Here is a 41,342-nt window from a genome sequence, read left to right as displayed (position 1 = left end):
GCTGACTTTCCGTTAGATGGTCCCGGCCCGGCAACGGGATAAACCCGAGCAGCCACAGTCGGGCACTTTTTTGGAGTAATCATTGCCCAGATAGTCCGTTCCAGCCAGCGTTACAGGTGCGACGCTATAGTGCGGACGGCGGATCGGCCAGGCCGGGCGATCCCACCAAACTAGATTTCATGCCATAGATTCAAAACGCGGCCAGCCTCATCGAGTGCGCACACTGTTGATCGTATTGTCAGACCAAAGGCTCTGCGACGAAGTCCGTTCACGGCTCCCATCTGGTAAGAACCCGGGACATCTTCTCGTTAAAGCGATGGCGTTCAAGACAGGCAGCTTGGTCATGATTCGACATAAAGGCTGTGCCGCACAACGTCGTATTCTGCCTAAAGGTCTAGGTTCGCCGCGTCCTTCCCGGCGTAGAACTGGGCGCCGCGCTTACGGGCGGCGATGCTGAACAAACCGGCGATGAGGACGAGCGCGGATCCTCCAAAATAGGTCAGTGAGACATAGGTTGTCGCGCCCGCGTAGGAACCCGTCACGTCTCTAACAACCGCGAAGGAGAACCCGCCAATGAAGGCGCCGACACCGGCCATGACAAGAAAGACACCATTGATGAATGAGAAATTCCTGGCGCCGAACTCGCGCAGTGCGAAGAAGGCCAAATAATCTCCTTCGGCGCCCATCGAGAGCCCAAGGACCGCGGCGATGACAAGCATGAAAAGAACCGGAGTTGCGGCGGGTAGGAACGCGAGACCCAAGGCCCCGAGGCCGGAAAGCGCGAAGATCACTATTGGCCCAAAGTATGGCCAGCCGCGGTCTAGAATCGCACCGCCAAACACTCGGCCGAGTAGGGTGCCGATGAGTAGAGCCATGCTGAGACCTGTCGCAAAGGTGGGCGAAAATCCACGTTCGATACCCACGGCGGCCATGTTGGTGATGAAACCACCGATCCCAATCGAGATCACGAACCAGGAGATAGAGAGTAGCCAGAACCTCGCATCCCTAAATATGTCATGCAGCAGCAGGCCGGTGATAACGTGGTTTTCAGTATTTGATGCCGCCAAGGCCAAGTCGTCGGCGAAAAGCTCCTTTTCTGGTTTTCGGAAGAACACCAGCACCAAGGGCAGGGAAATGAGCCCGACGTAGGCTGCTAAGCACCAGTAGCCGCCCCTCCAGCCCGCAGGGCCATAGATTACAGATGTCATGATGGGCAGCAGGACTAATGGGATGAGGGATGCCCCGCCCCCCACGAGTCCGATCACGAGGCCAAGATTCTTCCGATACCAGAACGACATCATCCGTGAGAGCGTCGCCCAGTATCCAAGAGATCCGATGATGCTTACCGCAAACCCAACTGTCCAAAAGGACGCCCAACTGGCGGGTAGGACCGCAAGAAGTGCTAAGGCGATCACATTCGCCACAACGGCGATAATTGCCAAAGGACGAGGCGAATAATGACTCAGCAGTCGACCGACCATCGGTGAAAGCAGACCCATGAACAAAAGGATCCACGGACTCAAAGTTACCGCCGTTGCTGGCAGGCCTGTGGCGCTCATAACAGGCGCGATCATGATGCTTTGCGTTTGCGAAATTATGATTGGTCCACCGGTGTAAGCGACGAGGCCACCGATGATGACCCCGCTGTTACGCCTGAATTCGCTTGTCGGTTTGCCCGAGCCCGCTGCGGCGCCTCTCGCAACAGAAGCCATGTTTGTCATATAGATTCCATTCTTCGTTGAAGGATCTCGTTGCTGAATGTGGAGCGCTCGAACCGTAGCGCCGGCGAGCAGGCCAACTCCATCCAAAGCCCGCGGCCCTGGACCGCAGGTGCTTGGTGCCGTCCCCACGCCTAGCCGGAAATGCTGCCGGGTGTGGCTGGACTTACAAAATAATAAAAACAGGCCGCGAGAATGCTGTCCAATGCATTTTTACGAGAGCACATTGCATTGCACGCAACTGCCTTGGGTTCAGGTATTCGTGGCGTGAAGGGCAGCTTGAAGGACGGTGAAGGCGAGGTCTGCAGCGAGTCTGGCGTTTGGTGTCATTAACTCCCGGATTGGCGACATCAGCACATACTTAGTGCGCGGAGCGGTGTTCGACGGGATGGAGGGGAGGACCGTGAGCCCAAGCTCGGGACGGAGTTCTGGGAGGAGTTTGCTTGCGACGAGGATGTGGTCTGATCGTTGGGTCATCAACACCAACAAGGAGTAGTCGTCTGAGATGAGGGTTGGCCGTAGCACCACGCCCTGAACGGCTGATTCCGCCCAGGTCTCCGTGGCGAACGTTCCCGCTGCCACCGGATACCCGGAAATTTCAGTGGTGCTTGCGGCGGCTTCCAGCAAGGGATGGCCCAGTCTGACTAGCAGATCGGTTGATCCCCCTTCGAAATTCCTTGCTTCGAAGCGATTCGCTGTTGCAAAATTCCCGGAGTCCGCTGGGAGTCCCCCGATGTAGAAGTCCAGTTCGTTGTGCGTCAGCATCCAGTTGAGCCGTGAGTTCGTTTCCACCCTTACCTGGACACTGGGGCAGTGGGCAAGGATCTTGGGCAGGAGGGTGGGCATGATGGCAGCAGCCGTGACGGGCCCTATACCCATCCGTACCGGCTCCAACCGGATTCCTTCTCGTAGGGCCTTGATCTCATGCGTGACATGTTCCGACCTGGCGAGGAGGTCTTCGGCGAGCTGAACCAACTCGGCGCCTCCGCTGGTCAGGACCACCCCGGAGCGGCCGCGCTCGAAGATGGCAAACCCTACTTCTTTTTCCAGGCTTTGAATGCTTCTCGTCAGAGCTGACTGAGATAGCGGCAAAGCAGAGGCTGCGGCTACGAAACTTCCCTCGCGCGCGACGGCGACAGCGTGTCTGAGCTTATTTAGGTCCGTTTCCATGACATCCATTGTATGCGCCTCGTGCAACCTGAAGTCCTAAATATGCATTGGACATCAAACTTGGCGTCCCTTCCAATGGAATACAGACCCGCTTCACTCATTGAAAGGAACTCACATGTCTTCTCGTCCGAGTCAGATGACGTTGGCTGCTTTTGCCTCGGCATCAACTACATACGGCGGAACTGGTTCATGGATGCATCCGAGAGCGGACCCGCGCATTCTGGATCCGGACTACTACATCAATCTCTCACGAACGCTTGAGCAGGGAGGTTTTGATCTTCTTTTCTTCGATGACCGCTTGGCGGTTCCGGGCGTGTACGGGAACTCGATTCAGGCTGCAGTTAAGCATGGAAGCCGTGTCGTGAAGCTGGATTTGATGACGATTCTTGGATTGGTCGCTTCGCACACCCATCGCATTGGTCTGGGTGCGACCTACTCGACGACCTATCACGCCCCGTTCCATGTCGCTCGCGCCTTTGCCACCTTGGACCATCTATCGCGTGGTCGGGCCGTCTGGAACATTGTGACTTCGAGGAACGCCAATGAGGCGGAGAACTTCGGTTCGGAGTACTTGGATCCGATGACCCGGTACGACCGCGCGGACGAATTCATGGAAGTCACGACCGGCCTTTGGGAAACGTGGGAGCGTGACGCCCTGCAGATGAATCGGGAAACCGGCATCTTCGCGGACCCCTCGAAGGTCCACGAACTGAACTTCAAGGGCAAGTGGTTCTCATCCAGAGGCCCTCTTACGGTTCCACAGCCGCCTCAAGGGTGGCCCGTCTTGCTTCAGGCGGGCCAGTCCGGGCGCGGGCTTGATTTCGCTGCTCGTTGGGCGGACATGACATTTACCAATGCATGGACCATCCCGGGGGCCCGGGACCACTATCAGAGCCAGAATGAGCGTGTACGTGCGGCGGGCCGCTCCGAGGGAGAGCTGAGGATATTGCCGGCCGTCCAAGTCATCGTGGCAGAGGACGCGGACATTGCCCAGTCCCGCAGCCGCTTCCTGGACTCAATGTCCAATGAGGAAGAGGTACTCATTGCGTTCTCGGAAAGAGCGAATTTCGATTTCGCGAGGCTTCCGATGGACGAACCTCTTTCCGACGACTTCATGAAAGAGACGCAGGGCTCTGCACACCTTGTGCAAAGGTATGCAGACCTCGCGCGTGACAGGTTTGGCGAACCGCCGACTCTCCGCCACATAGCGAAAATCCTGGCAGGAAGCTCCACCCTGAGATTCGTCGGGGACGCCAGCCAAGTTGCAGACCAAATGAGCGAGTGGTTCCTGCAAGGAGCATGCGATGGCTTCGCCATTGTTCCAAACGACACCCCGGGCTCGTTCGAGGACTTCGTCAGACTCGTCGTCCCGATACTCCGGCGCCGCGGACTCATGGCTGATCCTGACGCGAACGGCACACTTCGAGACCGGCTGTCCCTGAACAGAAGGGCTTCGCGATGACTGAGAACGCCCTTGCAGTCAGTACCGGTTTTGACGGTCAGGTATTCCGACGTTCCCTGGGAAACTATGCCTCCGGCGTGACTGTCATCACGGCATCGATCGGGGAGGATCTGATCGGCTTTACCTGCCAGTCGTTTTTTAGTCTCTCCGTCGACCCTCCCCTCGTAGCCTTCAGCGTCATGGCATCGTCCACGTCGTACCCGAAGCTGAGGAACGCCCGTTCGTTCGCCATCAATATACTGGCGTCGGACCAGGTGAACCTCTCAAACCAGTTCGCCAAGAGCGGTACGGACAAGTGGTTTGGCGTTTCATGGAGTTCGAGTGAGCATGGCAACCCTGTGCTTGATGGAAGCGTGCTCACCCTCGATTGCACGCCCTACAGGGAGTACGAAGGCGGAGACCATACCCTGGTCGTCGCCCACGTGGAGGACATCACGGTGAACGACTCCGCCAGCCCACTGCTGTTTTTCCGGGGAAAGTACGCGCCCATCGGGCAACCACAGAACTGACAAGACGCACACCAAGACCCAGTGGCCGAAAGGTTGAGCCTCTGCGCTGCCGGCAGCCATGCAGCTTCTGCGCATAGGACATGCCGCAGGGAACTTCGCGGCCCACCGCGCCCCCGGTGGGAGAACGTGCGGCTGCCAGAGCCGTGCTTCCTGCAGCTCCGGCCCGCATGTGCTGCCTGTCAAAGGCCAGGAAAGCGCCTGCCCGCTGAAAATATGTTGTAGGGACAGAAAGATGAGCACGATCGATGCATACCCAGGCATCAGCCGCCCTGGATGACATATGCGACGTCCCTCCTGGCCGCACCGTCATCGCCGTCTTCGTGCAGTGGCGGGGCGAGGATCGCCCTGCCCAAAGTGAGCCTGCACGCCAACCTGCGCCCGAAACGCCGGTTTCACGGAACCGGGGAATTCGTAACACAGGTCCGCGACGACGTGACTTGGGGGCGCACTGCGGCCGCCGGCGTCGGCCGGGAAATCATCAACGCGAGAGAACATGCCTCGGCCACACACATAGTTCAGAGATCCAGGCCAAACTTATTCATTGACATTTATTCGCATGGATAGGACCCGCAGCAGTCGATCGAGCCCATCAGGCTTTGCTCCGTACCGACGCGCGGCGGCGTCATGATGCCGCCACGCACCCCCGCGTACTGAGGCTCCCGCTATCAGCTGTGGCCCAAGTGGTGGGATGCGACTGCCGGAAGTCGGACGCGACCGCGGCTAAGAAGTTACTAGACCAGGATGACGGCCTCTTATGCACTTAAGTCCGCCCCAATCCACGGGACTATGATTGTAATCATTGGTATAGTAAGTTGATGTCATTCAGGCAGCGCAAATAGGCGTGAGCTGTCTCGCGTCCCTATTGCGGACAACTTAGAGGAAGGAGCACGTCATGAGACGAAGGGTCCTGAATGCCGAGCATGAGGCATTCCGTGAGGCCATTGGTAGTGTCCTCGAAAAAACGGCCGTAGATTTCCAGGATGAGTGGGACCGGGCCGGTCGCATGCCAGACAGCTTTTTCGAGGCGTTGGGCGATAGCGGCCTCTTCGGTCTTGACATTGACCCGGAGTACGGCGGCCAGGGGCCAGCTGACTACGGATTCAAGATGGTCGCCTGGGAGGAAGCTGCACGGCTGGGTGTGGGAATAGCAACTGTTCGAACACATACAGACGTCGTCACTCCGTACTTCGTGCGGTTCGGCAATGAAGAGCAGAAAAAGCAGTGGCTGCCTGGTATTGCCAGCGGCAAAACGATGGCATCAATTGCGATGTCGGAACCAGATACCGGATCCGACCTTGGCGGAATTTCGACCCGCGCGGTACGTGATGGTGACGAGTATGTTATCAACGGATCCAAGGCATACATTACCGGCGGACTCGTCGCAGGTCTCGTTGTCGTGGTTGTCAGAACTTCCGAGGATCGACGGGGCGGGCTCACACTCGTGGTTGTCGAAACGGACCGACCGGGATTCTCTCGCGGTAACCCTCTAAAAAAACTTGGCCAGTCGAGTTCAGATACCGTTGACCTCTTTTTCGAGAACGTCCGGATCCCGGTGGGCAATCGTCTCGGGGACGAGGGCAAGGCTTTCGAGTACTTAACGAGCAACCTGAGCCAGGAGCGACTAGCCATTGCAGTCGGAGCGGTGGCAACAAGTCGAGCGGCAATCACCGAGACGCTCGACTACACGCAGTCCCGGCGCATGTTCGGCACTACCCTGGCTGCTATGCAAAATACGAAGTTTGTTCTCGCGGGGCTGTCAGCGAAAGTAGAAGCAGCCCAAACGATGGTCGACGCGGCCGCTGAGGATCTCATCGCGGGAGTTTTGGATCCCGCGGATGCGGCGCGAGCGAAACTATTCTGCACGGAAGTCCAAGGCGAAGTCGTAGACGCCTGCCTCCAGTTGCATGGCGGGGCCGGCTACCTGCGCGAGACGGCGATAAATCGCATGTACGCGGACTCGCGCGTGACACGCATTTATGGCGGGTCCAGTGAAGTCATGAAAGTAATTATTGCTAGATCGATGGGGTTGTGATGTCTGGTAAGGGTTGGAACGGAGCCGATTCGCTGTTGGTGACGGATCGAGGCTCTGTTCGGTACATCGAGTTCAACCGTCCCGAGGTGCACAACGCGCAGAATGTGGCGATGCTCGAAGCTCTGGATGATGTGCTGCGGGTTACTGCTCAGGCGAAGGACGTCCGAGCGGTCGTCTTGGGAGGTGTTGGCAAGTCGTTTTGTTCCGGCCACGACCTAAATCAGATGGCTACCAACGCCGAGTATCGAGAGAATTTCTCAACCGTTGAGACGCGTTCCGAACAGGAAATGCGGTTGTTCGTCGGGCCGGTGGAGCGTTTCCGCAATCTTCAGATCCCCACGATCTGCCGTGTGCAGGGGCACTGTTTAGCGGCCGGCGTTATGTTTGCTGGCAGCGCCGACTTCGTGGTCGCGGCCGACAACGCATCGTTTGGCTCGCCGATACTCCGGCATCTTGCAGTCAACGATGCAGAGGTGTTCACCTTCGCTCTGCGCTTGGGGGAGCGCCGGGCGAAGCAGATGATTTGGCTGGATGATCGCCTCGACGCTGAAGACGCGAAGCAGGCGGGCGTGGTTAACTGGGTGGTGCCGCTGGATCAGCTGGATGCGAAGGTTGCGGAGGTGGCGGACAAACTTGCGGCTGCCCCGCCGGAGGCACTGGCTTTGTCGAAGGCAACCTTCCGTTTTGCCGCAGACCGCCAGGGCGAGTCTGACATCAATAGATTCCATTACATGGCGCATCAGCTGAGCCATGCCACAAATGAAGCGGCAGCGACTCTCACCGCTCGAGTGGAGCGCGTTCAGCGGAATGAATCACCAATACCAGAGGCGCAACGTAACAACTAACAGCAGCGGATCTGCGGCTGGCGGATCTTAGAACCTGGCAAAGGACGTTCTGAATTCATACGGACAAACGCCCGGCATAGGACTGTGGGGGCATCCGTCAGTGCCCCTGCCCAGCCTGGGGCTCGACAGTGATGCTGGCCGGGGGTAACGAATTGGTAAAGGAGATCGTCTTGTTCCCCTCGAAGATCGTGCCAGTCGTAACAGCAGTCGACTGGGCGCTGAGCTGGGAGATCGTTGCTCGGTCACCTCTATGGGCACGTGGCGGGTTCTCGGGCGCAGCGGCCTTGGTCAGGGTGTCCGACGACGTCGGGCTGGTCGAAACCCGGTGTGAAGCAGAGTCGGACCTTCATCGTGAGGCTTCCGCGGAGAGGAACGGCTAGGGGCCGTCCCCTGGGTATGCACCATCTGCTCGTTGGCCTGGTGGACACCTCGTGGAGGCAGCAGTCTGCTACCACGGTCGTCAGGCCGCGTTGGCCCGACGGCTGCCTTCCCGCAGCCGGTTCGGAAGTAGGCGCCCTGCCGCCGCTTAGGGATCTCGCTGTCGGTGGTAGCGGTCCCGGTGTCGAAGTTCGGTGGCGGCAGCCCTTGCGCCGCTTGCTGCTCTCCTCGGTAATGCTGCCGTAGTAAGCGCCGCAGAACGCGTCGGCGGTCGCTGCAAGGTCGGGCAACTCAATCGCGCCTCGGCCAGGCGGTTGGTGGTTCTCCAAGGACCACATGGCGGCGCCGACGCGCCGCGCGACGTGTACTTGCAGCCCGCACAGCTACAACCGACCCAATCGAGAGGCCGCCGCCTGTCGGATCTGCGCCACCTGAGGCGACAACACTTGAATATTTTCATTGACTTGCGAAATTTAGTGTATTTATACTAATGATCGCTAGCGAGTCGGGTTCCGACGTTAGGGTCGTGGACACCGACGTCCATGACCTCCGGAGCGCACGCTCGATCCAATGGAGGAATTTATGCGGACAATGAAGTCGCGAATGATGTTGGTAGCTGGTTCAGTTGCGGTAATGGTGGCTGCAGGCGGTTGCGCGGGTACCAGTGAAGGAAATGCTGGCGGTGGGGGCGGCCCGGCTGACAGCGTGGCGATCGACGTCGGAAATGACATGACGGTCAATCTGCCGACCGGTCGTGCCCTGAAGGTCGCCTATTTCCTCCCGTCACTCGTCAATGACTACGGGAAGCAGCAGGTGCGCGGTGCGGAGGAGACCGCGAAGGAGCTGGGCGTGGAGCTCACCATTTTCGATGGTGCGTTCGACCCGAGCCGGCAGCTCAACCAGATGCAAACCGCTCTGCAATCCGGGGGCTTCGACGCGGCACTGGTGTCAGCAGTCGACGGCTCCACCGTCTGCAAGGCGGCTACCGAGGATTTCCCTAAGGCGAATATCCTGGTGGTGATCGTGGGTTCACCGCTGTGTGGCAGGGCCACAGAGCAGCAGGGTGAGTCGCTTGACGAACTCTGGGCGCCGGGCACCATGAGCTACGTGGGCGGTCAGAGCTCTCGCGCCTACATGGACGGCTGGTTCGCCGCCGGCGCCAAGGCCAACCCGGGAAAGCAGAAGGTTGGGGTTGTTGCGGGCCTGGCGGTCCAGGAGCACACGCGCGTTGTAGAGGCTGCTATGGCCGAGTTCAAGAAGAACAACCCCGACTACACGGTTGACCTGATCAACACCAATTTCTCGACTGCCGACGCTTTCAACAAGGTGCAGACGTATCTGCACGGCAACCCGGACACAACCCTGTTCTATTCTGTGCTCTCGCCCGACGTGACGCAGGGTGTCATTCAGGCTGTGGAAGATGCCGGTCTTCAAGGTCAGATCCACATCGTGGACCAGGGGTTCGGGGATTACTTGGTTGAACAGCTCAAGGCCGGGCGAGTCCAGCTTTCGACGCTGGCCTTTCCTTACAACCTGAGTAAGAAATCCCTCGAGTCTGTCGTCAAAGCACAGTCCGGCGAGGACGTCCCTCGCTCTGTCGATGATTCGGTCATAGGCAGTGTAAAGGAGCCCTTCACCGCAACGAAGGACACCCTCTCGAAGCTACCCGCAGATCTCTGGTAACACCAGGGGTTAGGCACACAGGCTGAAGGTTGGGGTGGTGGCCTCCGGGCCATCACCTCATCTTGATTATCGAAAGCAGAATGGCAATGAAGCCCTCGCAATCCAATCGGCATGTCGCTGTCGCGCTGAAGTCGGTGTCTAAGACGTACGGCGTAACGAGCGCCCTGATCGATGTTGACGTGGAGATACACGAAGGAACGGTTCACGCTCTGATCGGTGAGAACGGAGCAGGCAAGTCCACGGCGTTGGGCTCAATTGCGGGCCGGGTCGATTTCGACGCGGGTGTTGTCGAAGTGTTCGGCGAACCACTCGAACCGGGCAATCTGCGGGCAGCGCGCAGGGCCGGGATCTCGGCGATCTACCAAGAACTCACGATCGTCCCCCATCTCGATGCTGCGGCGAATGTCTTCCTGGGGTCTGCGATTTCACGGTCCGGTGTTCTCTCCACCCGTGAGATGCGACGCAGGTACGTAGATCTGTGCGATGAACTCGACGTAACGTCGTTTCCTGCGGGCAAGCCCGCCAGCGCCCTGTCGGTCGCTGAGCAGCAGATGCTCGAGATCATGCGGTCTCTAGTGATCGAACCACGCGTTATCCTCTTCGATGAACCGAGCGCATCCCTTGCCGTCGAAGAGCGGGAGGCGCTCTATGGAGCGATTGAAGGGCTCCGCAGACGCGGGGTGACGGTTGTGATCGTGAGTCACAACTTCGATGAAATCGAACGACTCGCCGACCGGATAACTGTCTTCCGTAACGGCCGCACCATTCTCACCAGTGAACGGGGGGAGAAGTCTCGGGCCGAACTTGTCCTCGCGATGCTGGGTGAGCAACGTGCCGACCAAACGCTTGGCCGGGTGTTGATGGACAAACCGGTGTACCTGGACACGTCGTCTGTCGATGAGTCATCCACGCCGATACTCGAAGTAAACGGCCTCACTGTGCCCGGGGTGATCGAAAACATCGATCTGCAGGTGCGCCCGGGCGAGATCCTCGGCATCGCGGGCCTGGTAGGGTCGGGCCGATCCACGTTGCTGCGGGCAATCGCTGGCGCGGAACCCACCGCACGAGGAAACATCCGCCTGGGGGGGGTTTCTGCAGTCTGGCCGCGGTCCGTGCGCGCCGCGCGCAAGCTCGGCATCGCTCTAATCCCGGAAGACCGCAAGGGACAGGGCCTGGTCATGCCGCGCAACGCTGCCGACAACATCGCGCTTTCCAATCTCCACTCACCCTCGACCGCAGGGGTGATCAACGGGAAGCGACTCTCCGAGAAGGTCGCCGCGGCCGCAGCTGGGCTCAATTTCCCGGTGTCCCGCCTTGGTGAACGCAGCGACCGGTTCTCCGGCGGCAACCAGCAGAAGCTGCTGATGGCACGATGGCTGTACGACCGTCCTCGAGTCTTGCTAGCGGACGAGCCGACACGCGGCATCGACATCGGAGCGAAGGGGGAGCTCCTCGAGGCGCTGAGGAAGATGGCCGCCCAGGGCATCGGTGTGATCGTGGTCTCGTCGGAGCTTGAAGAAGTGTTGGCGGTGTCGGACCGGGTGCTGGTTGTCGCCAAAGGACAAAGCATGGGGCTGGTCGAGCCAGGTGGCGATCACAAGATCGCCATGGAAGACGTATTGCACGCCGCATTCGGAATGAAGGAGAACGCATGAACGACAGCACCGGCACCTACACAGTGCCCGCGGATCCAAAAGCGTCGACCGGTACCAAGACGCCGAATCGGATTCGGACTATTCTGCCGGTCCTGCAGGAACGGGCCGCGAACCTCGGGATGGTATGGGTGCTCGTCGTTCTGATGATCATAGCGACCATACTCAATCCCCGATTCCTCACAACCGGCAATCTGATCAACGTTCTGAGCCAGAACGCGCCGGTCGGCATCATCGCCGTCGGAATGACGTTCGTCCTGATTGCCGGGGGGTTCGATCTTTCGGTAGCGGCGGTGCTGGCTTTGGGCGGCGTGACCTACGCCACCCTGTCGCACATGATGCCCGCCGCACCAGCAATACTCATCACCCTCGCGATGGGAGCTGCCCTCGGTCTGGTCAATGCGTTCCTCATCACGAAAGCGAAAGTGAACGCGTTCATCGCCACTCTCGCAACGGCATCACTGTTCAGCGGTGTGACGCTTCTCCTCACTAACGCCATACCGGTCAACATGGCCCGGAAGGGTTACGACTTCCTCGCGGCAGACGATTTCCTTGGCGTCCCCCTCTCGGTCTGGCTGCTGGCAAGCCTCATCGCTGCAGGGTGGTTCCTGCTTTCCAAGACCGTATACGGCCGCGGGATTTACGCAATCGGCGGTAACAACGAAGCGGCTCGGCTAGCGGGCCTGCCCGTGATCGCCCTCCGGGCAAGCACTTATGTCCTGACAGCAATGCTCGCCGCGCTGGCAGGGATCGTCCTGGCGTCGGTCATCGGAGTTGGACAGCCAGGAGTCGCCCCCAACGTCACGCTTAACGCGATCGCGATCGTGATCATCGGGGGAACTTCAATGCTCGGCGGTGAGGGCGCCGTGTGGCGAACCCTCGTCGGCCTGCTCATCTTTGGAACCATCAACAACGTCTTCGACATCCTCGCCTTCCCCCAGGCGATGCAAGACGTCGCACTTGGGGTGATCCTCCTTGGCGCAGTGTCCCTGGACGCATACACCCGATCACGGCGGCGATCGGGCGAAGCCTGACCAGCATCGCGTGCGCGGATCGAAGGCCGACCGAAGGGCCCACGAACCGATGTGGTCTCTGGGATCAGGCCTTTCCGATAAGTCTGGCGGATGGTTGTCAGCGGGCGGGGACACTAGCCGCGATTTAGGATGCTCCGGGGAGTCGGTGCGCGGGTGCTGTTGCTCGTGCACGAGGCCCTCGAACGCTGTTGCGCGTGTTTGAGTTCGCTAAAAAAACCGAATAATTCGATCCTTGACAACGAATATGTCCCATGGCACATTCATTGAGACGGTCGATATTCATGACTATGACCTCGCCCCAAGTCGGGGCGTCTTAACCGGAAAAGGCCGTCGCGGCGGCGGAAACGGAGCATCTCAGTGGAAACCAGAATTCTGTGGCAGTCAGATTCTTTATGGGAGCACAACTGCTCAAAGGCTACCCACGAGCAACGGGAGCAGATATTTGCTGGCATGCTCCAGGAAGCGCAACGCGTCGCTCGGCCGGACACCCAATTCGTGCTGAACTTCCCCACCGCGAGCGTGGGTCGGGACTTCGTCCCGGCGCACAGGTTTAACCGAGCCTACATGGCAGTTGAGATCATGGAGCGGATCAAGCAGGCAGAAGAGGATGGATTTGACGCCGCGTTTGCGGGGACCTGCTACGGCGAGTTCTTTTTGAACGACGCCCGCCAGGCGGTGTCTATTCCCGTCGTCGGACCGGCCGAATCATCAATGGTTTTCGCCCAAGCGCTGGGCGGCAAGTTCGCAGTAGTGACGGTGACCAACCGACTGGTTCAGCAAATGGAACATACCATCCGCTTACACGGATGGGAGGACCGGGCGATCAGGAACCAGCCGGTGCGTGCTTGGGACGCTGATATGAGTCCGTTGGTGGTGGGGGCGCTCGAAGGCCGTCCGGAGCGGTTGATCGAGGAGTTCGAGAAAGTGGCGCTCGAGTCCGTTCGCGACGGTGCGGACGTCGTTATCTGCGGGTGTCTCCCTTATGGAGCAGCGTTGTCGCAGGTGGGCTACAACGAGGTGGGAAACACGGGCGTTCCGGTAATCACAGCGCTGCCGGCCATGATCAAATTCGCGGAGTCGTTGGTTGATTTGCGGAGGAGCCTTGGCATCACAAAGTCCGAGGCGTTGCGGAGTCCGTACCGCAGTACGCCCGAGGAGACACTGCGCGACATGGAGGCACGGGGGATCCGTTCAATGTTGCCGCGTGTGGCAGACCGGGCCTTTCTCGAGGCCTATGGTGCCTCACAGAACGACACACTGTCTCCCAGCTGAGGCAGTAAGCGTAGGGACGCTCACGCTTCAGGAAGTAGGAAAATCAATGGCCGGTAGCGAACGATAAAGAATTGAGGCCGAATAGATGGGAAACATTGGTAACACGACGCGCAGATTGCGGGCGCGGGAGACCTTTACGGCGATGATCGAGGGCGGACAGCACCCTATGGGGACCTTCGTCATGTCGGTAGATCCAGCCGTAACCGCTGTGCTAGCGTCCGCGGGTTTCACATTTGTGATCATCGACTGCGAGCACGGGCCTAACGACATCCAGTCCACCCTGGGACACATCCGTGCAGCGGAGGCAAACGGAGTTATCCCGCTGGTGCGCGTGGGCGAAAACAGCCCGAGGCTCATCCAGGCAGCCTTGGACATTGGCGCTCACGGTGTGATTGTCCCGAAGATCAGCACCGCCGCCCAAGCGGAGGCTGCGGTCAGGGCGGCGCGATATGGACCGGGCGGTCGTGGCATGTGTGCCGCCGTTGAGGGAGCTCGCTGGGCGCCAGACTCGTGGGATGAGCACGCGGAAGTTTCTAACCGGAGTATCGTGGTCATTCCACTGATCGAGACGAAACAGGGTGTCGAGAACGCCGGTGAAATCGCGAGCGTTGAAGGCATAGACTTCGTTCTCTTTGGCGCCGGAGACCTGGCGCAGGACCTTGGTCTAAACATGTTCGATGATCACGAGAAAATTGTCGGGCTTTACACTGCGGCCCTCGAAGCCGTGCACGAAAATGGCGCCAAATTCGGGGTAGCAGCCGGGCGCGGTTTCGCCGGTCAGGACTTCTCAACTATCGCGGGCGATCTCCTGCTGCTCAAGGCCGCGGCCGAGCAACGTCTGGCTCAGCATCGTTCCGATCTGTCGTCGTCGAGAATGCTATCCGGCGCATAGTGAGGTGGTCTCTTTGAGTAATGCAAACAGCAGCCAAGCGATGTGGTGTCGATGACGGGCGATGCGGGTCGGCTACGTTTTTGTTACTTCACGAGCTTCACTCCGGCGGGCCCTCCCGGAGCCCAATGGAACAATCCCGACGGCGTCAAATTCAACTACCTGGACGTGGACCACTGGATAAAGTTCGCGGCCGCTCTGGAAGCTGCGAAGTTCGACGCGGTCTTCTTCGCTGATCACAGCGGCGTGCACGACGTTTACCAGGGCTCCTATGCGACTGCGGTGCGGGAAGCAGTGCAATTCCCGTCGGGCGACCCAATGACGCTCACCGCCGCGTTGGCCTCGTCAACGCGGGATCTGGGATTCGTCTTCAGCGCAAACGTTATCCAGGAGCAGCCATATGCTTTTGCGAGGCGCGTGTCTTCTCTCGACCACCTCACCCGAGGCAGGGTCGCATGGAACGTCGTCACGTCTTTTCAGCGTTCGGCGTGGCAGAACCTCGGATTCGACGACATGGCTAATCATGCCGACCGTTACGAGCGGGCGGAGGAATTCCTAACCGTTGTCTACAAGCTCTTGGAAGGGTCATGGGAGGAGGGGGCGGTTGTTCGCGATGAGGTCAACGCGATTTACGCGGACCCTTCGAAGGTTCATCCGATCGAACATCGCGGCAAGCACTTCTCAGTACCCGGCATACATGTCAGCGAACCCTCGCCCCAGCGGTTGCCCTTCCTATTCCAGGCGGGCTCATCGGACAGCGGCCGGGACTTCTCTGCAAGGAATGCCGAATCGATCTTCGTGACTGCACTCAACCCGGCTGGCGCGCGGAAGACCATCTCCGACATGCAGACGCGACTTGAGGCCAGCAGCCGACTTTCGTCGGACCTTCTCTTCTTCATTGGAACCAACATCATCGTGGGCTCTACCGAGGAGGAGGCGCGACGCAAGAGCGCCGAAGTGGATGAGATGCTCAGCTCCGAGGCCCTGCTTGCCTTTGGCAGCTCCACCATGGGGGTCGACCTTTCTCAAATCGATCTCGACTCGCCGGTCGGCGAGTTCAAGACGGAGGCGCTTCAGGGGCAGTTCCGGGCCATCGCGGAGGCAGCTCCGGACAAGTCTTGGACCTTTCGCGAAGTGGTCAAAGGCATCCTGACGAAGAGGATCGCCGGCACACCTGAGCAGATCGCCGATCGGCTTGAGGAGTGGCGGGCAGCTGGCGTGCACGGAATCAATCTCGGGACGCTGACTGGCCCCTTCGGCATACTGGAATTCACCGAGCATGTCGTTCCCACCTTGCAGGAGCGAGGATTGATGCAGAGAGAATACACACAGGGCACCTTCCGCGAAAAGATCACTGCCGGTACGTCCAACGCAGCGGGTCGGTGGGTGAACGATCGGCATCCCGCTGCCCGGTTCCGACGAGTGACCAAGCCGTAGAGGCTTGCGCCGTGCGGGTGGGCGACGTACTCCTGCATGTTCATCCGATGTGTTCGATCATCGGGATGGACAGATTCCGGTTTCCCCCTGTGATGGCCAGGAGACTACTCGTAGTTAAGTTCAGTGCTGTTGTTCGTTCTTACCAGAACATCCCATGAGAGGCAGTTCAAGTATGGCCACTACCGCCACGACCGTTGTATACGAGGGGCCGCAGTCGCTCACGATCCGCGACCTCCCGATTCCCGAAGTCGCTGCCGGCGACTTGTTGATCGAGGTGCTGATGGCGGGGGTGGACGGCTCGGAATTGCATATCATCAACGGGGAACTTGAGCGCGCCAACGCGAAGGCGCCGATGATTCTCGGCGACGAGATCGTCGGTCGGGTAGTCCAGATAGGGCAGAGGGCACAGCAGTTGCGTGGCCTCCAGGTCGGAGACGTAGTAAGTGTCGAGTCCCGGTGGCCGTGCGAGGAGAATTGCCGTGGTTGTTCGGGCGGCAATTATTTCTTGTGCGACAACATCTGGGGACCGACGACCGGTCGGCTGGGGTACGGATCGACCCCATTGGCGGAGGCGCCCGGGCTGTGGGGTGCGTATGCGACGCATGTCTTTGTGCCGGAACAAGCGCTGGTCTATCGCATTCCTGAGGCGTTGCCCCTGAAAACGGCTCTCTACGCCTGTTCCGTTCTTGCGAATGGGCTGCGGTGGTCGCGCGAGTCAGGGGCCCAAGCAGGCAAGACTGTAGTTGTGGTTGGCCCAGGTCCGCAGGGCATCGCCTGCGTGCTCGCAGCAAGCCGCTCGGGGGCTCGCGTGGTCTGCGTCGGGCTTGAGCGCGACGCCGCGCGCCTCGAGTCCGCGCGCAAGGCAGGAGCCGTAACCACTGTCGCGATCGCCCAGGATGAGTCCGTATCTGACACGATCGCGCGGATCCGGTCCGAAGTGGGTGTCGTAGATGCTGTGATCGAGACGGCTGGCGCGCCCTCGGCGAAGCAGCTCGCGTTCGGTGTTGTCGGCACGCTCGGCATCGTGGTGAACGTGTCGATCCCGAGTCCCAAGGCGCAAGAAGTCGACTGGATGTCGCTCTTGACCCGCGAGGTCACGATCAAGAACGCTGTGTCCCATCCGCACAGTGTCGGAGAAGCCCTGGCTCTGGCCGAGCAGATGCTCGCCGAAGGGTTGGATATCGGCGATTTTGTTACCCACGTTTTCGGGCTTCGCGACGTCGAACAAGCCATTCGGGTCGCCGCCTACGGCACGTCTGAGACCCCGGTTAAGGTCGCCCTCGACCCCACGCTGTGAGTCAATCTATTACGCTTTCGGTAGGCTGACGCGGAGGGCTCAAGTGCTCAGTGTGCAAAGTTACTGGCGGTCTGGAGTGACTGCTAGGGGTCCATGCGAATATCATCGTGTTGCTTGCCATAGGCACACGGGGCGGAGACCATGGGACGTCAGTCAGTGCGTACTGGATGTGCTGCAGTAGGAAGTCGTCCGCGTGCAGTCCGTCCGTAGAGGTCACAAGTTTGGTGCGCTCACGAGCAGCGCAACCTCTTTGGACCACTAACTCCCGAGGAACAGGGGCAGCCTAGCCTCGCTCTCGCGTCGAAAGGTGACGTGCCGTGTGCCCGGTGTTCCGGACCATCCCGCCGTCGCTGCCGGAGACTCACGCCGATTTGAGACTGTGCCTGCGCTCTCGTGATCATGAACCGCGGGGAAGGGGGCCGAACGACGGCACTCCATTGGATCGCTGAGATCGTCTCGCCGCGAATGGTCGGAGGGCCCGACTCGACATGCAACACCAAGCGTGCTGCCCGGTCGGCAGCTGGGGCGTGCCAGCACAGGTAGATCATGCAGTTACGTGCTGACCAGACTAACCGCCCGCCCGGGTGTCTGCATCTACTTGGGCCAGGTCCACTCGATGTGTCTGCGCATGAACCCGGGCTGGTTGGCCTCCATGTTGTCGGCAAATTCCTTCACGTGCGCCCTCATGAGGCGCTCGGCCTCTTCTGCGTGGCCTGCGAGCACGGCCTTTGCGATATCTTCATGTGCCTTTTGCACCCGGGCACGGTCCTCCGGAGCGCTGTAGGCTGGCTCGGCCTCACTGTCCATTACCTCCTTGAGCGCGACGCTGAACAGGTCGAGCACGCGATTGCCCGATATTCCGGTGATGGTAGCGTGGCAGGTGCGCGAGCTCGCCATGTAGGCGTTGTCATCGTCGAGGTCAACCGATCGGGCTTGCTCCACTACACGCTGGAGCCGGGCCGCCCCTCCTGGATCGCGGTTAGTGGCAGCGAGACCGGCCATCAGCGGCTCGATCGAGAGCCGGGCGTACACCAACTCCTCGTATGTGGCGTCTGCCATTTGGAGGTGAAGTCTGGCCATGTCGCTGAAGTGGCGCGGCGTCAGCTGAGCCACCTCGGGGCCGCCGCCCGGACCCGGTTTGAGCGAGATGAGGCCCTGAGCTTCAAGGAGGCGGAGTGCTTCGCGGACGGTGGCCCTGCCCACGGCGTACCTGGACGTCATCTCAGCCTCAGCCGGCAGCATGGTGCCCGGCGCGAGGTGCTGTCGTTTGATGTCGTGCACAATGCTTCGGGCCAGTAGATCGGCCCGCTTGGGCGCTCTCGCGGTCGATTGTCCCGCGCCCGTCAGCGTCCCTTGGGGTCGCGAGCTTGAAGCTGCCATATTTTTCCTTCCCAAAGGAAACGCCACACGTAGTTCAATTGAATAATTATAATGGATCCTCTATACATTCTGGAAGCCGCTGACATCTTCACTGACACGGGCAGCGTCACCGCGGCCTCAATCAGCGCGGCGAGATCCTATACCTCGCTCACCGAGCGGGGAGGATGAAAGAGTCCGATGGAGTAATGCGCAGGTTGCGTCCTGCGGGACCCGTCACCCCAAATCATGGGTGAACCTCGACTGCTGAGCTTGGGCGCTTCGAACGGATGATGTGGAAGTGGCGAAAAGCCGACACCGTTCTATGCGTATAATTGCTATAATTGCCACAGCCAAGCGTTCTACCCGGTCTGGTGTATAGCGTGTCAGGCACCGGGCGCGAAAATTTGGGGTAATCCATCCGTCGGTTCACCAATCGCAATTGCCGACAGGGAGTCAGTACTGACAGACCCACTTTGGCAACGTATTCCAATGTAAGGAGTGGAACTTGATCCAGACATACGACGATCTAGTGCCGGTCACTGAGGACCAGGCCAATTGGACTCTTCCCAAGAGTCTGCGGGACCAGAGCTTGGCGCGAGGGGATAGTACATTCCTTATTATGCCGGATGAGGGGCGGCAGTGGACGTATGCCGAGATGCTCCGAGACTCGGAAACCGTTGCGGGTCACTTCGTCGCAGCGGGGGCTCAGCCCGGTGACCGAATCATCATTATGGGCGAAAACTCCTCCCAATTCATTCGGGCTTGGTTTGCTTCGTCTTTGTCGTCAACGGTCGAGGTCCCGCTCAATACGTCTTATGAGGGCGAATTTCTGTCCCACCAGGTGCAGACGGTCGATGCACGGTTTGCCGTCATCGACGATACGTTCGCCGCCCGCTTTGTAGCAATCGGCGAAGTGGCTCGCAAAATAGAATCATTCTGGGTCATCGACACCGGCCACGGTGCTGACGCCATCGCGCTCCTGCGCTCTGCCGGTTTCACTGCCATGCCCTGGGAGGAACTTGAAGAGGAAACCGGCATGGACGTCGAACTGCGCGAGCCGGAACCTGCTGATCTGGCCGCCATTCTGTTCACGTCGGGAACCACGGGGCCGTCAAAGGGCGTCGCCATGCCGCACGGCCAAGTTTATTTCTTCGCCACGGAAATCGCCTCCCTGACGCGTTTGGGGCCTCAGGATACATACATGTCTGTCACACCGCTTTTCCATGCGAACGCACAGTTCCTTGCGGTGCTTCCTGCCCTAATTACAGGGGGGCGTGTTGTTGTTCGAAGGCGATTCAGTGCAAGCCGATGGATTGATCAGGTACGCGAGCATCAGGTCACCGCCACCAATTTCATCGGTGTGATGATGTCCTTCGTCGCCAAGCAGAAAAAGCGCCCGGACGATAGGGACAACTCCTTGAGAGTCATTTTTGCGGCACCGACAGCAGCAACCTTGACCGATGAATTCATCGATCGTTTTGGTCTTGAGGCAATAGTCGAAGCCTTCGGGCTCACGGAAACCAGTAATCCATTCTTAACGCCCTACGGGGCCCGTCGTCCTGCGGGTGCTGTTGGCCTCTTGGTAGCAGACTGGTTTGACGCGCGTTTAGTGGATCCGGAAACCGATCGGGAAGTTGCCCTCGGCGAGGTCGGGGAGCTCGTCGTTCGACCCAAATATCCATGGACGGCCAGCCTCGGCTACTATAACCTACCCCAGAAAACGGTCGAGGCGTGGCGGAATCTCTGGTTTCATACCGGGGATGCCTTGTGGCAAGATTCTTCCGGTTGGTACTACTTTGTGGATCGTTACAAGGATGCTCTCAGGCACCGTGGGCACAACATCAGTTCGTACGAGATTGAGCAGGCAATTCTTGGCCTTGACGGAATCGTCGACTGTGCCGTAATCGGAGTGCCTTCCGAATTTGAAGGCGGCGAGGACGACGTCCTAGCTATCGTCGTCACCAACAGCGAGATTGAAGCGTCACAAATTTGGGCATGGTGCGAGGGCAAAGTGCCGGACTATGCAACACCCCGCTACGTACGATTTGCAGACGCTCTGCCCAAGACACCTACCGAAAAGATCCAGAAGACCACGCTGCGGAGCGAGGGTATCACGGCGGAGACAATTGACCGTTTGAAGATCAGTCAGCGACCGCTTTGATAAGACTGGAATTCAAGACATCGGGGTGCCTGTGCGCAAGGAAGGGACCCTGTGGATGATTTTTAGTCGTCGTGTGCGGTCATTTGTCCCGTCGACCCACGTCGGCAAGACGATAGAGATTACCGAGCCCAGCGGTCCTCCGAACGGGAGGACCGCTGAGGACGAGTGGGCTCTCTAAGCAGGGCGTCCTGGGCCCCGCGGCGAGCTCACGGCGACTGGTGTGGACCTTTGTCGCTTCCGTTCATGCATTCGACGCTGACCGTTCACTGGTGAGGAAGCTTGAATGCTGTGAGGGGTCCCGTTCGACGACCCTCAGAGTCTATCGACCACGAACTTCACTGTGTCACGGAGTCCGAAAGCGGCGGGTGCTCGCTTTGAGGTGGGGGACAGTGCAATGCAATGAGCGAAGTCAAGTACAGCGCGCAAGGTGCCTGACCGCCACTCTGCGGCCGAGGTGATGGTGCTCTGCCGCCGCTCATGGGCTCCGAGTTCGACGTAGGGCTGGCCGCTGCTGCCATCAGCAGCGGTCAGTCCTGGGTTCTGGCCAAATCCGGAGTACCAGAACGAACGGCACCATTAGGCGGTCTTGGGCCCGGCGGCCAATGAGGTCGGAGGTATTCTTGCGGTCGCGGCGCAGCAGAATGTACGAACGCGCCGGTCCGAACCACTTGGGGACCACGGCTCAGAAGACAAAATAGGGAGAGGGGTCCTGACCGGAGTAGCTCTCCCAGCCGCTAAAGGCTCGTCCTTAGACGTCCAACTGAGATTGCCCTCGTCCTTGGGCAGCTCGCTGTTAGTTCCCATTTCGCTAGTAATAAATAAGCCTAACTATTATCATGGTAGTAAAGTTTATGGGTAGGGGCCTAAGAGCGACCGGGGGTTCTTGACTCACAGTTGGGGTCATTCGTGAGTAGTTCGGCAAGCATGGAACGAACAGCAGTAGGGCGGCTTGTCTTGGGATCACGATCGTGCGAACGGATGGAGACCTCGTGACCCCGTATTCCATACGTACGGCTATAACGACAGAAGGCCGCCCGGTGTCGCCGGGGATTACCAGTGGCAAGTCCATGGCTTCGATTGCGAACGGAACAAAGCGCCGGTACCGCTACCCAAAGAAAACAAACGCGGCTAGGACGAATGCACCGTTTAGCGCGGCACTTCGGCCAGATTCCGATGAGGTTCATTAGTTTACGTTTACGAAGGAGATGGCGTGGCCCAGGATGAAGCAGCAATTGCAAATGACGACGATCTACTGGTATCAGTGGCGGATGGTGTAGCGCGCATTACACTCAACCGTCCTGAAGTGCTGAATGCGCTCAGCGCCGCTCACTTCAGGCAACTTACTGCCGCAATCTTGGACGTCGGTTGGAGGCCTGAAGTTGGAGTAGTGGTTCTTACAGGCGCAGGCAGGGCTTTTAGCGCGGGAGGTGATCTTCGAACGCTATCGAAAGACGTTCTGGTACACACAACCAAGTTCGCGGTGCAGACCTTGATGGCGATCCGCCAGTGTCCACGTCCGGTCGTGGCTGTGCTTAATGGTGATGCCGTGGCTGGCGGGAACGAACTTGTTATTGCGTGCGACTTCGCTATCGCATCGTCCACTGCCCGCCTAGGCCACGCCGGCACACGTCTCGGTTGGGCTCCCATCCTTGGCGCTACGAACGTTTTCACGACCCAGATCGGTGAGAAGCGCGCTAACGAAATTGTCTATCTGTCAAAGATTGTTCCGGCCGCGACGGCACTCGAGTGGGGATGGATCAATGAGGTGGTTGAAGCAGCCGATTTGGGGGCCGCTGAAAAACGGTGGTGTGACGAACTCTTGGCGAAATCCCCCGAAGGACTGCAGTTAGCCAAGGCCAGCTCCAACTTCTGGTGGGACCTCGCATACGCGAGCATGGCGCCCAGCATGGCGATGTTGCATATGGGCGTTACGCCGGAAGCAGCCGATGAGGGGATCCGTGCCTTTCAGGAGCGCCGCCCCGCTGATTGGTCCCCCTGGCGTCAGTAGGGCAATCGGGCCGTACGAGAGCCATCCTCAAAGCGCACAGCCTCGCCTCGTTCAAGGGTGAGGTTTCAAAATCGGGCCCCCGGGCAGGAGAAGGGACATCTATGGAAATCGAAGGAACTACTGCGTTCGTCACCGGCGCGGCGTCCGGGTTGGGCGCGGCGACGGCAGAGGCCCTGTTAGCGAGAGGTGCCGCGGTTATCGGCCTCGACCTGCCTTCGCAGATCGAGAAAGCTGAGCCGCACGGTGGCATACGGCTGGTCGCCGCCGATGTCACCTCCGAGGAAGACGTCCTGGCGGCACTCGCCATCGTTGATTCCGCACGGCCGCTGCGCATCGTCGTCAACTGTGCTGGTATCGCGCCGGCGCGCCGTATCCTCTCATCGAAGGGGCCTCACGAGCTCGACCTCTTTCGCCGTACGCTCGAGGTCAACACGCTAGGCACCTTCAATGTGCTGCGTCTTGCGTCCCAGGTGATCGCCGAACAGAGTGCCGATGAGGATGGCCAGCGTGGCGTTATTATCAACACGGCGTCGATCGCTGCCTACGAGGGGCAGATCGGGCAGGTCGCCTATGCAGCATCCAAAGGGGCTGTGGTCGGAATGACGGTAGCGGCTGCCCGCGATCTTGCCCGTCATGGTATTCGGGTCAACACGATCGCCCCCGGAATCGTTGACACAGCCATGTTGGCATCGCTCGGCCCTGAGGTCGGCGCATCACTCGCGGCGGGCGTTCCCTTCCCGCGTCGGCTTGCTCGGCCCAAAGAGTATGCGCAGCTGGCTTGTGTTTTGATCGAGCACGACTATCTAAACGGTGAAGTGGTGCGCATGGATGGTGCGCTGCGGATGGCCCCCCAATGATGCAAATTTATGGTAAAAACGGCAGGAAAGCAGATCAACAATGACAACAAGTGTGATCGTGGCAGGGGCGAGAACTCCGGTCGGAAAGCTTCTCGGATCGCTTTCGGAATTTTCAAGCACTGACCTGGGTGGTTTCGCGATTGCCCATGCGCTTGAGCGCGCAGGGGTTGCCGGCACTGACGTCGACGCCGTTGTGATGGGCCAAGTGTTATCGGCAGGTGCAGGTCAGATGCCCGCACGCATTGCGGCGGCCAAGGGAGGGATAGCTCTGACGGTGCCCTCGCTAACGGTCAATAAGGTCTGCCTTTCCGGGATCCAGGCGATCATTATCGCCGACCAATATATCCGCACTGGCCTGCATAGGACCGTCGTTGCCGGCGGCCAAGAGTCAATGAGCAACGCCCCCCACCTGCAGTCGGTCCGTAGAGGGCACAAGTTCGGTGCGCTCACCATGGCAGACCATATGGAGTTCGATGGCCTTTACGACGCTTTTACGGAGCAGTCGATGGGCCTCCTTACCGAGCAGCACAACGACCTTGAACCGCTCACTCGCGAGCAACAGGACAGCTTCGCCTCGCTCTCGCATCGAAGGGCGGCGTCGGCCCGGGACTCGGGAATTCTCGCTGAGGAAATCATTCCGGTCTCAGTGCCGCAGCGCCGGGGCGGGCCGATCGTTGTTGACGCAGACGAGTCTGTGCGTTCGGGGACAACTATGGAGTCGCTTGCTGCGTTGCGCCCGGCGTTCCGGCCCAATGGCACGGTCACTGCCGGAAATTCCTCGCCGATCTCAGATGGTGCTTGCGCTCTCGTGATCATGAGCCGCGAGGAGGCCGAACGGCGGGGACTCCAGTGGATTGCGGAGATCAGATCGCCGGGAATGGTCGCAGGACCTGATTCGACATTGCAACACCAACCTGCGGAGGCCATCCGTGACGCGTGTCGCCGCGAGGGAATTACGCCGGCGGACCTTGATCTCGTCGAGATAAACGAGGCTTTTGCTGCCGTGGGGATCGCTTCCACCACGGCCCTCGGGATCGAACCTGACCGCGTCAATGTCAACGGAGGCGCTATCGCGATCGGGCACCCCATTGGTATGTCGGGTGCACGTATCGTGTTGCAACTCGCCCTTGAACTCCGGCGCCGCGGCGGCGGCATCGGAGCAGCGGCATTGTGCGGTGGTGGCGGGCAGGGAGACGCGCTTATCATCCGAGTACCCAGGGCAGGAGAGTGAGGACCGTGAATAAGCCTGGGCTCCTACTCGAGACAGACGGGCATCTGCTGCCAGCCCCGCTCAATCCTTCGAAACCCACAGTGCCGTTGTCGCGAAAACTGCACGACAAGGCCAGCCTAATTCTAAGCCGCGCGTGGGGGTTCGGAAGAGGCGATGACTAATTCACTGGAGGTTAGCCGCGACGGCGACGTTGTCACGGTCACGCTGAACCGTTCCGAGGCCGGCAACTCCTTGGATCGCGAAACCGCCCGCGCCCTACATAAGGCGGTCGAAGAGGCTGAAGCAACTGGCGCCCTCGTTATGGTGATTGCGGCACACGGCAAGGTCTTTTGCGCTGGAGGCGACGTAGCGTCGATGGCGCGCGCTGGAGACCCCGCCGCCCATGTCGACGCTCTCGTCGGGGAGTTGCACGAGGCACTTGCCGCCATGAGTCACTCTCGGGTGTTTGTGATCGCCGCAATCGACGGCGCTGCCGCTGGAGGCGGACTCGGACTCGCCCTGACGGCTGACTATCTGGTGGCGACCCCCCGGGCATCCTTCCTCACCGCCTACTCTGGAGTGGGACTTACGCCTGACAGCGGGGTGTCCTCCCTCCTTGTACGCAGCGTCGGCTTGCACCGGGCTCTGGCGTTGGCCACCAGTGGCCGCGTGCTCTCAGCCGAAGAGGCCCGCGAATGGGGCTTTGTCGCCGAGGTGGTTACGTCCGAAGAACTCGAGGCGACAGTAGCAACTCGAGCCCAGGGATTCGCCGACAGAGTCGGGCCCGCGCTTGGTGAGACTAAGCGGCTCGTCCGTTCCGCCGCGGAGACCGGGTACCTGAGCCAGCTCGCCGACGAGCAGCGCACTATCTCGAAGGCCGCGGGCACTACTCACGCCCAGGAGTGTATCAGGGGCTTCGTTGACCGCTCCCGCAACACCAGGACTTAGCCCCTGGCGCGGCGTACTTCATCTGTTCCGACTAGCCCGGGCGGGCAGCTGAAGGCTTGCCTACCCGGGCATATCGATGCTTCCCACCGATTACCCCATATAGGTCCGTCCTGGTCAGAGTGGACGGGCGCCGGGTGTCGGAATCTATTTCGGCCAGGTCCACTCGATGGGTCTGCGCATGAATCCTGGCTGGTTGGCCTCCATGGTGTCGGCAAACTCCTTCATGTGCGCCCTCATCAGGTGCTCGGCCTTTTCTGCGTGGCCTGCGAGCACGGCCTCTGCGATATCTTCGTGCGCCTTTTGCACAAGCGCTCGGTCCTCTGGAGCGGTATAGGCCGGCTCGACTTCGCTGTCCATGATCTCCTTGAGCGCAACGCTGAACAGGTCGAGCACGCGATTGCCCGATATTCCGGTAATCGTAGAGTGAAAAGTCCGCGAACTCGCCATGTAAGCGTCGTCATCTTCAAGGTCAACCGATTTGGTCTCCTCCAACGCGCGCTGCAGCCGCTCGGCCCCCGCGGGATCCCGGTTAGTGGCAGCGAGGCCTGCCATCAGCGGCTCAATCGAGAGCCGGGCGTGCACCAACTCCTCGTACGTGGCGTCTGCCATTTGCAGGTGAAGTCGGGCCATGTCGCCGAAGTGACGCGGCGTCAGCTGAGCCACCTCGGGGCCGCCGCCCGGACCTGGCTTGAGCGCGATGAGACCCTGGGCTTCAAGGAGGCGGAGTGCCTCGCGGACGGTGGCCCTGCCTACGGCGTACTTGAACGTCATCTCAGCCTCTGCCGGCAGCATGGTCCCCGGCGCGAGGTGCTGCCGCGTGATATCGCGCACGATGCTCCGGGCCAGGAGATCGGCTCGCTTAGGCGCTCTCGGGGCCGATTGTCCCGCGCCCGCCAGCTCCCCCCGGGGTCGCGAAGTTAAGGCTCCCATATTGTTCCTTTCCAAACGAGGAGCGCTACCGCCGCTCCGTAATCATTATAATTAGTAGTTTAGACTAAGCGGAGGCCGTCACCTCAGAATTGCAACCTGTGGCTGGGAGTCTTACGAGACTAGTACTTTTGAAGTTAAGGCACGCTGATAGTTGTGCCAGACCCTAGGGGACACGATGGCAATGGGCTTTCCTCTCCACGAGGCAGTGACTCCCCATTCTCCAGGGGTTCGACAAGAGGGAATGATAAGTCTCACTATTTTGCTTGCTCTGATGGACCCCCGCGACGCCCTCTCATTCAGAACTGCCTTCGGGGGGTCCGTGGTGCCATGCGGGTGCTGAGGCTGGTGTGCTGCGTCGAAGTGACGATTACAACCTGGGCAGAGACTTTGCTCCTCTAATGTGGTTGGCACTCCCGACGAACCCATGCTTATCAACGAAGTAGTGTCTGACGCCCCTTTCGTCTCGGCAGGTAGTGCCCATGGTCCTACGTGCAGCAGCCTATTGAAATATCGTTCGCATGATTCGTACTATTATGTAGTGGCGGTGGTAGTAGGCGAAGCTAGCGCGGACAAGTCGGTTTGCAACAAGGCTTTGGTCCGGTCTGGACACCATGCTGGGCGCACCCTGCCCCCGCCAGGCTATGTCCTGCCTTCTAATCAAAAGGGGGGCAACAGGATCTGAAAGCCCTCAGGTTACCAAGGGGAACAAATGACAGCAATGGGGAATTCCGGCCTCTCATTAGTTGCCGGTCTTACGCAGCCTGGCCCAGAACCCGGGGCTGAAATCGACGGTGCCATCCGGTTCGAAGGCGTGGCTAAGCATGCTGACCCCTGCGTTCATGACCTCGGTTGTGCCGTAGGCCCTCATTCCATGCCGGACCGGGAAATCCGAGTTGGCGTTTGGGCGGCCCTGGTTCCGCGGGAACTCGCCTGTATCACAACGTTCCGTTCGTCCTCTGGCAATACGCAGTACTGTGCCGCAACAGAGGCTGCCAGCCCTGCCGCTGCTCGCGCCCTCGGGATTTACAGTTGAAGCCGACTGTTGAAGCGCCCTTCGAGCACTTCGAATGGAGCCTGCTTACAAACGCGCTGGTGGAAGTCCGACGCGACGGTTCCGTTATCAGAACTGGCCTTGTTGAAGACGCCATGCCCGACTCCTCCGCTCTATGGATTTCCGCAGCCGCCAATGACCCGCGCCAAATGTTTGAAGCGTCCGAAGGTTACAAAGTGTGGGTCCTACCCCAGGAACTGACCGGAACCCTTCGCTACCGTATGGTCACCAAGGAAATTTGCAAGGCCTCCCCCGAGCGGAACGCAGATCAACCTGTTCCCCGTAGTGGAGGGAAGGACCAAGGAGATGCAGCGTCCTAAGGGTATCGGCCGAAGCCCCATGGAGCAGGACAAGCCGGGAACCGGAACAGGGGTCTCGCTGGCCGCGGTGGTCCGGCGCCCGGTTCCGCCGACAAGAGTGACCTCTTTGGTACTCAAACAGTCCTTGATCTCCATGATGTCGAGGGTCATGGAACCCGAGACGGTGACCAGTTTTGCGAAGGTGTTGAGTCGGGGCTAGTGCCAGAGGCTCTTCAACCTGACCTCACTGCTCGACCGGGAGGCCAGGGGCGCGGCCTTGACCGCGATGCGTGCGCGGCACTCCTGCCCGCGGTGCTCCAAACTCACACCGAGGCTAATCCAGCATGGCCGGTCTCGGCTGCGGCGGCGATGCGTTCGTCGAAGTGGGCGGCCAGGAGTTCACCCGAGTGGACGATGTGCTGGTGCATCGCGGCCCGGGTTGCTTCCGGGTCGTGCGCCTGAATGCCCTTGAGGAGTTCGGCGTGGTCGTCCATGGTGGCCTGGGGCCAGCCGGGGATTGAGGAGTAAAACCGCCGGGGGACGTACCGGGTGACCAGGCCCAGAACCCAGACCGTTTTCCGGGAGTTGGCCATCAAATTGATCTCGCGGTGGAAGGCGTGGTTCTTCTCTTCCAGGAGTTCGTGGTTGTTCCGCGCGGCGGCAGCGCTCAGCTCGTGATGCAATGCTTCGAGTTCGGCGACATCCTGTTCGCTGGCATTGGCGGCAGCCCGGGCGGCAAGTTCACCGCCAATGAGGGCCTGGACCTGGAAGAGGTCCCGGATGTCCTGGCCGGTCAGGGGTGCCACTACGAATCCTTGCCGCGGCACAAGTTCCAGGAAGCCTTCAACGCGCAGGGCCTGGAGCGCCTCACGGGCGGGGGTAGTAGAGATCCCCAGGTCCTCTCCGATGGTTTCGGGGCGGACCAGGGTCCCGGGCCGCAGTTCACCGGACATGATGAGGCCCCGGATATGGGCGGTGGCCTTCTCGCTCAGTTGTGGGCGGGCGCTGCTGCGGGGGCTGCGGCTGGTCATGGGCTGCGGACTCTTTCTGATCAATTTCCCCACCTAACTTACGGCATCAGCCACGGCATGCCGGGGGACAGGCAAGCCGTGGCTGACGCGCAACCAGGAAAGATTCAGTTGATGCTGTGGCGCACGCCGAGGCCGGGTGCGGCGAGTCCCAGTTCCGCCAGAATCTTGTCGGTGTGCTCGCCAATCCCGGGCACCGGATCCATCCTGACGTCCGTTTCCCTGGACGTGACCGGCGGGAGGAGGCTGCGCAGTGGTCCCACGGGGGAGTCGACGTCCCGCCAGCGGTTGCGCTCGGCCAGCTGCGGGTGTGCGGAGAACTCGTGCATGTCCCGCAACTGGGCGTTGGCTATGCCGGCGGCGTCCAGCCGGGCCAGGACCTCCGCTGTTGGCAGCTCTTCAAGGACCCCGTTGATGGCCTCGTGCAGCGCCGGACGGTTGTCCACGCGGAGCGCATTGCCGGCGAAGCGCGCATCTTGCGCCAGGCCGGGCTGCTGCAGCACGTCGGCGCAGAACTTGGCCCATTCGCGCTCGTTCTGGATGCCGAAGAACACGGTGCCGTCGGCGGCGCCGAAGGGTCCGTAGGGTGCGATGCTGGCGTGCTGCGCGCCGCTGCGGGCGGGCGGGGCCCCGCCGTATTCGGCGTAGAAGTACGGTTGCGCCATCCATTCGCCCAGGGCCTCGAGCATGGAGATCTCCAGGACGTCACCGCGGCCTGTGGTGGCCCGCTGCAGCAGCGAGGTCAGGATGCCGGAGTACGCATACATGCCGGCGGAGACGTCGGCGATGGACACGCCCACCTTGGCGGGGGAGTCGGGGGTGCCGGTGACGCTGAGCAGGCCCGCCTCGCACTGGACCAGCAGGTCGTAGGCCTTTTTCTGTTCGTAGGACCCGCCACGGCCGTAGCCGGAGATGGAGGTGTGGATCAGCCGCGGGTTCAGGGCCAGGGCTTCGTCCGGCCCCAGGCCCAGGCGTTCGATGGCGCCGGGTGCGAGGTTTTGGACCAGGACGTCAGCTGTGGAGACCAGCTTGCGCAGCACAGCCATGCCATCCTCGGACTTCAGGTCCAGGACGATGCTCTCTTTGGACCTGTTCAGCCAGACGAAGTAGCTGGCCATGCCATGGACCTTGGTGTCGTAGCCGCGGGCGAAGTCGCCGGTGTCGCGTTCCACTTTGATGACTCGGGCGCCCAGGTCGGCGAGCTGCCGGGTAGCGAAGGGGGCCGCGACCGCCTGTTCGAGGGAGATGACGGTGATCCCCGCCAGTGGCAAGGTGCCCATTTACTGTTCCTTCCCTGCACGCTGCAGGATGCGTTTGGCCCGCTCGGTGACCGGACGGTCAATCATCTGGCCATCCACTTGGGCCGCGCCGCCTTCGGCGCCGATGACGGACAGTGCCCACTCCACGTCTGCTTCCGTGGGCGCGAATGCCCCCTGAACGGGAGCCAGCTGTGCCGGGTGGATGCAGAGCTTGCCGCCGAAACCGAAGTTCCGGGCCAGCCGGGCTGACGCCGCCACACGGACGTTGTCCTTTATGTCGGTGGAAGGCGAATCCAGAGGAGCCGCGATCCCGGCAGCGCGCGAGGCGAGGACCAGCTGGGCGCGGGCATGGTCAAGAAAGCGGTCTCCGCCGTCGGCGTCGATGTCCAAGGCGAAGTCGATGGCGCCGAATGCCAGCCGCGTCACGCCCGGCACGCGTGCCAGTTCAACGGCGTTCACCACGCCGAGGGCGGATTCGACCAGCGGGACCAGGGCAAGGTGGTTTGGCATGTCCGAGCGCAGCTGGCGCAGGGCGGCGGGGTCTTCCGCCTTTGGCACCACGATGCCGAGCAGACCCGAGCCCGGCGTGCGGGCGGCCGAAAGCAGCAAGGTGATGTCGGCGTCGTAATCGCCGGAACCCTGCGGGTTCACCCGCACCAGCGCACGCACCCCTGCGCCGCCGTCCGGAGGTGACACCGCCTCCACCGCCGCAGTCAACGCAGCGGACTTGGCACCGGGCGCGACCGCGTCCTCGAGGTCGATGATTACGACGCCGGCGCCCGCTGCGGCTGCCTTGGCGAACCGTTCTGGGCGGTCAGCGGGAACGAACAATGCCGTGACTGCCGAGGCGACGCTTTCGGCACCGGAAATGGTGACGCTTCCTGCCGGCGCCGTCACTGGAAGTCCCCGATCGAGGGCAACGTGGACTCATCCGGGCGGGCGGATTCGACGCCCGGAAGGTACCCCTGCCGGTACACCATGAAGGTGCGGCGGTAGCTGATCACGATCTTGCCGTCCTGGTTGAAGCCCTCGGTGGCGACGGTAACCAGGCCGAGGTTGGGCCGGGACTTGGATTCCCGGACGGAAAGGACCTTGGACCGGGAGTAGATGGTGTCGCCTTCATAGACGGGGTTCGGCATGCGGACCTCGTCCCAGCCCATGTTCGCGAAGACGTTCATGGACAGGTCGATGGTGGACTGGCCAGTGACCAGTGCGAGCGTGAAGGTGGAGTTGACCAGCGGCAGGCCGAACTCGGTGGCCTTGGCGAAGTTGCGGTCCACGTGGGTCTTGGCCACGTTCTGCGTCATCAGTGTGAACGACTGGTTGTCCGCCTCCGTCACGGTCTTGCCGAACGGGTGGTAGTAGATGTCACCCGGGGAGAAGTCTTCAAACAGGCGGCCTGTCCAACCCTCTACTACGCGACCTTCTGTTGTCGCTGGCTTTGTTGCTTCGTAGGTCATCTTTGATCTCCGTGCTGAATATATTAGCGGTTCCAATCAGTCTGCCCCATTTTTCCTTGTCATGTCAAAGGTTTGACGGCAAATCAAAGGGCCCGGGTAAGCGCTGCGATACTCTAATATATTCCCTTTTCATCGTATCCCCGGATGAACCCGCTATCTGAACGGAACCATGGCCTTGCCGCCCTCTCGGCCGCCGGGTGCAAAGGAACCAATTCTCGGCCGAGTACCGGCGCGCGGCGTCCCGGCATCGGCCCCTCGGGGCGCTTTTGGGAGTCGACCACGAGATGCGCACCGCGGCCTGGACATACTCGCTACCGGCGAACTCTTACGGGATGCCGGGTCGGACTCCGTTGCTCGGCACGCACCCGCTAAGACAAAGGCCCGCACCATCAGACAACTCGAATCGCTCGGCTAGAGAGTCGGCGGCTAGCCACAGGCCGCAACAGAATAATTTCACGGGGCCAAGCAAACGGCCGTCCTCACCGTTCCGCGCCCAAAAATCACGACAACAACGCTGTTACTTGTCAGTTAAGGAATGAGCTAAGGCATAGACCGACACTGACATGGACGCTACAGCGGTAGTGACGCCGAAGCCCTCCGTCATTAATGGGTGGACGGGCGAGACGATGAACATTTCGGGCCTAAGACAAAATCAGGGCTCAGGCCAAGGCATGCTGACCCCAGGGAGTGTTATGCACGCGTTGTCATCTCGTCCGTTCCCTGAACCCTGCACTCCCAGGTCCGGGCTGCGGTGGGAAGTAAAGCGGTGAGGCGCCGAGCCGTTGCGAGTACTTGATGATCCGGGTGATCATCCAGCGCCCCACCGCAGATTAGAAGCTGCCTGGCCAGCGGTTTATATTGATCGCTGTTCCACGCCGTTGTAGGCGCTGAGGGGCCGTATGAGCGAGTTGGATGCTGACTGTTCCATGATGTGGGCGGTCCAGCCGGTGATGCGGCTGGCAACAAAGAGAGGGGTGAATGTCTGCGTGTCGAAGCCCATCAGGTGGTAAGTGGGGCCGGCGGGATAGTCGAGGTTGGGCTTGATTGCCTTTGCCTCATCCATGGCCGCTTCCAAGCCGTTGTAGAGCCCGAGGAGTTCGGGCCGACCATAGTGTGCGACCATCTTGTCGAGGGCCGCTTTCATTGTGGGCACCCGCGAGTCCCCATTTTTGTACACACGGTGACCGAAGCCCATGACTTTCCTTTTTTGGGCCAGGGCGTCCTCCATCCACGACTTTGCTCGGGCTGCCGCCTCCTTAAGGCTTTCCTCGGACCGGATCCCGATCTCGTCGAATGTGTGCATGACGGCCTCGTTCGCGCCGCCGTGCAGGGGTCCCTTGAGGGCTCCGATGGCGGCAGTAACGGCGGAATGGAGGTCAGAAAGGGTGGATGTGACCACGCGGGCGGTAAAGGTCGAGGCGTTAAAGGAGTGTTCGGCGTACAAAATCATGGAGACGTTGAAAGCCTCGACGACCTCGTCCACGGGATCTTCACCAAATGTCATCCAGAGGAAGTTGGCCGAGTAGCCCAGATCCTCGCGGGGTTCCACGACGTCGAGGCCGTGGCGGCGGCGTTGGTCGTAGGCGACGACGGCCGGCATGGCCGCAAACAGGTCAATGGCCTTGCTCATGTTGGCTTCGGGGGAGGAGTCCTCGGCCAGTGGGTGACGTGCACCCAGCACGGATGCAGCCGTGCGGCAGACGTCCATCGGGTGAGACTGGACGGGCAGTGCGTCGATGATTGCCTTGAGTGCAGGGTCAAGGGCCCGGCCGGCCCGTTCGCGGGCAGTGAATTTGGCGAGCTGGTCCTCGGTGGGCAATTCGCCGTTCCAGAGCAGGAAGGCCACCTCTTCAAAGCTGCATCTGGCGGCGAGTTCCTGGACCGGGTAGCCGCGGTAGAGCAGCGAGTTGGTCTCCGGGTTGACCTTTGAGACGGCGGTGTAGTCCACGACGACGCCGGCGAGGCCTTTTTTGATCTCTGTGTCAGCCATGCTGAACTCCTTCGTTGCAGTCCTTGGTCTAGCGGATATGGGGGATTTGGAAGTTGAAGATGCCGGTATCGAATTTGTTGTAGGCCTCGTAGTCCACGAGGTCATAGAGGCGGGCCCTGGTGAGCATTTCAGGAACACGTACTTCTTGGGTTCCCAGACTCTTGAGTGTGTCCAAGACCCGTTCAGCTGCCCCCATGGCGCTGCGGAGCAGCGTGACGGGATAGATCACCATGTTCACCCCGACGCCCTGGAGCTGGTCCGTGGTGAAGAGGTCGCTTTTGCCGAATTCGGTCATGTTGGCGAGGATGGGCACGTCGACGGCGTCGCGGATGGCCTGGAATTCCTCCAGGGTGGCCATGGCTTCGGGGAAGATCGCGTCCGCCCCTGCGTCCACCAGTGCCCGGGCCCGGTCCTGTGCGGCTTGGAGTCCTTCCACGGCCCGGATGTCGGTGCGGGCCATGATGAGGAAGTTCGGGTCGCGGCGGGCGTCGGCGGCGGCGCGGATCCGTTTGGTGGCGGTGTCCAGGTCCACGACGTTTTTGCCGTCGAGGTGGCCGCAGCGTTTGGGGTTGAACTGGTCCTCGATGTGCAGCCCGGCGAGTCCGGCGTTTTCGATTTCCTGGACGGTGCGGGCCACGTTCATGGGTTCGCCGAAGCCGGTGTCCGCGTCGACGATGGCGGGCAGGTCGGTCATGCGGGCGATCTGCCCGGCGCGGGTGGCCACCTCGGTGAGGGTGGTCAGCCCGATGTCGGGCAGGCCGAGGTCGTTGGCCAGGACCGCGCCGGAGATGTAGACCCCGGCGAAGCCCTTCTCCTCGATCAGGCGGGCTGAGAGGGGGTTGAACGCGCCGGGGAACTGCGCGATGGTCCCGGAAGCGAGGAGTTCGCGGAACCGGATCCTTTTCTGTTCGGGGGTGGCTTTGGAGTACAGCATCAGAAGAGTCCCTTGGGTGCGGCGCTGGGGTCGATGACGCCGGGGGCGGCGGTGATGTTCAGCTGGTCCAGCTCGCCGGGGGCGAGTTCGGGGAGGCGTTCGACGGCGGCGAGGAACCGTTCGATTTCGGCCTCCTCCACCAGCCCGGCGGCGAGGGTGCGGAACTTGGTGATGTACTGCTCCCGTCCGAAGGGGCGGGCACCGAGCGGGTGGGCGTCGGCGACGGCGATCTCGTCCTTGATGACGGTGCCGTCGGTGAGGGTGATCTCCACCGACCCGCCGAAAGCTTTTTCGTTGATGTCCAGGGAGTGGTAGCGGCGGGTCCATTCCGGGTCTTCCTCCGTAGTGACCTTCTGCCAGAGCTCCACAGTGTCCGGGCGGGCGGCGCGTTCGGGGGAGTAGGAGTCCACGTGGTGCCAGGCCCCGTCCTGCAGTGCAACCGTGAAGATGTAGGGGATGGAGTGATCCAGGGTTTCGCGGGACGCGGTGGGGTCGTACTTTTGAGGGTCGTTGGCGCCGGAGCCGATGACGTAGTGGGTGTGGTGGCTGGTCTTGATCAGCACCGAGGCTACGTTGGCCGGGTCCGTGGCCTCGGGATGTTCGCGGTGCAGCTTGCGGGCGAGGTCGATCCAGGCCTGGGCCTGGTACTCGGCGGAGTGTTCCTTGGTGTAGGTGTCCAGGATGGCACGCTTGGCCTCACCCGGCGTCGGGAGGGGGACCATGTAGGAGGCGTCCGGCCCGTCCAGCAGCCAGGCAATCACACCGTCCTCGCCTTCGTAGATCGGCACGGGGGAGGTCTGGCCTCGCATCGCACGGTCCGCGGCTTCGACGGCCATCTTGCCGGCGAACGCCGGGGCGTGGGCCTTCCAGGTGGAAATCTCGCCCTTACGCGACTGCCGCGTCGCCGTCGTGGTGTGCAGGGCCTGACCCACCGACTGGAAGATCGTCTCGACATCCAAGCCGAGGAGCGTGCCGATGCCGGCGGCGGCGGAGGGTCCGAGGTGGGCGACGTGGTCGATCTTGTGCTTGTGCAGGCAGATCGCCTTAACCAGGTTCACTTGGATCTCATACCCGGTGGCGATGCCCCGGATCAGGTCAGCACCGCTGGACCCCACATGCTGGGCGACGGCCAGGATCGGGGGGATGTTGTCGCCGGGGTGGGAGTAGTCGGCGGCGAGGAAGGTGTCGTGGTAGTCCAGTTCCCGGACGGCCACGCCGTTGGCCCAGGCCGCCCATTCGGGGGAGACGCGTTCGCCGATGCCGAAGACCTTCGCGCCCTTCCCTCCCGTGCTGGGTGCGTGGGCCAGGGCCTGGGCGCGGGCGGCGACGATCGGTGCCCGGTTCAGCGACGCGATGGCCACCGAGGCGTTATCGATGATCCGGTTGATCACCATCTCCGTCACCTCGGGCGTGACCTCGACGGGGTCGGCGGCGACCACGGCGATCTTGTGCGCCAACTGCTCCTCCCGGGGCAGGTTCTCTTCGCTCTTGTACACGCGGACGTGGTGTTCCTTAACCATGGGGTTCCTTTCGTTGTGTGGCTTTGATATGCCCAAGACTGTTCTGCAAGTGCAAGATCGTGGCGGCTTCGGCAAGCCGCGGGTTCCGGTCCGCCATGGCCCCGGCGATAGCCGCGTGTTCCGCGGCGGCAGTGGTCAGGCGGGCTGTGTCGTTGGCTGCCAGTCTCCGGATGCGCACCAGGTGAATGCGGAGGCTTTTCATAGCCTGAATTAGGTAGGTGTTGCCTATGGCTTGATCAATTGCTTCATCAAGCCTTTCAACCAAGGTGTAGTACTCACGGCGGCCGCTTTCTGCTGCAGTGAGGAGTGTTGGCGCCCTGCCAAACTCATCCCGTAGGGCGGCGAAGACATTGGGATTGCCTCGTTGAGCCGCCAGTCCGGCTGCGCGACATTCAAGCGTTTCCCGCAGCTCAAAGAGCTCGTCGACGTCAGAAAGGGAAATGCCTGAGACAACGACACCACGCCCTCCTGCCGCTCGGGTCAATCCTTCCGAGTTCAATCTGCTGAGCGCCTCGCGGATGGGAGTTCGGGAAACGCCCAATCGTTGGGATTGCTCCACTTCGGCAAGGACAGTTCCTGGTAGCAAGCGCCACTGCAATATGTCGTCCCGGAGAGCTGTGTAAGCCCGTTGACTTGCGCGCATGTCCCGAGTGTATACACAGAGGCCGGACGAATCCAGATAATCCAGTAAAAAAGGACTTTATGTATACAAAAAGAAGCATGTGACGTGATTGTTTTGCAGCGCCTGAACGCAGGTCATTGACCAAGATGCTGTGCCGTTACTGGCATGAGAGTGACGGAGCGGTCAGCGGCACATCGATTTGGTAACCCTGTGAGCGTAGGTAGACAACATGGCTGGCGGTTTCGGAGACCGCCAGGCGCAGGGAGAAGTTCTGTAGTGATTCCCAGCCGCGCGACCAAGTCAGATGGCGGGCAATATCCCATACGCTCTCGGGCCGATGACGGTCTACAACCTTCATTACCTCGGCAGAGCGCTCACTATTGTGCTGTTTAAGCTGGGCGACTCGCCGTTGCATGCCGATGAACCGGTACTCGTGTGCAGGACAAACTTCCATTTCGTCCTCAAAGGCGATCCGGCTCAGAGAATCGTAGTAGTCAGCGAGCGGATTAGAGGGCCCCGGCAGTTCGAGGGCTATATGAGGAGAAATGCGTGGCAGGACATGGTCGCCGCTGAATATGAGGCGGCGGTGCTCATCAATAAGACAGATGTGTCCCGCGGAGTGCCCCGGCGTGGTCACAACTTGTAGGGCGAGTCCATTAGCAGGTACATAGCTGCCGTCAGCGAGCCGGAGGTCGGGGTCGGCGAGATTCTGCAAATGCCTGAGGTCGGCGTCGCTGAAAGCCACCTCGACGAGTCTGTGGGCTGGCACTCCCCACAACAACAACTCTTCTTTGTGGGTGAGTCGGAACAGGTCAGGGTCTTCCGAGGCCGTGAGTCTTGGCGTTTCCTGGTCTCCCAGGGCTACCCATGCTCCGGAGGCTCTACGCAGGCGGGCCGCCAGGCCCAGGTGGTCCGAGTGGTAATGGGTAACCAGGATTCCTGTTAGATCGGTAATTCCCAGGCCCGCGTGACGCAACCCGGCGGCCAGATGCTCAAAGCCCATCTCACTCTCCCAGCCGGGATCGATCAAAATGGCTTCGCCTTCACCAAGCAGCAAGTAACAGAGGGTGTAGCGCATGGGATTGCCTGGGAACGGGACGGGGATCGACCACACGTCCGTTCCGAGCTTCTCTACCGGCGGCAGCACCTTGTTCTGCCAGGCTTCCTTTTGGGCGTGGCCAGTGAGGGTAATTGGCGGCAGATTCATCGGTTCCTTTCAATCCATCGACTACTGGGTTTATCAGTAAAGGGTTGAGCCGGCATTGAAGCCCGCCGCATTCTATTTTGACCGCGTGCGCGAGACCCTCTCTTTTGGGGAACCGCACTCCTGTGCCGACTGCATGCTCAGGGAAATCGCGAAGCTACCGATCAGAAGATCGCCGACCACCATTGCCAGTGTATTGGTCGTAAGCGGGGAGCATTCAGAATCGTTTGCCCTGGTCCTTGCCCTGCCGAAAGTGATGGGTCCGTATTATGCCCGCGGGCTTTTTGCCCACCAGTGCCTGGAAGAACGCCCCCGAGGCTGCAGGTGCTGCAAGGAACCTCTCCTTCCGCTGCCGCTTAGGTTCCTCGGGCAGCGGTTGTCGATCTCCCCGGTCATTACTTCAACGCGATGGGAAGGGCAAAGGGTGGACGCATGAGACCTGGGGTGATTGCTTCAGCTGGATCGTTGCCAAGTTGAATTGGCTTGTTGGCCTCATCCACGTGCACTACGCGCGGCTCGTAGGTGTTGGCTTCCTCTGTAGTCATCTCGGCGTAGGTAATCAGAATGACGATGTCGTCCTCGTGAACTAAGTGCGCGGCGGGGCCATTGATGCCGATCACGCCTGAACCCCGCTCCCCAGCGATGGTATAGGTCTCCAGACGCGCTCCATTCGTAACGTCGACTATCGAGACAAGCTCTCCTGGCAGGATATCGGCCGCGTCCAAAAGGTCGAGGTCCACAGTAACGGAGCCCACGTAGTGCAGGTCAGCATGGGTGACGGTGGCTCGATGAATCTTGGACTTAAACATCTTCCGAAGTATTTGGTGACGGGGCATTACATCTCCTTCAGAACCCATTGACCGGGCAAGTCGCGTCACTGCTTCGAGGGGCCAGGAAAAAACGTTCAGCGACTGCCTGGCCCCCTGCCCGGAAGCCACGCGGGCCGTTATTCATCATGGACATGTGAATCCTTTAGTGTCCTTGCTAATGCCCTTCATACGAGGCTGAGCTCCCGCCGTTCGTTGTTAGGTCATTAAAAGACAGGCCCTGGTCAAGGGCGCTGCTCAGCGTTGTGTCGGGATCCGATTGCGGCTGCCGCCTCGATGTTATTGCGACGATGTTTAGAAGCATGATTTGACATAGTCCTCCTGGCCCGCCTTCGCGTCCAATTTGCTAAGCCCAAGTCCTCCATACGACGGGTCCGGCGCCCGGGCTTGGGGTCGCCCTTGAGTTGAGAGACACCGGCGTCCAATCGTCCCGCAAAGATGAAGCAACACGGCCCTTCAATCGATAAGTTGCCCCCGCGTAGTTACGCATTTACTCCGGGCTGTTTCAGAAGATACAGCCCAGAGTAAATGAGATGTCCAACGAAGTCTTCCAAATCTAGTCTACTCATGCGTACCATTACAGTATAAGCTAAGCCGCAAGCAAAACCTATCGGAGTGGATCGGAGGCTGGCGTGCAACACGAGGTATTCAATGCAGGAGCCTTGGGAACTCCGTACTCGGAAACGGAGTGTGCAAGATCGATCCTGCGTTGTGGCCGCGGTTTAAGGCGGTATAGCCCTCGTAAGCCAGAGCTGCCACGGGAAACACGCGTCACGGCCATGTATCGGACGATGGTGGAAGATCCCAGACTGGCAGGGGGTCGGCCTGACCATGTGTGCGGGAGCAAGAGTGTGTTCTCGTGCCGCATGTGATCGCGTGCGGTCAGGGGGATATTCGTGAGCGTCTGAGCTTCGCCACCTGGAAAAATACATTCACCTTCAACCAGAAAGCTTTGTGAGCCAGTCATGACCACACTTGCGCAAACCAGCATTGATCCGCGTCTCTTTCGGGACACTCTGGGGCATTACGCCTCGGGAATCACCGTCGTCACTGGCATTGATGCAACTGGCCCGATCGGATTCACCTGCCAATCGTTTTACGTGTCTCTACCGAACCGCCCTTGGTCTCTTTCAGCGTGATGAAGACCTCCACCACGTATCCGCGGATCCGAGAGGCCGGGAAGTTCGCCGTTAATGTCCTGTCTCATCACCAGGACACGGTATCGAGCCAGTTCGCCAGAAAAGGCTCCGACAAGTGGGCCGGCATCCATTGGTCGGAAACGCAGGCCGGTAACCCAGTAATCGAGGAGACCCTAATGTGGCTTGACTGCGACATCTGGGCCGAACACGACGCAGGCGATCACCTCATCATCTTAGGCAAAGTGAATGAGATGAGCCCTCCGGGTTGGCATATCCATGAACCCCTCCTGTACTTCAAGGGCAAATACCGCTACCTTCGCGCAGAAGAATAAGTTGGCCGACACGCCCCCACACGGTCAGCCGCCGTCTAGTGGTAGGGCCCGGCAAGGCCAAGCCTCAAATGGTTCGTTTCCTTATGTCGGGAAAAGATTGCAGTCCTGTTTGGGCTTGGAAAACACCAGTCAAGAAGTTCGCGTATACGTTGGAACATCTTGGAAGGATATGAAATGAGCGTTATCAGTACCGCCTACGGTCCGGGCTGTGTGCCTGTGGCCCCGGCGGGGATTCCGGCCGGACACACTGTCATTGCTGCTGTGGTCGAATGGAGGGGCAGGATCGCTTTGTTTAAGCGGAGCCGTCGTCTGGGTCATGACAGTGGGTTGTGGCACTGCATCACGGGGTTTGTCGAAACCGGTGCTACACCCGAACAGCAGGCCCGTGAAGAGCTGCTCGAAGAAACCGGTTTGGAAGCCAAGGACCTGCTGGGCTTTCGGCAGGGGCGTGCAGTGGTGATCAATGACAGCTGCGGCGATCCCTGGCTTGTTCACACGTTTACTGTGTCGACTTCCCGGCGCCGGTTGAGACTTGACTGGGAGCACGAATCTTATCGCTGGACAAGCGCTTCGAAGGTGAGGCGCTTCTCCAACCGGGTCAGTTGGCTGGATGAGGTGCTCACCGCAACAGGCCACCTGAGCAACCCTGTACGGCCGGCACTGATCGGTGAACCGGCCCGTCTAGGGGCAGGTGCATAGCGATGACAGAGGCGATGGTCCTGGCAACGGGTGACGTCCCGGGCAGTGGGTTGAGCACTGGCAGTGTCAGGATTGAAGGGGTTGTTGAGCATGGGGATGCGCGCGGACGTACCATCGGCTTTCCGAC

Annotated in this window: 32 protein-coding genes; 18 read left to right on the top strand and 14 right to left on the bottom strand. The window is 60.5% G+C overall.

Annotation, left to right across the window (positions count from 1 at the left end; genetic code table 11):
* Positions 1-386 precede the first annotated feature (386 nt).
* Both QRN11_RS21005 and QRN11_RS21000 read right to left on the bottom strand, forming a co-directional pair.
* Positions 387-1,721, bottom strand: a complete 1,335-nt coding sequence (locus QRN11_RS21005; RefSeq protein ID WP_285314366.1) for an MFS transporter — start codon at positions 1,719-1,721, stop codon at positions 387-389.
* A 249-nt stretch (positions 1,722-1,970) separates the two neighbouring features.
* Complete coding sequence (locus QRN11_RS21000; RefSeq protein ID WP_285314365.1) at positions 1,971-2,888, bottom strand: LysR family transcriptional regulator; 918 nt, start codon at positions 2,886-2,888, stop codon at positions 1,971-1,973.
* A gap of 115 nt (positions 2,889-3,003) precedes the next feature.
* On the opposite strand from QRN11_RS21000, the gene QRN11_RS20995 reads away from it, so the two are divergent.
* The 11 genes from QRN11_RS20995 to QRN11_RS20945 all read left to right on the top strand — a co-directional run bounded on the left by QRN11_RS20995 (position 3,004) and on the right by QRN11_RS20945 (position 17,378).
* Complete coding sequence (locus QRN11_RS20995; RefSeq protein ID WP_285314364.1) at positions 3,004-4,350, top strand: NtaA/DmoA family FMN-dependent monooxygenase; 1,347 nt, start codon at positions 3,004-3,006, stop codon at positions 4,348-4,350.
* Positions 4,347-4,859: a flavin reductase family protein gene (locus QRN11_RS20990; RefSeq protein ID WP_285314363.1), complete on the top strand. Its 513-nt coding sequence runs from the start codon at positions 4,347-4,349 to the stop codon at positions 4,857-4,859. Before QRN11_RS20995 ends, QRN11_RS20990 begins: the two co-directional genes overlap by 4 nt.
* An 892-nt stretch (positions 4,860-5,751) precedes the next feature.
* Entirely contained in the window at positions 5,752-6,891 is a 1,140-nt protein-coding gene (locus QRN11_RS20985) for an acyl-CoA dehydrogenase family protein (protein WP_285314362.1), read from the top strand.
* Entirely contained in the window at positions 6,891-7,736 is an 846-nt protein-coding gene (locus tag QRN11_RS20980; protein ID WP_285314361.1) for an enoyl-CoA hydratase-related protein, read from the top strand. Before QRN11_RS20985 ends, QRN11_RS20980 begins: the two co-directional genes overlap by 1 nt.
* Before the next feature lie 948 nt (positions 7,737-8,684).
* Entirely contained in the window at positions 8,685-9,797 is a 1,113-nt protein-coding gene (locus QRN11_RS20975; protein WP_285314360.1) for a sugar ABC transporter substrate-binding protein, read from the top strand.
* An 80-nt stretch (positions 9,798-9,877) separates the two neighbouring features.
* Positions 9,878-11,452, top strand: a complete 1,575-nt coding sequence (locus QRN11_RS20970) for a sugar ABC transporter ATP-binding protein (RefSeq protein ID WP_285314359.1) — start codon at positions 9,878-9,880, stop codon at positions 11,450-11,452.
* Positions 11,449-12,483 carry an ABC transporter permease gene (locus tag QRN11_RS20965; RefSeq protein ID WP_285314358.1) on the top strand — a complete coding sequence of 345 codons (1,035 nt, stop codon included), beginning with the start codon at positions 11,449-11,451 and terminating at the stop codon, positions 12,481-12,483. Before QRN11_RS20970 ends, QRN11_RS20965 begins: the two co-directional genes overlap by 4 nt.
* Before the next feature lie 357 nt (positions 12,484-12,840).
* Positions 12,841-13,755, top strand: coding sequence for an aspartate/glutamate racemase family protein (locus tag QRN11_RS20960; RefSeq protein WP_285314357.1), 915 nt, complete (start codon positions 12,841-12,843; stop codon positions 13,753-13,755).
* Between the two features lie 85 nt (positions 13,756-13,840).
* The gene (locus QRN11_RS20955) at positions 13,841-14,647 is read left to right on the top strand and encodes an HpcH/HpaI aldolase family protein (RefSeq protein ID WP_285314356.1); all 807 of its coding nucleotides are present in this window, start codon (positions 13,841-13,843) and stop codon (positions 14,645-14,647) included.
* A 51-nt stretch (positions 14,648-14,698) separates the two neighbouring features.
* Entirely contained in the window at positions 14,699-16,081 is a 1,383-nt protein-coding gene (locus QRN11_RS20950; RefSeq protein ID WP_285314369.1) for an NtaA/DmoA family FMN-dependent monooxygenase, read from the top strand.
* 172 nt (positions 16,082-16,253) lie between these two features.
* Positions 16,254-17,378 carry a zinc-dependent alcohol dehydrogenase gene (locus QRN11_RS20945; RefSeq protein WP_285314355.1) on the top strand — a complete coding sequence of 375 codons (1,125 nt, stop codon included), beginning with the start codon at positions 16,254-16,256 and terminating at the stop codon, positions 17,376-17,378.
* A 594-nt stretch (positions 17,379-17,972) separates the two neighbouring features.
* On the opposite strand, the gene QRN11_RS20940 is transcribed toward QRN11_RS20945, so the two are convergent.
* Entirely contained in the window at positions 17,973-18,758 is a 786-nt protein-coding gene (locus tag QRN11_RS20940; RefSeq protein WP_285314354.1) for a FadR/GntR family transcriptional regulator, read from the bottom strand.
* 484 nt (positions 18,759-19,242) lie between these two features.
* Here QRN11_RS20940 and QRN11_RS20935 point away from each other — a divergent pair, with 484 nt between their 5' ends.
* The 5 genes from QRN11_RS20935 to QRN11_RS20915 all read left to right on the top strand — a co-directional run bounded on the left by QRN11_RS20935 (position 19,243) and on the right by QRN11_RS20915 (position 25,921).
* On the top strand, positions 19,243-20,898 hold the full coding sequence (locus QRN11_RS20935; RefSeq protein ID WP_285314353.1) for an AMP-binding protein: 1,656 nt from the start codon (positions 19,243-19,245) through the stop codon (positions 20,896-20,898).
* A gap of 1,210 nt (positions 20,899-22,108) precedes the next feature.
* Complete coding sequence (locus tag QRN11_RS20930; RefSeq protein WP_285314352.1) at positions 22,109-22,906, top strand: enoyl-CoA hydratase/isomerase family protein; 798 nt, start codon at positions 22,109-22,111, stop codon at positions 22,904-22,906.
* 101 nt (positions 22,907-23,007) lie between these two features.
* Complete coding sequence (locus tag QRN11_RS20925; RefSeq protein ID WP_285314351.1) at positions 23,008-23,763, top strand: SDR family NAD(P)-dependent oxidoreductase; 756 nt, start codon at positions 23,008-23,010, stop codon at positions 23,761-23,763.
* A 40-nt stretch (positions 23,764-23,803) separates the two neighbouring features.
* A complete protein-coding gene (locus tag QRN11_RS20920; protein WP_285314350.1) occupies positions 23,804-24,994 on the top strand; it encodes an acetyl-CoA C-acetyltransferase in 1,191 nt (396 codons plus the stop codon).
* Between the two features lie 153 nt (positions 24,995-25,147).
* Complete coding sequence (locus QRN11_RS20915; protein ID WP_285314349.1) at positions 25,148-25,921, top strand: enoyl-CoA hydratase/isomerase family protein; 774 nt, start codon at positions 25,148-25,150, stop codon at positions 25,919-25,921.
* 144 nt (positions 25,922-26,065) lie between these two features.
* Here the strand turns inward: QRN11_RS20915 and QRN11_RS20910 are convergent, their stop codons facing one another.
* The 11 genes from QRN11_RS20910 to panD all read right to left on the bottom strand — a co-directional run bounded on the left by QRN11_RS20910 (position 26,066) and on the right by panD (position 39,039).
* Positions 26,066-26,752 (bottom strand): FadR/GntR family transcriptional regulator, encoded by a 687-nt coding sequence (locus tag QRN11_RS20910; protein ID WP_285314348.1) that lies wholly within the window; start codon positions 26,750-26,752, stop codon positions 26,066-26,068.
* 1,772 nt (positions 26,753-28,524) lie between these two features.
* Positions 28,525-29,232, bottom strand: a complete 708-nt coding sequence (locus QRN11_RS20905; RefSeq protein WP_285314347.1) for a GntR family transcriptional regulator — start codon at positions 29,230-29,232, stop codon at positions 28,525-28,527.
* Positions 29,233-29,336: 104 nt separating this feature from the next.
* Entirely contained in the window at positions 29,337-30,509 is a 1,173-nt protein-coding gene (locus QRN11_RS20900) for a CaiB/BaiF CoA transferase family protein (RefSeq protein ID WP_285314346.1), read from the bottom strand.
* A complete protein-coding gene (locus QRN11_RS20895) occupies positions 30,510-31,385 on the bottom strand; it encodes an HpcH/HpaI aldolase/citrate lyase family protein (RefSeq protein ID WP_285314345.1) in 876 nt (291 codons plus the stop codon).
* Positions 31,382-31,948, bottom strand: a complete 567-nt coding sequence (locus QRN11_RS20890) for a MaoC family dehydratase (RefSeq protein ID WP_285314344.1) — start codon at positions 31,946-31,948, stop codon at positions 31,382-31,384. The genes QRN11_RS20895 and QRN11_RS20890 overlap by 4 nt, the downstream gene beginning before the upstream one ends.
* A gap of 853 nt (positions 31,949-32,801) precedes the next feature.
* Positions 32,802-33,938, bottom strand: a complete 1,137-nt coding sequence (locus QRN11_RS20885; RefSeq protein WP_285314343.1) for a bifunctional 2-methylcitrate synthase/citrate synthase — start codon at positions 33,936-33,938, stop codon at positions 32,802-32,804.
* A 28-nt stretch (positions 33,939-33,966) separates the two neighbouring features.
* Positions 33,967-34,872: a methylisocitrate lyase gene (prpB, locus tag QRN11_RS20880; RefSeq protein ID WP_285314342.1), complete on the bottom strand. Its 906-nt coding sequence runs from the start codon at positions 34,870-34,872 to the stop codon at positions 33,967-33,969.
* Complete coding sequence (locus QRN11_RS20875; protein ID WP_285314341.1) at positions 34,872-36,392, bottom strand: MmgE/PrpD family protein; 1,521 nt, start codon at positions 36,390-36,392, stop codon at positions 34,872-34,874. Before QRN11_RS20875 ends, prpB begins: the two co-directional genes overlap by 1 nt.
* Positions 36,385-37,035, bottom strand: a complete 651-nt coding sequence (locus tag QRN11_RS20870; RefSeq protein ID WP_285314340.1) for a GntR family transcriptional regulator — start codon at positions 37,033-37,035, stop codon at positions 36,385-36,387. Before QRN11_RS20870 ends, QRN11_RS20875 begins: the two co-directional genes overlap by 8 nt.
* A 136-nt stretch (positions 37,036-37,171) precedes the next feature.
* On the bottom strand, positions 37,172-38,221 hold the full coding sequence (locus QRN11_RS20865) for an MBL fold metallo-hydrolase (protein ID WP_285314339.1): 1,050 nt from the start codon (positions 38,219-38,221) through the stop codon (positions 37,172-37,174).
* Positions 38,222-38,613: 392 nt separating this feature from the next.
* Positions 38,614-39,039, bottom strand: coding sequence for an aspartate 1-decarboxylase (gene panD, locus QRN11_RS20860; RefSeq protein ID WP_285314368.1), 426 nt, complete (start codon positions 39,037-39,039; stop codon positions 38,614-38,616).
* A gap of 1,084 nt (positions 39,040-40,123) precedes the next feature.
* On the opposite strand from panD, the gene QRN11_RS20855 reads away from it, so the two are divergent.
* A complete protein-coding gene (locus QRN11_RS20855; RefSeq protein ID WP_350224017.1) occupies positions 40,124-40,516 on the top strand; it encodes a flavin reductase family protein in 393 nt (130 codons plus the stop codon).
* Between the two features lie 174 nt (positions 40,517-40,690).
* Positions 40,691-41,215 carry an NUDIX domain-containing protein gene (locus tag QRN11_RS20850; RefSeq protein ID WP_285314338.1) on the top strand — a complete coding sequence of 175 codons (525 nt, stop codon included), beginning with the start codon at positions 40,691-40,693 and terminating at the stop codon, positions 41,213-41,215.
* Positions 41,216-41,342 lie beyond the last annotated feature (127 nt).

It is taken from the genome of Pseudarthrobacter sp. fls2-241-R2A-168, from assembly GCF_030209335.1.
GTDB lineage: Bacteria > Actinomycetota > Actinomycetes > Actinomycetales > Micrococcaceae > Arthrobacter.
The sequence above is the reverse complement of the archived record's forward strand: the minus strand, read 5'-3'. Positions and strand labels throughout refer to the sequence as shown.

Bases quoted from the DNA above. Each gene is read 5' to 3' on its own strand.
- QRN11_RS21005 (WP_285314366.1), bottom strand. From the start codon at position 1,721: ATGACAAACATGGCTTCTGTTGCGAGAGGCGCCGCAGCGGGCTCGGGC.
- QRN11_RS21000 (WP_285314365.1), bottom strand. From the start codon at position 2,888: ATGGAAACGGACCTAAATAAGCTCAGACACGCTGTCGCCGTCGCGCGC.
- QRN11_RS20995 (WP_285314364.1), top strand. From the start codon at position 3,004: ATGTCTTCTCGTCCGAGTCAGATGACGTTGGCTGCTTTTGCCTCGGCA.
- QRN11_RS20990 (WP_285314363.1), top strand. From the start codon at position 4,347: ATGACTGAGAACGCCCTTGCAGTCAGTACCGGTTTTGACGGTCAGGTA.
- QRN11_RS20985 (WP_285314362.1), top strand. From the start codon at position 5,752: ATGAGACGAAGGGTCCTGAATGCCGAGCATGAGGCATTCCGTGAGGCC.
- QRN11_RS20980 (WP_285314361.1), top strand. From the start codon at position 6,891: ATGTCTGGTAAGGGTTGGAACGGAGCCGATTCGCTGTTGGTGACGGAT.
- QRN11_RS20975 (WP_285314360.1), top strand. From the start codon at position 8,685: ATGGAGGAATTTATGCGGACAATGAAGTCGCGAATGATGTTGGTAGCT.
- QRN11_RS20970 (WP_285314359.1), top strand. From the start codon at position 9,878: ATGGCAATGAAGCCCTCGCAATCCAATCGGCATGTCGCTGTCGCGCTG.
- QRN11_RS20965 (WP_285314358.1), top strand. From the start codon at position 11,449: ATGAACGACAGCACCGGCACCTACACAGTGCCCGCGGATCCAAAAGCG.
- QRN11_RS20955 (WP_285314356.1), top strand. From the start codon at position 13,841: ATGGGAAACATTGGTAACACGACGCGCAGATTGCGGGCGCGGGAGACC.
- QRN11_RS20950 (WP_285314369.1), top strand. From the start codon at position 14,699: ATGACGGGCGATGCGGGTCGGCTACGTTTTTGTTACTTCACGAGCTTC.
- QRN11_RS20945 (WP_285314355.1), top strand. From the start codon at position 16,254: ATGGCCACTACCGCCACGACCGTTGTATACGAGGGGCCGCAGTCGCTC.
- QRN11_RS20940 (WP_285314354.1), bottom strand. From the start codon at position 18,758: ATGGCAGCTTCAAGCTCGCGACCCCAAGGGACGCTGACGGGCGCGGGA.
- QRN11_RS20925 (WP_285314351.1), top strand. From the start codon at position 23,008: ATGGAAATCGAAGGAACTACTGCGTTCGTCACCGGCGCGGCGTCCGGG.
- QRN11_RS20920 (WP_285314350.1), top strand. From the start codon at position 23,804: ATGACAACAAGTGTGATCGTGGCAGGGGCGAGAACTCCGGTCGGAAAG.
- QRN11_RS20915 (WP_285314349.1), top strand. From the start codon at position 25,148: ATGACTAATTCACTGGAGGTTAGCCGCGACGGCGACGTTGTCACGGTC.
- QRN11_RS20905 (WP_285314347.1), bottom strand. From the start codon at position 29,232: ATGACCAGCCGCAGCCCCCGCAGCAGCGCCCGCCCACAACTGAGCGAG.
- QRN11_RS20900 (WP_285314346.1), bottom strand. From the start codon at position 30,509: ATGGGCACCTTGCCACTGGCGGGGATCACCGTCATCTCCCTCGAACAG.
- QRN11_RS20890 (WP_285314344.1), bottom strand. From the start codon at position 31,948: ATGACCTACGAAGCAACAAAGCCAGCGACAACAGAAGGTCGCGTAGTA.
- QRN11_RS20885 (WP_285314343.1), bottom strand. From the start codon at position 33,938: ATGGCTGACACAGAGATCAAAAAAGGCCTCGCCGGCGTCGTCGTGGAC.
- prpB (WP_285314342.1), bottom strand. From the start codon at position 34,872: ATGCTGTACTCCAAAGCCACCCCCGAACAGAAAAGGATCCGGTTCCGC.
- QRN11_RS20875 (WP_285314341.1), bottom strand. From the start codon at position 36,392: ATGGTTAAGGAACACCACGTCCGCGTGTACAAGAGCGAAGAGAACCTG.
- QRN11_RS20870 (WP_285314340.1), bottom strand. From the start codon at position 37,035: ATGCGCGCAAGTCAACGGGCTTACACAGCTCTCCGGGACGACATATTG.
- QRN11_RS20865 (WP_285314339.1), bottom strand. From the start codon at position 38,221: ATGAATCTGCCGCCAATTACCCTCACTGGCCACGCCCAAAAGGAAGCC.
- QRN11_RS20850 (WP_285314338.1), top strand. From the start codon at position 40,691: ATGAGCGTTATCAGTACCGCCTACGGTCCGGGCTGTGTGCCTGTGGCC.